We start from the raw sequence: 55,000 nt of genomic DNA, 5'->3' as shown, positions 1-55,000 counted from the left end.
GTGCGGTTTGGTCCGGCGCCTATGCCCAATCCGCAAACTCAACCGACTCTTCGATGATGGGTGTGATGCCTGAGGGGACCCCCGTCGATGTTGTCTCAGGGCTCACTATACCTTGGTCCGCTGTGACTGTGGGGCAGGAGGTACTCGTCAGCCAGCGCGGCACAGCGGAGATCGTAGCGTTTCGACCGGGTGAGGCGCTGCGATCCGTCGGCAGTGTCCGGGTCTTCGTAGCCCGAGGCGACGGAGGGATGCTTGGCCTTGCCGTTTTGGAACAGGGCACGGATGTCTGGATCTACGCCTATCATAGCACGACGGAGGGGAATCGTATCGTGCGGATGCCGTACAGCAACGGCATGCTGGGCGATCCGGAGGTCGTCCTTGATGGCATACCCGGCGGGCGCAGCCACAATGGCGGCCGGATCGCGTTCGGCCCGGATGGAATGCTCTACGCCACGGTTGGCGAGACCCGAAATCTTGAACTTCCGCAGGATTTGAACTCGCTTGGCGGCAAGATCCTGCGCATGACTCCCGATGGCGGCATCCCGAGCGACAATCCGTTCGCCGATTCCCTCGTCTACTCGTTTGGACACCGCAATCCCCAGGGGCTGGCGTGGGACAACACCGGGCAGCTATGGGCGACCGAATTCGGGGATGATGCATGGGATGAGCTCAATCGCATCGAACCGGGCGGAAACTACGGCTGGCCGATCGTCGAGGGCCAGGGCGGCAACCCCGACTACATAGACCCCGTCATGCAGTGGCGTACCCAGGAAATGGGGCCTAGCGGGCTTGCTTACATCGACGGCACGTTTTTTATCGCCGGACTGACGGGCCAGCGGGTGTGGACGGTGACAATCGACCCCGCGGGCAATCCCCAAGCAACGGCGTACTATGCGGGCGAGTACGGCCGCATTCGTCATGTCTTCGAGGGAACCGACGGCAAGCTATGGTTTCTGACGAACACGCGCGGCGGGGGAGACAATCGGATCCTCTCGGTCGCGCTTACGCCTGCGTCCGCGCCCTGATGCGAGGCGTGTCCGGCAGGGCGAATGGGAAGGCCGCGACGTGCAGAACATCGCCATATTCTGGTCGATCCCGAAGGTAGCCTCGCAACCCTTGGGAAAAGACCAGCTACGCATTGCTGTCGGCGCGATCCTGCATGTGCTTTAGGCCGAACCCGACAAGACACTGCGGGCGATGATGGAGACGTCGCATCTGGCGAGGCCGGCGTTCATCTGTCGGCTGCGCGCGAACTATCGCTCCAAGTCAATATTTGCGGTTGATGCGCCAAATAGAGGGGTGTCAGAATTCGTCCATCGTGCAAGCAAGTGTTTTCAAGTGCTCGATCATTCGTTTTGCTGCGGGACTCAGCCAGTTATCAGGTAATCGCTGAATGCCCGTGGTTCTCTTCGGCAATACCCGCGATAGCGGGAGCGCCGTCAGACCGGGGCGGTCGCGCAGCATCGGGGTCACGGCGAAGGTCAGGGCGTCCGTCTGCTCGATGTAGGTCGCGATGAAGCCATTGGAAGTTGATCGTATCCGCGCAACCGGTGGCGTCATTCCCTCTGTCTGGAACAATCCGTCAAGACGTTTTTGCGCGTTCACGGCCTTGTCTGGCATGACCCACGGATAGTCTAGCAAGTCGGAAAGTTCCAGTGGCCCCTTCGTTTCCAGCAGATGGCCTCGGCGCGCTATTATGGCATAGCGTGCTGAAGTGAGCGGCTCGGACAGAAGGTCGGTGAATTCCGGATCCTCGGTCAGCTCTGTAAGAATGAAGGCGACTTGGCCACGTCGTGCCAGTTCGGCGAGTTGTCGCTCGAATCCTCCGACGACACTGATCGAAACACCGGGCATTTCTTGCGTTGTAAGGCTGATCGCTCGCGGCAGAAGCCCTGTGAGCCAGATCGGGCCCGCACCGACAGCGAGTTCGGTTTCCTCGTGTTCCTGAAGGTGACGAATTTCGTGCTGTGCGTCTTCCAATTGCCGGAAAACCATTTGCGCACGCCGCACCATAACGTGACCAAACACAGTCAGGCGCATGGTCTTGGGGAGCCGTACGAACAATCGCGCGCCCACGTCTTCCTCCAGGGCTGCAAGGCCTCGGCTCAGTGCCGGCTGGGTCATGTTCAGTTGTTCGGCCGAACGGGTCATCGAACCTGTTTCGGCAATGGACAGAAGGTAGCGCAGATTCTGAAGGTTCATGGCTTCTAATGATAAAAATGCATTACGAATGCATTGTTAATTATTTGTATTAATGAACTCCCGCATTTAGCGTTTGTCAAATCCAAGGGAGGAGAAATGATGAATCACAGCACGCTGACCCGCTTTGCGGGCATCGCCTTTTCATTCGTCGCTTTTGCCGGAGCCGCTGGTGCGCAGGATTTTCCGACGCGTCCGATCACCATGATCGAACCGTGGGAAGCCGGCACGTCAGGCGATATCACTGCGCGTATCGTCGCTGAATTCGCCTCGGAAGAACTGGGTCAGCCGATCGCAGTGCAGAATATCGCCGGCGGCGGCGGCGCCAAGGCGATGCTGGCACTTTCGGAAGCCGATCCGGATGGCTACACGATCGGCAATTCGTGGGTCGCCACTCAGATCATGGTTCCGACATTCGAGTCGCGCATCGGTTTCGAGCCGATGAGCTTTGACCCGATCGCGTTGATGTGGGTGAACCCGTTTACCCTCACGGTGACCGCCGATCATCCCGCCAACAACGTCGATGAGTTCGTCGAATGGGCCAAGGCGCAGGACGGTATTCTGCGTGTGGGGGTTTGCCCGGCGGTCAGCCTGCCGCACGTGGTGATGCGGCGCTTCCTCGAGGTGGCCGGAATCACAAACTACCAGCCCATTCCCGCGGATGGCTGCGAGACGTCGAATATTCAGGGGTTGTTCGATGGCTCGCTCGATTTCACCACCGGTGCGCTCGGTGCGGAGAAGACTTACGGCGACAAGATCAAGTCCCTTGCGATTTTCACCCAAGAGCGCTCGCCGATCGAACCCGATATTCCGACAGCCCGGGAACAGGGATACGACCTGGACTGGGGTGCGGCGACAGCGGGCTGGTCCGGACTGGTCGCGCCCGAAGGAACCGATCCGGAACGGCTGAAAGTCCTGCAGGATGTCTTTCGCGACGTCATCAACTCGGAAGCCTTCAAGAAGAAGATGTTCGAAGGCGGCTTTACCGTCCAGTACATGGAACCTGAAGAATTCAGGGACCTGTGGCAGGTTTCCCTCGAACGGCTGGGGCCCGCGCTGGACGATCTGAAGAAGAACTGAGTGTCGTGGCGCCGCTGCAGCCGATCGCGGCAGCGCGAAGCTTGCTTCAGGCCGAGGCTCTTTCCCATGTCCACTGGTGAAATATCTCACACCCAGCAAACAGCCGCGACGACGCGATCGCAGGATCTCGCCGCAGTTGTTGTCGGTGCGGGTGCCTTTCTGCTCGGCCTTTGGATGGTGCTGGATATCGCGGCAATGGAAGACAACCCCATTGCCTCATTGTCCGGCGGAATTGACGCCAAGCAGTATCCCACATGGCTGGGCGTCGCTCTGATGGGGCTCGCCCTCGCCGTTGTTGTGCGCCCCGGATACCGGTTGGTCACGACACACGGCCGGCCTGATGAGGCGCTGCCGTGGGCGCGCATCTTCAGCGTGATCGTTGCCCTGTTTCTTTGCGTTCTGGCCTTCCGCCAGCTTGGCTACATCGCTTCCACCACCTTGTTCGGCGCCGCGCTGATGACTGCCGGCGGTGCACGCCGACCTCTGCCCATCGCCGGCTTTCCATTGGCGCTAACGCTGGTGCTGTACTGGATCGTACGGCTGGTCTTCGACATTCACCTGCCCTTCGGGCGGCTCTGGTCCGGTCTGATCGGGGGGTGAGCGATATGGACACCGTGTTTGCCGCGCTTGATCTTGCCGGCGTTGCCTCCCTGCTTCTTTCCATCGTCGTCGGTCTGGTTGTCGGCATCATATTCGGCGTGCTGCCGGGTATGGGGCCGTTGCTTGGTATCGCGCTCGCCATCCCGTTCACGTTCTTCATGGAGCCTGTACCCTCGATAGCGCTTCTGATGGGTATCTATCAGGGCGGCAATTTCGGCGGGGCGGTCACGGCAATAATGATCGGGGTGCCGGGCACGCCGATGGCGGCAGCGACGTTGCTCGACGGCTATCCCATGGCCCGCGGCGGACGCGTTTCCGACGCGCTGATACTGGCCACTCTTTCGTCGTTCTCCGGCGCCGTAATCGGCGCTCTTCTACTGATCCTTCTGTCACCCTATCTGGCCGCCGCCGCCGCCAATTTCGGCCCTATGGAGACGATGCTGCTCGCCGCGCTCGGTCTGTCGACCGTCGCTTCGCTGACGGGGCGGTCCCTGCCGAGAGGTCTGCTCGCCGCAGCATTGGGACTGGCGGCCGCCGCGATCGGTACTGATCCGATCCTGGGGCTGCCGCGCCTGACGATGGGGCTGCCCGGTCTCGACGGTGGATTCAATCTCGTTGCGCTTCTGATGGGCCTGTTCGCCGTGTCCGAGCTGCTGGCGCAGGTGGCCGAGGGTGATCACCGCAAGGCGGAGCGGGTGCATTTGCAATTGCGCAATGGCATCCTGGGGAACTTCATTCGCCGCTGGACAAACTGGCTGCGCTCAAGCGCGGTCGGCATCTTGATCGGTGCCATTCCGGGTATCGGCGGTGATGCCTCGGCCTATATCGCCTATCGCGTTTCGCGGGATTTTTCCAAGGAGCCGGAAAAATTCGGTGAGGGGGCAGACGACGGCGTGGTGGCCGCCGAATCCGCCAACAGCGCCACGACCGGAGGAGCGCTTCTGCCGATGCTCGCCATTGGTATTCCGGGGGATCCGGTGGTTGCCGCGCTGATGGGCGGTTTCCTGATACAGGGGCTTGCTCCGGGGCCGCAACTGTTTCAGCAGCAACCGGAAATCGTCTACGGCGTTCTTGCCGCGTTCCTTCTGGGAGCCATGCTGCTGCTTCCAATCGCGCTCGTGATGCTGCGAGCGCTGATACGCACGCTCGCGGTTCCGAAGCCCTACCTTGTCGCCGCCGTCGGCATGTTCAGTGTGCTGGGCGTGTTCATGGTGCAGCGCTACATGTTCGACCTGTGGGTATTCTTCGCCTTCGGTCTCATAGGTTACGCTCTCCGGCTGGCCGCAATTCCGCTCGCTCCCCTGATCATTGGCTATGTTCTCGGCTCGACCTTCGAGGAAGAGCTTCGCATGACGTCGCTCGTCACGGGCGGCGACTGGATCGGTTTCTTCCTGCACCGGCCTGCTTCGCAGATCATACTGGCACTTCTGGTGTTCGTTCTCTTCACGCCTGTCGTGCAGGCGCTGCTGCGCCGTCGCGCACTGCACAAGCTTTCCACCTCGACACGAGAGTCTCATTCATGACCGAAACCCGTCCCAATATCGTCTTCGTCATCACCGACCAGCAAAGACACGATACAATCCGCGCCATGGGCTTCCCGCACATGGATACGCCCAATCTGGATGCGCTTGTGAGCGAGGGTACGGCCTTTTCGCGGATGTATGCGACATCGCCGTGTTGTGCGCCGTCCCGGGCAAGCCTCTTCACCGGGCTTTATCCGCACAATTCCGGCGTGCTGCGCAATGATGAGGTCTGGCCTTCGACATGGGTGAGCGATCTCGCGGAAGCCGGCTATCATTGCTGCAATGTCGGGAAAATGCATACCCACCCCTTCGAGGGGCCTTTCGGTTTTCACGAACGCCACGTCGTCGAGAACAAGGACCGCGCACATCCGAACCTGCCATTCTTCCTCGACAACTGGGACAAGGCGCTGATAGCGCGCGGTGTCGAAAAGCCTGATCGGCGAACCTATCGCCGCCGGCAGGATTACGGAACCGCGCTCGGGGCGTTTTCATGGGAGCTCGATCGCGATCTGCATTCCGACGTCTTTACAGGCCGTCTTGCCTGCCGATGGCTCAGGGAATGGAACGGCTCGAAGCCTTTCTTCCTCCAGGTGGGTTTACCCGGGCCGCATCCGCCGTACGATCCCGCACAGGAGGACCTGAAACCTTATCTCGAACGCGATCTGCCCGTACCGATCCCTTCAGACATCGAGGCACAGCCCACAGCGCTTCAGGAACTGCAGGCGAACCACATTCGCGATGACCACGATGCGGTGCGCCATCTCGCTCACCCGACAGCGGAACAGACACAACGCCAGCGAGCTCATTACTATGCCAATGTTTCGATGATCGACGGGATCATGGGGGATATCCGGGCCGCCCTGAAAGCGCGGGGAGTGGCGGACAACACCATCATCATCTTCACGTCCGATCACGGTGATTGCCTGAACGACCACGGACACAGCCAGAAATGGACGATGTACGAGCACTCCGTCCGCGTTCCGGCAATCATTTTTGATCCACGCCGCTCCGGCGGAACCCATGTCGATCACCTTGTCTCGCTGATGGACCTGGCACCGACCGTCCTTGAACTGGCAGGCGTGCGCCCACCTGACTGGATGGAAGGTGTTTCGCTGACGCCATATCTGCGAGGCGAAACCGGGACGCCGCTGAGAACCGAGGTTTTCGCGGAACTGGCACGCGACATGATCCAGAACAGTGCTGCCTTCTTTACCATGATCCGGACGGGGCAATGGAAACTGCTGCACATCTCCGGAAGCGCCGAGGGGCAGTTGTTTGATATCGACCAGGACCCGGATGAGCTTGTCAATCTTTGGGACGACCCCGCACACGCGGATGTGCGCCTTGAGCTTGCTTCACGACTGCTGGAATGGCGCATCGAAAGCGGGCTGGCGGCCCAGGGCTGGCTCGGGAGGATCGCAAGCTGACGACCCTCGACTGGGATTTTTCAGTTGGAGGCAAACGTACGCTGACCACTGGAGGTCCTGCTCGATCAGACCTCATTGCCGCGACACCCCTGTTATGCATGCGCCACCTCCAGCGGCGGCAAGGAATTGCATAGCACGCATGGCATGAGACTGGTTTTGCCAGATCGCTTCTGTTTGACTGGGAGCCCCGGCGCGCGGACGCAGCGGCCGATGCATTTGACTTCGGGGTCGGCGACGGCCGGCGTCCGGTTGCCGGGAGCATAGCTGGATGTCGCGAGGGCTATTGTTCGCCGCGGTCGGCCGAAATGGCAACTTCACGCTGCGCCTGCAGAGAGGCAAGTCGATCAGCCAGCGCCTTCGAAATGGAATCGTAGGCGATGCTGCCCAAGGTGAGACGCAGCGCCGGCCTTTCGCTGTCAGCGGCCGTAATGATGGCGTCTACAGTCCGTGCCGCATCACCCTTGATATCGAAGCTTCCGCTGTCGATGGCGCGCCGCACCTCTCCGGCGGGCGTATCCTCGTACACCTCCATCGGTGCTGGGCGGACAAGGCTGGCACCGAAGTTGGTCGCCGTCGGACCGGGCTCGGCGATGATGAAGTCGATCCCAAAAGGGGCGACTTCCTGGGCGACGGATTCGACGAAGCCCTCAATGCCCCATTTGGTGGCGTGATACAGGCTGAAATTGGGGTAGGCGATCTGTCCGCCTTCCGATGAGACCTGAACCACACGTCCGCCGCCTTGCCGGCGCAGATGCGGCAGGGCTGCACGGACGATCTGTATGGAACCGGTCAGGTTGGTGGCAATCTGATGCGCGATCTGTTCGTCGGTGAGTTCTTCCGCTGCTCCGAACAATCCATAGCCAGCATTGCTGACGAGGACGTCGATCCGGCCCACCTGCGCGAATGCTTCGTCCATCACGCTTCGCACGCGCCCGAAATCGGTAACGTCGAGCTTCAGAACTGCAATGTTCGCGCCATGCTGCTGCTCAAGATCGCCAAGGGCGTCCTCTCGCCGCACCGTCGCTACGACACGATCTCCTCGCGCCAGTAATCGGCACGCCATCTCCCGGCCCAACCCTGAGGACGCCCCGGTAATCAACCATGTCTTGCTCATATGATACTCCTTTCATGAGATCGGCCATGATGTGGGGCGACATAATTGGTGCTATAAGGCCTCTATTTTTGCATTAACAGGTGAAAGGAATTCACCAATGACGAAGCCATCGCTGGCTGACCTGGAAGCGTTCGCGGTCGTGGCCACCGAGCGCAGCTTTCGGCGTGCCGCCGATCTGCTGGGCGTCTCGCGATCCGCGCTCAGTCACCGCATGAGGAAGCTGGAAGAGCAAGTGGGGCTGCGGCTTCTGAACCGGACAACCCGCAGTGTTTCACCAACCGATGCGGGATCTCGACTACTCAGCCGGATCGGTCCGGTTCTCAGAAACCTCGACTCGGCGCTCGATACGCTCGCGGTTGACCGCGGTAGCCCCAGTGGTGTGTTGCGGATTAATGCCGACAGAGGTGCCGCTCGACTAATGCTGCGCCATATCATGCCGACATATCTGGCGAGATACCCCGATGTCGAACTCGATCTGGTCAGCGAAGGGCGTCTTGTCGACATCGTGGACCGGGGGTTCGATGCGGGCATCCGGCTCGCTGAGGCGGTGCCCCAAGACATGATCGCGGTAAGGATCAGTGACGATCTCCGCTTCCTCGCCGTCGCCTCGCCGGACTATGTCAGCCGTTTCGGCAAACCGGTTGTTCCCGACGATCTGCTTCGGCATGGCTGCATTCGTCAGCGCCTGCCAAGCGGCAAGCGCTACCGATGGGAGTTCGAGAAGCACGGGCAGGAAATCGCTATCGATCCCCCAGGCGCACTGACGCTCAATGACAATGACCTCATGATCGAAGCGGCAACCCGCGGATTGGGCATCGCCTATGTGCCTGAAACCGCTGCCCACGATTCCCTCGCTGCAGGTCGCCTGACAGCGATACTTGAAGACTGGTGCCCTCCATCCTCCGGCTTGATGCTGTACTATCCCGGACACCGTCACGTGCCTGCGGCACTGCGCGCCCTGATCGACTTGTTGAAGGAACCCGACACGAAGGCGGCCTTGCTTTCCGGCCTCAGGTAGCGGAGCGCTGGCCGTCACGAGCATGCCTCGCAAGTGCATTTTCTGCGCAGTGTTCAGGCAGATCAAGGGATGCACGCGCGCCCACTCATGGTCGAGCACGCCATGTCAAGCGGCTTTGGCTTCGGCGGAGTCAACGCACGCGCGATTTCAGGCATCGGACCTGATGCTGAACGTATGATGCTGATTTGTTGCGTCGCGTTGCGAGCTACCCGCTGTCTGGATTGATACATCTGTTGCTTTTCATATCTCCAATGATACGGTCTTTTCATGCAAGATGACCGGTCACCAAACCGACCCTGGCTGCTTCTGATCCACCAGCTGCCCAGCAAGCCGGCCTATTTGCGCGTCAAGATCTGGCGCCGGCTCCAGGGCATCGGCGCCGTCGCCGTCAAGAGTACCGTCTACGCGCTGCCGGCGACCGCCGAGACGCGGGAGGATTTCGCGTGGCTCCTGAAGGAGATCGTCGAGGGTGGCGGCGAGGCGATGGTGTGCGAGGCGCTCCTGATCGACGGTCTATCGGATGACCAGGCGCGGGCGCTGTTCGATATGGCGCGCGATGCCGACTATGAGGCGATCGCGAACGAAGCCAGGGCGCTCGCTGCGGCGCTGGATGCTGCGGGGGGCGGAGAGGAGAAGACGGAAGCGCATGCCCAGGTCCGGCGCCTGCGCAAGCGGCTGGCTGATATCACGGCAATCGACTTCTTCGGCGCGACCGGCCGCCTCACTGCGGAAGGTTCCATCGCGGAGTTCGAGAGCCGGCTCGCAGCGGACGAGGGGATGGACGCCGCAGAGACACAGGCTGTGCTGACGGCCGAGGACCTCAAAGGCCGTATCTGGGTCACGCGCAAGGGCGTCCACATCGACCGCATCGCCTGCAGCTGGCTGATCCGCCGCTTCATCGACGCCGATGCCGTCATCCGCTTCGTGCCGGGCAAGGGCTATGTCCCCAAGCCGGGCGAGCTGCGCTTCGACATGTTCGAAGGCGAGTTCACCCACGAGGGTGACCGCTGCAGCTTCGAGGTGCTGCTCGCCCGAACCGGCCTCGACGACCCGGGCCTTCGGGCGATCGCCGAAATCGTTCACGACATTGACTTGAAAGACGGCAAGTTTGCACGCGAGGAAGCGACCGGCATCGCCCATCTGATCGCCGGCATCGCTCTGGCGCATGCGGGCGACGAGGAGCGCATCGCTCAAGGAGCGCCCGTCTTCGACAACCTCTACCAGTATTTTCGCAAGAAGCGCCGGTGACGCGCAGGGGGTGGATCCATGAACAGAAATGCAAGCGACGACACACAACCAATCCAGCGCAACACCGCGCCGGACCACGGCATCCCCTTCGCCGAGGCGGTGCGCGTCTGGGCACGGGTGGCGGCGCTCAGCTTCGGCGGTCCGGCCGGGCAGATCGCCGTGATGCACAGGATCATCGTCGAGGAGAAGCGCTGGATCGGCGAGACGCGCTTCCTGCACGCGCTCAACTACTGCATGCTCCTGCCGGGACCGGAGGCGCAGCAGCTCGCCGTCTACATTGGCTGGCTCCTTCACAAGACCAAAGGCGGGCTCGTCGCCGGCACGCTGTTCGTGCTGCCGGGCGTCGTCGCCATCATGGGGTTGAGCTGGATCTATGCGCTCTTCGGCAATGTCGGCGTGGTCGAGGCATTGTTCTTCGGGCTGAAGGCGGCGGTGCTCGCCATCGTGCTGCAGGCCGTCGTCCGGGTCGGTAGCCGTGCGCTCAAGAACAACGTCATGGTGGCGCTCGCCGCGGCCGCCTTCATCGCCATCTTCTTTTTCCATGTGCCGTTCCCGCTCATCATCCTGACGGCGGCCCTCATCGGCTTTGCCGGCGCGCGCGCGGGCCTCGCGCCCTTTCTCGCCGCCAATGGCCACGGCAAAGTGGGTGACAGGCAGGTCGCCGACGCGGACAGCGCCCTCGGCGAGACGATCCCGGCGCACGCCCGGCCTTCGGTCGGCTGGGCGCTGAGGATCGCTGGCGCGTTTCTCATCCTGTGGCTTACACCGGTCATCGCCCTCGTCGCCGCCTTTGGCAGTGGCAACGTCTTTGCCGATATCGCCGTCTTCTTCTCCAAGATGGCCGTGGTGACCTTCGGCGGGGCCTATGCCGTTCTCGCCTATGTCGCGCAGCAGGCGGTGGAGACCTATCAGTGGCTCCAGCCCGGTGAGATGCTGGACGGGCTCGGTCTGGCGGAGACCACGCCGGGGCCGCTCATCATGGTTACACAGTTCGTCGGCTTCATGGGCGCCTTCCGCGCGCCGGGCTCGCTCGATCCGTTGCTGGCCGGTACCCTCGGCGGGCTTCTGACCACCTGGGTCACCTTCACCCCCTGCTTCCTGTGGATCTTTCTCGGTGCGCCCTATGTCGAGGCGCTGAGGAGCAACAGGGCTCTGTCGGCCGCACTGGCGACGATCACAGCGGCCGTCGTCGGTGTCATCCTCAATCTTGCGGTGTGGTTCGGGTTGCACGTGCTCTTCGGCGAGCTCGTCAATGTGAGCGGTTTCGGTATGAGCGTCGATGCGCCGGTGCTGAGTTCGGTCAATGTTGCCTCGCTCGTGCTCACCCTCGGCGCGCTGATCGCCGTGTTCCGCTTCAAGGTCGGCATGCTGCCGGTGCTCGCCGCCTGCTCCCTGGCGGGGCTGCTCTATGGGCTCATCTGACGCTGGAAGAACGGACATTCGGCCGCGCCCGCGGCTCGACCCGGCAACGGCTTCCTCGCCATGCTCTTGCCCGGCAGCGGCCGGTTTTGGAGGCGGACAGCGCATTGCCGCCCGCCTTTGGTCAGAAGTTCGCAAGGCTTTCAGATTACATCCGATGCCTTGCTACGGGTCGAGCCGCCTGTCAGCCGGCACGCTCGATGCCGGTTGCGTCGAACACCCAAATCCACTCGTCGCTGTTGTGACGGTCGTCTGTGCTCGAGGGGTTTTGGGAGTCCCAGCTGACGTGTACCCGCTGGCCCGCCGTCAGGCCGGAAAGATCGACATGAGTAGGCAGCCGATAGGCATCGCCGTCCCGGATTCGAACGGTGTTCGTTTTGGTGTTCACGCTCTCGATGACACCGGTGCTCGTGAATGTACCGGCAGAGGCAATCGAGGCAGCGCCCATCACGGAAGCGGCAACAGCCGCGGCAAGAAACTTGCGCATTTCAAAACTCCTATTCTTTCGCATTCAGAGACGGACAAGCCGGTGCACCCGGAACCTTCTTTCGCATCGTCGTCCGGTTCCTTGAGCGGGCTTGTTTCTCTGCGATCATTAATACCGCGCGTGCCGATCAGGAGCTTGCCAACGGGTGTTCAAGATTTGCACGATCCTGCAGGATGCGCCAATGCCTGCCTAAGGGGCTGTCGGCCCAAGAGCCCCTGATCCTCAACACGTCACAATGGCGTGGACACTATCTTGGAATGATGCGCGCGTCCGTATGCATGCGGCTCTGTATTGTCCCCGCGGGCGGTCAGCTTGCCCAAGAATCCAGAAAACTTGCCTGATCCTGCATCGCCGGTGATTTCCACGTGCTTCGATACTAAGTTCGGCTCTGGTTTCAGGAGAGATCACATGAACCGCTCTACAAAAGATCACATAGAAACCCTCAAAGAGGCAGTTGAAGTTTACGCCGCTCGTCACGCCAACAGCGATGGCCTGGCAATGACGCCGGTGCCGGGGCTCATGATGAAATGCGTCAAAATGCCAAGCGGCGGCCGACATTCGGTTTATCGGCCGCTGGTTTGCGTGATTTTGCAGGGCGCCAAGCGAATGACCGTTGGCCGGGAGGAGCGGGTCTTTTTCGCCGGTCAGTCCGCCATCGTGAGCGCGGACATGCCGGTGACCGGACAGATCATGACGGCGAGCCAAGATGAGCCTTTTCTCGCAGTTGCCATAGAACTCGAGATCGCGACCCTGCGTGAACTTGCGGCGCAGCTGGGCGACGTCCGCTCGCACCATCCGTCCGAGACAGGCAACTTGTTTGCCGTAGATACGGAAACCGCGACGCTGGACAGTATATGGCGACTGATGCAATTGATGGATCGACCCGCCGCAGTGCCGCTGCTTCGTCCCGGAATCATGCGGGAGCTGCACTATTGGCTTTTATCGGGGCCGCACGGTGCCGCCTTGCGGACACTTGCTGATCCGCATAGCCATGCCGGTCGACTTGCAGCGGCCATCGCGATCCTGAGAGCCGAGTATCGCGACCGATTGTCGATCGAGCGTCTTGCAGCGGCGGCGGCGATGAGCCTCACTGCCTTTCATAAGCATTTCAAGCAGATGACCTCGTTAACTCCGGGCCAGTATCAGAAGCGTCTTCGTCTCGTCGAGGCACGCCGCTTGATGCTTGACGAAGGTCTCTCAGCGACGAGCGCCGCATTTGAGGTGGGCTATGAAAGTGTGTCGCAGTTCACGCGCGACTACGCCCGCCTGTTCAATGCACCCCCGAAACGCGATACCCTTCGTCTCCAAGCGGCATCCCGCTGGATCAGCGAGGAAATGCGGAAAGGCGAACAGGCGAATGCCGCCTAGATACGGCCTTTCAGCAGGTCGCGACGCGCTTCAAACCAGAATGGCCGGCTCGCGCGGATAGCGCGAGCCAAACCGATTATCGCTTCTTATCGACCATGTCGTCCCGGTAGAGGACCATGCCGGCATGGTAGAGGACGCCATCGACAAAGTCGCCGTCCGCCGTGAAACCGGTATCGTCCCAGTAATCGATGTGATCGCCTGTGATCTCGTATCGACCCTGATAGGCTTTCTCACGCGTTCCGCGCGCTTCGACGTAGCGGCCGTTCGGACGCAATTCATGCCGAATGTAGCCGTCCTCGGTGAGCCACATGCCGACATAGGGATGGCTTTGCACCGCCCCGCTGGCAGGAATCCGATCTGCTTTCACTTGAGCAAGTCCTTCTGACAGGAAAATTGCGCTGGAGCCCGCGAAAAGAAGGGTAGCCGATATCCATGAACGTCTCATCAAGCTACTCCTACTGATGCCTTGTGGGCGCCTCGGCAAGGAACGCGCATCCGCTCCAGGGCCGGACGGTGGCGCGGCTAAGGTGGCGGGAATACCACTTCATGAAGTGTTTCCCTAAGTGGTCGCCGTGGGACGAACGACGATCTCGTTGACATCGACGTCCTGCGGCTGCTCGATCGCGTAGCGGACGGCGCGCGCGATGGCATCGGGCTGCAGGGCGATGGCCCGGTAGGTCTTCATCGCCTCGGCGGCGACCGGATCGGTAATCGTCGACGCCAGTTCACTCTCCACCACGCCGGGGTGAATGCAGGTGATGCGCAGTCTGTCGTTTTCCTGCCGCAACCCGTCGGAGATTGCACGGACGGCGAATTTCGTGGCGCAATAGACGGCGGCCGTCGGTACGACGCTCAAGGCGCCGACCGAGGCGATGTTGATGATGTGCCCCGCCTCCCGTTTCGTCATTTCGGGCAGCACCGCGGCGATACCGTTCAGCACGCCCTTGATGTTGACGTCGACCATCTGGTCCCATTCGTCGACCTTCATCGAGCTCATGAGGGACAGCGGCATGATGCCCGCATTGTTGATGAGCACATCGATGTGTCCCCAGGCGGCCCGAGCCGCGTCGGCAAAGGCGCGGACGCTGTCGCGATTTGTTACGTCCAGAGCATGGGTGAGGACCGTGCCGCCGCGTTCCTCGATCTTCGAGGCGACGTCTTGAAGCCGGTCCATGCGCCGGGCGCCCAGCATGACCTTTGCTCCGGCGCTGCCGAGTTCGAACGCGATCCCTGCGCCGATACCGCTGGATGCACCGGTGATCAGAACGACTTTGTCGGAAAGCATCATTGTCTCCATTCCAGGTGTTGAAGCGAGCGTCTCCTCGTGGAGCCGCAGTCGCAAACATTGGCGAATGGAGGGGACAGCGGTAGAACGGCTCTCCGGATTTCTTGCACGATTCTCCAATAGTCATAGATTGAGCTTGCAAAGAGGGAGCGGCCTGGAAAAGGATCGTGTCATGCGGAACCTCGCCGAACTCACAGGTCTCATCGAGCGCCATGCGCCGACCGACGGGGTAACCGCGACACGACTTCCACGGGTCGCACTGTTGCGCTCGAGCGCTCCAACCGAGCCATTGCACACGATGTACGACCCGTCCGTCTGTTTTGTCGCACAGGGGCGGAAGCGTGCGCATCTTGAGGGCGTCGAATACCTTTACCAGTCGTCCGAATATCTCATCGTGGGCGTCGATCTGCCGGTCATCGGGGCCGTCATCGAAGCGAGCCCGGGCGCGCCCTATCTCTGCTTCAAGCTGCAACTGGATCGAAGCGTGCTCGTCGACATGCTGCCTGACGCACGGCCGGAACGATCCGGCCCGCCGATCTCGGTCGCGGCGGCGACGCCGGAACTGATCGATGCGGCCGCGCGCATGCTGCGATTGCTGGATGCTCCCGACGACATCGAGGCTCTGGCGCCCCTGATCGAGCGAGAAATTCTGCACCGGTTGCTGAACGGACCGCAAGGGACGGTCCTGCGCCAGATTGCAGTCGTTGAAAGCCGACTTTCGCGAATCCGGGACGCTATTCAGTATCTCACGGAGCATTTCCACGAGACGTTCTCGGTCGAAGAGCTGGCGGTGAGGGTGGGCATGAGTCCGTCATCCTTCTACGAACAGTTCCGCCAGACGACGATGATGACTCCGCTTCAGTTCCGCAATCATCTGCGCCTTCAGGAGGTTCGCAGGCTTATGCTGAGCGAGGGGGTGACTGCGGCCGAAGCCGGATTTCGCGTCGGATACGAAAGCCCGTCGCAGCTCAGCCGCGACTATGCCCGGATACACGGAATGCCGCCGAAACAGGACGTCGCGCGGCTGAAGCGGCTGCTGCCTGCCGAGGTGGCCGTCGATACAGCGCTGTGACGGCCGTCAGCTACACCAGCGCGCTTGTTCCGGCCTTCTGGCCATCTTCAACGATGGTCGATTTGCCGCGCGTGCGCAGGGCGTCGCGCTTCGGCGGCGCCCGGAACAGCCGGCCGTATTCGCGGGTGAACTGCGAGACGCTCTCGTAGCCCACCTCGAACGCGGCGCTGCTTGCCGAAAGGCCTTCGTCGAGCATGAGGCGGCGTGCCTCGATGAGACGAAGCCGTTTCTGATACTGCCCAGGCGTCAGCGACGTCATGTGCTTGAAGTGCTTGTGGAAGGCGGTGAGGCTCATCGCCGCCGCGTCTGCCAGGCGCTCGACAGGCACGCGCGATCGATATTCGGTCCTTAGGATCGCGATGGCCGCGGCGAGACGGCTCGCGTGGCTGTCGGGGTCCGCATGCGCCCGCAAGACGGCGCCGTGCGGCCCGGAGAGCAGCCAATAGTGCAACTCCTGCATGATCCCGGGGCGCAGCAACGGCGTAGCCTCGGGCCTGTCCAAGAGGCTCATGAGCCGCGCTGCACAGTCCAGCACCGCGGCTTCGCTGTCCAGGGCGAACAAGGTGCGTATTTCCGACGGGCGCTGCAGCTGGGCACCACCCATATGTGCCGCCAGTTCGCGCAGGATCGTCACCTCCAGCTCGACCGCGATCGCCAGATAGGGCTCGGCCCGGCTCGCCTGCACGATCCGCCCGAGGACGGGCATGTCGGCGTTGACGATCACCGACTGCCCGGCGGAAAAGACGCGCTCCTGATTCCCAACGACCATGCGCTTGGCGCCCTGCAGGACGAAGCAAACCAGCGGCCTGTAGATCGAATGCAGGTCGCCGGGCGGTGTCTCGACGCACATCATCCGCAGGCCCGGCACCGGCGTCAGCGCCAGGCCGTCACGGTTCGCATGGCGGCTGGCATAGGCCCGAACGGCCTGTTTGAGCGTGTCCATGTACGTCCTCCTGCACTTCAGTGCGAAATTAGCATGGCGGCCGGCAGATACCAGAAGGCATGCACGATGAGGCAAGTTTTGCGCAGATGTTGGCAAGCTTCATCGTCGCCGCGTCGGTAGGAAAGGAGGCGTCGAAATCACAACTCGGCCACGGCACTTTCGAGCGCGACTTCTGTGCCGAGCCGCCTTGGCAGATGGAGTTTAACCAATGAAAACGACGGGCAATACGATCCTCATCACCGGGGGCGGATCCGGCATCGGCCGGGAACTCGCCCTGCGCTTCAACGAGCTTGGCAACAAGGTGGTCGTCGCGGGTCGGCGCATCGACGCGCTGGAGGAGACAATTGCCGGCCGGCACGACATGCACGCGATGGTCCTCGACGTCGAGGATCCGCAGGCCATCACGGCCTTTGCCGAACGTGTCGTCGCCGAACATCCGGACCTCAACGTCCTGATCAACAATGCCGGCATCATGCGGCGCGAGGACCTGACCAGGAGCCGCGATCTCAGCGATTCCGAGCAGACCGTCGTCGCCAACCTGCTTGGCCCGATCCGGCTGACGAACGCGCTGACCGACCATCTGGCAGGCCAGCCGGATGCGGCGATCGTGAACGTATCGTCCGGTCTGGCCTTCGTTCCGCTGAGCGCCACTCCGACCTACAACGCCACCAAGGCGGCGCTTCATTCCTATACGGTGTCCTTGCGCGAGCAGTTGAAGGGCAAGGTCGAGATCATCGAACTGGCCCCACCCGCGGTACAGACCGAATTGACCCCCGGCCAGTCGACACGTGACGGCTACATGCCGCTGGACGACTTCATCGACGAAACCATGACTCTGTTCCTCCAAAAGCCGACGCCCAAGGAGATCCTGGTGGAGCGGGTGAATTTCCTGCGCTGGGCGGAGCGGGACGGACACTTCGACCAGGCGGTCGAGATGCTCAGCGCCCACTGAGCGGAAGCGCGTGCCACGGCCCACGGCCGGGCAGACCAGCAATGTCGCGATCCGCGCATCAACCGGTCCGGGGTCAAGGGGTGGGCGAGGTCGTTCTTGTCGGCGTGGCGCCGGCGATCACCAATGCGGTCTATCACGCAACCGGGGTGCGGACGCCACCTGCCGGTCCGCATCGAAGACCTGATATAGTCGCGGATTGAGGGTTCTCCTCTTGTCCCTGTCGCTGAAGCGCGGGGTCGTCGGTCCTGCGAGGATCCGCCCGGGACCAGCCGGGTGGGCATCGCGTGGGCCTCACGCGCCGTTGCGGTGGCCGGGGGCCACACCGTTGCATCAGGGCCAACGGCGCAGCAATCCTCTCTATCGCGCGCGCAGCCGCTTGATGTGATCTACGATCAGCCTGTGATCATAGGGCTTTGCGAGATGAGGTCCTTCCTCACAAAGATCTCCGGCCGTATCGGCAATGCGTTCTACGGCGCTGGCGAGCAAAATCCTCACCTCGGGCATGGATTTGCGGATCCAATGCGACAGGTCGAAACCGCTGATTTCGCCAGGAAGCTCGACGTCGGACAGAACGATATCAATGGTAAAGTCCGGATGCTGGAGCGCCTGGATGGCTTCCGTTCCAGTGCCTGCCTCGACCACGCGGAAGCCGCAGTGGCGTAGGTACTCGGCGATCACAGTTCGGGTTATCACATCGCCGTCGACGATGAGGATCGACACGGCTGGACCTTCTTTTTCCATCAGCCATCCCGCTTTGCGGGGTTTGCATCGATCATTTCCATTATCGCCCTTGCCAGCTGATTACTGGGGGTCGGCTTTGAAAAGAAGAGATCAATGAGATGCTTGTGTTCGTCCTCTGGCTCCAGATGGCCCGACATGACGACAACCCTCACGCCTGGACGCTCCTGTTTCACGGCCCGCGCCACATCAAGGCCATCGCGATTGCCAGGCATCCGTACATCCGTCACCACGAGGTCTATGCGAGCAGTAGACCTCAGGACGTCGATTGCCTCGTCGGCGCTCCCGGCCTCAATCACCTGGCAACCCAATAGCCTGAGCTCCTCGGCAATGTCGAACCGGATAAAAGGTTCATCCTCCGCCAAAAGAACTACGTTCTTGTCCGCTTGGACTCCACGCCAGGGGTTGGATTTAGCAGCCATCGGCAGCATTCTGGCATGAGATTATCGTGATGCCCATTGTCGCCCCTTGTTTCCCTTATTCGAAAACGAACTTTTCTCGGGCAATCTGGTTCCTTATTTTTTGGAAATAGATCAGCAGTATCTCCGAGCCACCGGCTCGGAGGCCCGCTGCGCTCATGTCGCCCACAATACCCGGTTGCCACTTTAGCAGCGTTCCAATCACCTCCTACGCTGCTGCCCTGTCTCGTTTTCGCGGCAGGCGGTGATCGCCACCTTGCCGCCTTCCCGACGGTACGCAGCCGCACCGGAGGTGTGATCGATGGCGCGGCGCTTGCGGCCGGAGCGTCAGCGGAGGACGGCGGCCGGCGGCGGCCCGGGTCGCCGGCTCAGCCATTTGGGGGTTCGGCATCGTCAGTGGTTCGGTCGGGCGCGGTGACAGTAACGCCTTTTGCTGCCGCGACGACGGTTCGCCGTAGCCAAACGTGCCTGGGCTCGTCCTGATGGCGTGCGTGCCAGGCCAGGCTCATCGTGACGCGGCCGAGGTCGACAGGCGGGGGCACGGTGACGAAACGCCCCATCCCGGCCGCCGTCAATGCCAGGCTCGACGGGAGGGTCATGATCAGGTCGGAGCGCCCGGCGATCTCCACTGCGGCAAGGAAGTTCGGCACGCACACGTTGACCCGTCGCCGGCGCCCCATGCCGGCAAGCGCGACGTCGACGGGAGCCGGACCCACGCCGGTGATGCTCACCACGATATGGCCGAGTTCGAGATATCGCCCGAGGGTGAGCTTCCCCTCGGCGGCCGGATGTCCGGCACGCATCAGCGTGACGAAGCCATCCTCATAAAGGCCACGCCGGCGGATGCCCGCAGGCGCTTCGCCGATCACGCCGACGATCGCGTCCACGGCATCGCTTTGCAGTGCTTCGAACAGTGATGTGCCCGGCGGCTGGATGTCGAGGTCGAGTGCGGGCGCCTCGGCGGCGAGATGGCTGAGCAGACGGGGAGCCAGCGCCGCAGCCTCGAGATCGGCCATAAGCAATCGCACGAGCCCCGTAGCGGCCGCCGGTTCGAATGGTCTTGTCTCCAGCATATCACTGATACCCGCCAGCATGCTGCGGAGCGTCGGGCGGATTTCCTCGGCACGGACGGTGAGGATGTAGCCGTTCCGCCCGTCGACCAGCAGCGCGTCTGCAAAGAGCGTGCGCAATCGGGCAAGCGCGCGGCTGACGGCAGGCTGGCTCATGCCGAGACGTCCGGCCGCTCGGGTCACGCTTCTTTCCTCGAGAAGCGCGTGCAGCGTCACCAGCAGGTTCAAATCAACTTGGCGTAAATCCACTTCATGCATGACGACTATATAACTCATGCATTGGACGCATGAAAAGCGGAGGTGTATCGAGTCCGCATCGAAAATGCCTACAGCCAGCGGGAAAGGATGAGTTCATGCATGTGGTTTTCGGAGCGAGTGGCAGGGCAGGCGGGGAAACGGCGCGTGCACTGATCGAGTGTGGCGAACTTGTGCGCGTCGCCGTGCGCCGCCCGGAACAGGGAGACCCGTGGAAGGCGCTCGGCGCGCAGGTTGCAGTCGCCGACCTCGGCGATGCGGATACAGTTACTGCCGCGCTGACCGGCGCGACGACCGCGTTCCTGCTCAACCCGCCGCCAATGGCCGGCGATCCCTTCGCACAAGCGGCAAAAACAGGCGCAGTGCTTGCCGAGGCGGTCCGGCGCGCGGGCCTGTCGAGGGCAGTCGTCCTGTCGTCGATCGGCGCGCAACACGCCTCAGGCTTTGGCGCCGTTTCCACATTGCACCGGCTGGAGACGGCGCTGACTGGAGTCGTTCCGGCGGCGACCTTCCTGCGATCCGGCTATTTCGCGGAGACCTGGACGGAGGCCGCCGATCCAGCGATAGCCGAAGGTATCCTGCCGACATTTCTCGATCCCGAGCAGAAGATCCCGATGGTGAGCACGATAGATGTCGGGTATGCGGCAGCCCGGCTCATGCGCGAAAACTGGACGGGAACGCGTATTGTTGAACTGTCCGGCCCCGAGGATTGGAGCGCGAGGGACGTGGCGGCCGCCTTTGCGGACGTTCTCGGTCACACCGTCCAGCCGACGCTCGTGCCGCCGGAGCGGCGTGCGGCGGTTCTGGCCGAGGCGGGGCTACCCACAGACGTCGCCGACGTACTGCTCGGCATGTATGACGGGATCACGAATGGCCGCTTCGTGCGCCAGGACGGCAACGAGCACTGGCGCGGAAAGATCTCGCTGACAACTGCGGTCGAGCGCATTGTTGCGAAGGTTCGTGCGGCTGGCTGAACGCGGGACAAAGGTATCGATGCGGACCGTGGTGATGGCCGGAAGGAGTTTCGGCCGCTAAGGTGGATCTATCGTCATAAAGACCACCTGCAAGCGAGGGCTCAGATCCAGTTCTGGTTTGAGGATCAACCTTGTTGCCCACGGTGGATTCGCCATAACGCCCCTCTCGAACGGGCGGGCGGTATGTCGTTGCGGGAAAAAGTGGCCAACGGTATGGTTCCACACAGGTCCACTGTCTCGGAAGTTCATGGAGCCAATTCTCGATTTTGCCATAGACCTTCCGGAGAAAGGTTCGCGCGAACTTTTGCGATCGCTGCACCGGCAATTGCGTGCCGCGATTGTTGACGGGCGGCTTCAAGCCGGGCTTCGGTTGCCGCCGACGCGTGCGCTGGCGAGGGGTCTCGGCATATCGCGCAACACAGCGATTGCCGCCTACGACATGCTTCTGAGTGAAGGCTACGTAGAGGGACGGAAGGGGGCGGGTACTTTTGTCGCCGATGTGCGCCCGCGGCTCGAGCCCCCGAAGGCTTCGCTGCGGGCCGACCCAGTCGCCGACAGGCGGCTGGCTCCCACTTGGCGCGGCTGGCGACCGCTCGCCGAAACGTGCAGCGGAGAAACCTATCGCTACGATTTTGTGGCCGGCATGCCCGATTCCGAATTTCCGTTCGACATCTGGCAGCGGCTTTCGACGCGGGCGTCGCGCCTCGTCGCCAGGAGCCCCGTCAAGGAACACGATCCGGCTGGCGAACCGCCGCTGCGCCGGGCTATTGCCAGCCACATCTCATTCGTTCGCGCGGTCGCATGCCAGCCGGACGACATTGTGGTGACGGCCGGCGCAAGGCAGGCGATCGATCTCATCGCACGCATTCTGGTGACGCCCGGCGAGACCGAGGTCGCTCTTGAGGATCCGGGATATGGACCGACACGCCGGTCGTTCGTGGCGGCGGGTGCGAAGATCCTCTCCGTCCCCGTGGATGAGGAAGGGCTCTTGGTGGAGCGGTTGCCGTCGAGCACGCGCGTCATCTGCGTGACGCCCTCGCACCAGTTCCCCCTCGGCGTCGCCATGTCGGCACGCCGACGCGCAGCACTGCTCGACTTCGCCGAGAGTTTCGGCGCCGTGATCGTCGAGGACGACTATGACAGCGAGTTTCGTCACGGCGGCATGCCCCTCGACGCGCTGCAGACGCTCGACCGCTCGGGCTCGGTCTTTTATGTCGGAACGTTCTCAAAGAGCATGTTCCCCGCGCTCAGGATGGGCTTCGTCGTCGTGCCGGAATGGGCGCGCTATGCGCTCACCCTCGCCAAGCAGATGAGTGACTGGCACAGCCCGCTCATCAATCAGCTCGCGCTCGCGGACTTCATCGCCGAAGGCCATCTGGCGCGCCACGTCCGCAAGATGCGCAGGGTCTATTCGGCAAGGCATGAGGCGCTGCGCGCTGCCCTGAGCAGCCATATCGGCGATCGTTTGCGCCCGTTCCGCGCCCATGCCGGTGTCCATCTCGCTGCCGAGTCGACTGTGCCCGGTGATGAACAGGCGATCGTTGCCAGGGCAGCGACCAGGCGCATAAGGCTCGAGGATATCGCGCGCTATGCCACGCGGGGCATCGTGCAGAAGGGCTTCGTATTCGGCTTCGGCAGGATCGAAGCGCAGGATATAGAGCCGGCAATCGCCGAGTTGTCGGGCATCGATTTCGACGGACGGCGGTAGTTCATAAGCGGGAGTGAGGCCAGGATATCTTGGCCTTTCCGGCCGTTCGCGCTGTGATGGTCAGGCACGGGACGGCCGCGGCGGCATAGACAGGGTCCGAACGATCCCCGCAGTCGCAAGAGGATTGCGAGCGCGAGGGCTGACAATCGATCCTGCGAACGACGGCTGAGCGGCGGGCGGGATTTTTCGGCGACCGCGTCACAATCTCGATTCCCGGATCGTCAAGGCCAGGGATGAAGCCCATTTCCGAAGGTGAAGGAGCGAGGGCGATGGTGTTCAAGAATCGAACGGCGCGATCACGCTTCACAGCAGGCTCAGGATCGGGCGACGAGGCATCATACATCCGCCTTTTCGAGGAGGCGCGCCCGCGGCTCCTCGGCATCGCCTACAGAATTCTCGGCTCGCGCGCGGAAGCGGAAGATGCCGTGCAGGACACATTCCTTCGCTGGCAGGCGGCCAACATCGAGAGCATCGAATCTCCCGGTGCCTGGCTAACCACTGCCTGCACACGGCGCGCGATCGACATGCTGCGGGCCTCCTATCGCAGTCGGGTGGATTACGTGGGCACCTGGCTGCCCGAACCGGTCCAAACGTTCATTGACAGCGGCACGGTGGCGCAAATGGAGCTTTCGTCCTCCCTCTCGACCGCCTTTCTGCTGATGCTGGAGCGGCTGACGCCGAGGGAACGTGCTGCATATCTGCTCCACGAGATATTCGAGATGTCCTATGCGGACGTTGCCGCGTCGCTGGACATGAACGAGCCAGCCTGCCGAAAGCTCGTCTCCCGGGCCAAGTCGCGCATCGGGGACAACCAGGTGAGATACCAGCCGTCCGCGGAACGGCAGGAGGAACTTCTCGCCGCGTTCGAGGATGCAATTCGTACCGGACAGCCCGGCTCTCTTACAACGATGCTTGCCAGCGATGTGCGCCTGACCGCTGATGGCGGCGGCAAAGTGGCCACGGTCACCGAGATCCTCGAAGGTGACATGGTGCTGGCATTCCTCACGGAACGGCTGAGCGAGTGGTGGGTGGCCTATGACCGGAGCTTCACCGACCTCAACGGATCGCGAGGGCTTGTCCTGCGTGAGGGTGAAAGGATCGTCGCCACCGTGTCCTTCGCCTACGACGCGGCGGATCGCATCAAAGACATCTTCATCATGCGCAATCCCGACAAGCTGGACGGGCTCGGCGAGATCAGGATTCATTGACGCCAAAGCAAGTCTGGGCGGTGTGTCGCCACCTAGCGGCCCCTTCCTGGTTCAGGCATGGCCATTGCCGAATCGTTTGTCTGATTTGTTAAACCGCGTGCTGCGGCGCCAGGAACGAAAAAGCTCGAGGGCACGTCACAAACGCCTCTCCTCGAACGTCACGAGGGCATGGGCATGGAGCCCGGCCATCGGCGGCTAAACGCCGCAAAATTCGAGGAGATCATCATGAGCAAGAAAGCACTCTACATCAGGCACAAGGCGCAACCCGGCAAGCGTGAGGAGGTGAAGCGCATCTGGGAGAAGTATGCCCGCGCCTATATCGAGGACGCCGACGGGCAGATCGCCTATGTATACGGCTTCGATGACACCGACCCGGATGCGATCGTGGCCTATCAGTTCTACGACGGCGAGGCCGGGAAGGAGGATTTCGTCAAGCAGCCCTGGTATCCGGACTATGAGCGGGAGACGGCCGCACTGCTCGCCGGACCGTCGGAGTTCCGCACGATCACGCCGCAGTGGATCAAGGGCGGCGCCGCCTGAGATGTCACTCAAGCCCGGCGGCCTGCGGCGCTCCGCTCGCCGGGCTTCCCACATTGTCCTGGCCGTTGGAAGGGCAGATCCAAGAGTAATCGACAGCGTCTGTTCGCGTTACTGTCTGACCTCCCATGCACCCGCCGCAGCAGCACGTCTTGCATAGTCTGAAAAGTCGATCGGCTTGCGTCCGAGCGCTTCCTGCACGCCTTGCATGACCTCGACATTGCGGCCGTCGAGCACCACGGTGAAAAGCTCCACCAGCAGGTTCAGGATATCTTCGGGCGCGTAAGGCCGCATCTGCGCGATGAATTCGTCGACCGGAATCTGCCGATAGCGGATCGGCCGGCCCGCTGCCCTGGCGATCTCGTCGACGGCTTCGGCAAAGGTCAGCGCCCGCGGCCCCGTCACCTCGTAGAGCCGGTTCCTATGGCCGTCCTCGGTCAGGGCTGCGATCACGACATCGGCAATGTCGTCGGCATCGACAAAGGGTTCGGGGATCGGCTCGGCCGGCAGGGCGAGTTCTCCGGCCAGGATGCTGTCCCGGAACGCGCCCTCGGAGAAATTCTGGTTGAACCAGCTTGCCCGCACATTCGTCCAGGCAACACCGGAATCCTGCAGCGCCGCCTCGGCGCGCTGCGCCCCGGGCTCGCCGCGTCCGGACAGGAGCACGACATGCGCCAAACCCTCTTCGCGCGCGAGGCGGGAGAATTCGGCTATATCATCATCGGCGCCGTCCACCGCAAGGTCGGGCTGGTAAGTTACATAGGCCTTCGAGACGCCCTTGAGCGCGGGCGCCCACGTCTCGCGCCTGGTCCAGTCGAAGGGGATTGCGCCAGAGCGCGAAACGGGACGCGTGGCGAGACCGCGCTCTTTCAGCAGCGTGTTGACGCGGGCGCCGGTCTTGCCGCCACCGCCGACGATAAGGGTTGGCCTGTTGTCGGTCATTGTCTCCACCTGGTTTGGCTTATCACTGCCTTGCGCTGTTGGACGGACGAGCACGATCGTCAGACCGTGGGCGGGTGCCCGCGACATGGGGCGGATAACGCCAGCACGGCCATCGCGGAGCAGTCGATGGTGCCGCAAGCCTGCCTTATGCGCACTGGGCGCGGTGCTCCCCACCGAGGCGCTTTCCGACCTCCCGTCGGTAGCCTCGGGCAGTATCGTGACCTCCGGGACGGCTTCCGGACAGGTCCAAATCCAGTGAAGCTTGGGGAGCCAATTTTTCGGGGGAAGTTTCTCAGGACATCAATGGAGCCGGACTATGATGACAAGCGGCATGATAGCCTTCGCTGCATCACAAACTCCGGATCCGTAAACGACACCTTCTCGCGGTGTCCGCGAATCGGCAGCAGGGTAGGCGCCTTCCATGTCCCGGATTTCTATCTCATCTTCGCTTCGATGAAGCGCTACTGTTAGGCCGGAAGGGGCTCATTGGTGCTGACGCCGAACAGGCCTTCGGCAAAAGCGCTCCATCCGGCCACACGATTTGACAAGGATGTAATGGCCGTATTTATATCCAAAAAACCGATCTTTATCCCAATCAATGTTGACGTGTTTTCGCGATGAACGGCAAATTTATGGTCATCGACCCCAGCAAGGATTTCGCCAAGCTCAAGGGGCTGTCATCGCCGACGCGCCTGGACATTCTCCGACTGCTTCACGAGAACGGGCCGACGAACATCAACGTCATTGCCGAGCGGCTGACTCTTCCGCAATCGTCCGTCTCCTCGAACGTGCGAATCCTCGAAGAGGCTGGCCTTATCGAGACCGAGACCCGCAAAGGCCGCAAGGGCAATCAGAAGCTGTGCCGCGCCGTCTATGACGAATTCGTCATTATCTTCAACAAGGGCACCGAGAGCCAGGGGAACGATGCGATCGAGGTCTCGATGCCCCTCGGGCTCTACTCGAACTGCGAAGTTACCGGCCCCTGCGGCATCTGTTCGACTGAAGGCATCATCGGGTTGCTGGACGTGCCCGCGACCTTTCTCGATCCGGAGCGGATGAAAGCCTCTCTTCTCTGGTTCACCAGCGGTTTCGTCGAGTACCAGTTTCCCAACAATACGAGAATCACCCAGTCGCCTGTCGATGCAATCGAGTTCGTGATGGAGCTCAGCTCTGAAGTGCCGGGCACCAACGCCAACTGGCCGTCGGACATCACGGTCTCCGTCAACGGGCGGGAGCTGGGTGTGTGGACGTCTCCCGGCGATTTCGGCGACAAGCGCGGGACCCTGACACCTGGCTGGTGGAAGCTGAAAGGCTCGCAATACGGGATGCTGAAGAGCTGGACCGTCAACCACAGCGGCACCTATGTCGACGGCGTCAGGATATCGGACGTTACGCTGAACGAGATCGGCCTGAGCGACCATCATTCCATCCGCCTGCGGATCGAAGTGAAGCCGGATGCGCGCCATCCCGGTGGCGTGAACATCTTCGGTCGCGGTTTCGGCAACTACGATCAGGATATCGTCATGCGCATCCGTCCGCGCCACTGAAGCGGGCGGATGTGCCCCCATCGGCGTTGTTCCGGCGAAGGGTTGACCTCGCGGGGCATCGCGTCTTTAATATCAGAATTGCTATTCTATATCGGCTTTTTCGATACTGATGGGGAGGAGGAATGGAGGTCCGTGCTGCCGTCCATCGCGACTTCAGGATCGCGACCATCGATGACCGCCTGTATAGCGCGTTCATCGAGCACATGGGACGTGCCATCTATTCGGGCATCTACGAGCCCGGTCATCCGGAAGCCGATGCCAGCGGCTTCCGCAAGGACGTGCAGGCCCTCGTCCGCGACCTCGATATCCCCGCCATTCGCTATCCCGGCGGCAACTTCGTCTCCGCTTACCGTTGGGAGGACGGGATCGGTCCCGTTGAGGAGCGTCCCGTGCGCCTTGATCTTGCCTGGCGCTCGAAGGAGACGAACCGGGTCGGCATCAATGAGTTCGCTCAATGGGCACGCGAAGCCGGTATCGAGATGATGCTGGCGGTGAACCTGGGATCGCGCGGACTGGAGGATGCCCGCAATTTCGTGGAATACGTGAATCACCCGTCGGGCACCTACTGGTCCGATCTGCGCCGTGCACACGGGGTTGAGGAGCCCTACGGCGTCAGGATGTGGTGCCTCGGCAACGAAATGGACGGGCCGTGGCAGATTGGCCACAAGGAGGCGCGTGTGTACGGGCGGCTCGCCGACGAGACAGCCAAGGCGCTGCGGGCGATCACGCCCGGCGCCGAACTCGTCGTCTGCGGCAGCTCCAACGACGAGATGCCGACCTATCCGGATTGGGAACATCAGGTGCTCGAGGAGTGCTACGAGAATGTCGACTACATCTCGCTACACAAATATTTCGGCAACAACAGCCGGGACACGCTGAATTTCTTCGCCAAGATCGAGGAGACGGGCCGCTACATCCAGTCCGTCGCCGGCGTCATCGACTACGTCAAGGCCAAGAAGCGCGCCAAGAAGGACGTCTTCATCTGCTTCGACGAGTGGAACGTCTGGTACCACAAGCGTGCGGAGGACAAGGAGCGCATCAAACGGTGGAATTGGCCCGAGGCGCCTGAACTGCTCGAGGAGACCTACAATTTTGAGGACGCGCTCTTCGTGGCCGGACTGCTGAACGAGTTCATCCGCCGCAGCGACCGGGTGAAGATCGCCTGTATCGCGCAACTGGTGAACGTGATCGCGCCGATCCGGGCCGAGCGCGGGGGGGCGGCCTGGCGTCAGACGATCTACTGGCCTTACCAGATGGCAAGCCTTTATGGGCGCGGCGAGGCGCTCCGCGTCGCGGTGGACGGACCGACCTACGATTGTCGCGTCGCCGACGACGTGCCCTATCTTGATATCGCCGCGACCTACGATCGCGCGGCTGAGGTCGTCACGGTCTTTGCCGTGAACCGGCACCTTCACGAGCCGATCGACGTGAACGTGTCGCTGACCGGTTTCGACGGGCTCGGCCTCAGGATGCACAAGACCATGCAAGGCCATGACCTTTTGGAGACGAACGGCCCCGAAGCGCCGGACCGCATCAGCATGGTGCCCGGAGCGTCCGTCGCCGTAGAGGATGGCCATCTGCGCGGCAAGCTGCCCGCATTGTCCTACCATGTCGTCCGGCTGGATGTCGGGCGTCCCGGAGGGCGAAACGGCTGACTGAGCCTGGTCGAACGGGAGGTGACCGGCAGGGACCAGGTTGGAACTGGCGTAGAGGAGGAAAGCAATGACCAGCAAACACGTGAATGCCGTCGCAGCCACGGCCATCGCCACCGCCGTTTTGGCCGGTGGAACGGCGGTAGCGCCGGCACAGGAGCAGATCCGGATCGTCAGCCATCGGCAGCCGGCGCTCGAATACTACACCGGACAGATGCAGGCGGCGCTGCCTGACGGCCGAGTGACCGTCGAGCTGATGCCGATCGATCGCCAGATGGAACTCGCGTCCATCACCATGTCGTCGCAGTCGGACGCCATCGACGTCGTCTACCTGAACGACACGTCGCTCAAGCGCTTCGCGGCGAATGGCTGGCTCGAGCCGCTCGACGAGCTTTGGGAGGAGTACAAGGACGAGTACAATCTCGATGACTTTCCCGCCTCGGTGATCGATTCCGTCAGCTACGACGGGCACATCTACTCGATGCCGATCATGACCAACACGGAACTCTTTTTCTACCGCTCGGATCTCTTCGAGGAGGCCGGCATCGAGCCGCCGACGACCATGGAAGAGTACATGGCCGCCGCAGCCCAGCTCGATACACCAAGGCGGGCGGGCACGATCATGTCGCTGAAGCCCGTCGACGCGGCGCTGAACGAGGCACACTGGTATATCAATGCCATCGGCGACGGCTGGTTCGACGAGGAATGGCGGCCGATCTTCAACAACGAGGCGGGCGTCGAGGCCATCACCATGATGAAGGAGATGACGCAGTACGCACCGCGCGGCTTCACCTCGCACGCCAACGACGAGTCGACCATCAATCTGCAGCAGGGGCTTGCAGCCATGGGGCTGCAGTGGTTTACGCGCGCCGCGGCGATGGACAATCCCGAGCAATCACGCGTGGTCGGCCAGATCGACTGGGTGGCTCCTCCGGGCGGTGGGGCGCGGCTGGCCAATGACGGCTTCGCGATTTCCAAGTTCTCCTCCGCAGACAAGGAAGAGATGTTCCGCATGCTCGCCGAAGCGGCGAGCGAGGAAAGCATGCGCGAGGGCGCCCAGTACGCCATGCCGCCGCGCCTTTCGGTGCTCGAGGACGAGGAACTGGCGAAGCAGTACCGGTGGTACCCGGCGGCACGCAGGGCACTCGAAACAGGCAAAGCGTTTCCCGCCATGCCCGACTTCCTGGATGTCGGCGAGATCGTGACGCGGCACATCCTGCAGGCCGTCACCGGCGAGGTTGAAGTCAAGGCGGCGCTCGACCAGGCGGCCGCCGAAACGGAAGAGCTGCTTCGCTCGCGCGACTACTACAAGTGATCGACCGTCCAGCGGCCCGCGGCCTCTTCCGGCCGCGGACCCCGCCTTTCATCGATGGAATTGCACGATGGTGCGTTGGCAAAGAGGTCTGTGGCTCTTCTTCCTGCCCAGCTTTGGACTGCTTGCGGTGGTCCTGCTCTGGCCGCTCGCCTATGCCTTCTACCTGAGCTTCTTCGATTACTATCTCGGCTCCGACGAGCGGAGCTTCGTCGGCTTCGGCAATTACGTCGCGCTCCTGACCGAGGCGCGGCTCTGGGCGTCGATGTGGACGACGATCATCATCGCCTTCGGTTCCGTCGGGCTCGAATTCGTCGTCGGTTTCGCCCTGGCCCTCGGACTTTACCGGTTGCACGGAAGCGCCAAGGTGTTCTCGGTTCTTCTGTTCCTGCCCCACATCGTTACGCCGGTGGTCGCATCACTTTTCCTGAAGTGGATACTCGCTTCGAATTGGGGGTTGCTCGATGCAACGCTGCTGACCTTCAACATCACGCCGCCCGACTGGCTGGGCGATCCATTCTGGGCGAAGCTCAGCGTCATCTTCGCCGATGCCTGGATCTTCACGCCGCTCATCATGATGGTGCTCTATGCCGCGCTTCAGGGCCTCGACCATGCGCTGATCGAGGCGGCGCAGATCGATGGCGCAAGCAATTGGCGCATTCTGCGGCACATCATCATACCGGCCCTCGTTCCGGCGATCATTTTCACCATCTCCGTGCGGCTGATGGACGTCTTCCGCTTCTTCGACATCATCTACGTCCTCACCGGTGGCGGTCCGGGCACGGCGACCGAAACGATCACCATGTACACCTATCAGCTCGGCTTCAGGATGTTGCAGGTCGGCAAGGCGTCGGCGCTCGGCGTCATCACGCTCGTGGTGGTCGCCGTTCTGCTGCTCAGTTTCAACAAGCTCCTGAACCGCATCTACAGGGCGGGCGACATATGAGGAAGACGGACAATTTCGCACGGCGGCGCCGTGAGCGGCTTCTCGTGTTCATCGCCCTGAGCATCTTCACGATACTCAATCTGGTGCCGCTCCTGTGGGCCTTGCTGACGTCGCTCAAGGATCCGGCGGACGCCTTCACCATCCCGCCGACGCTGATCTTCGAACCAACGCTCGAATACCACCGGCAGGTATGGCTTGAGAACGACTTCGTCCGCTTTCTCATGAACAGCCTGATCGTATCGGCGGGAACGGTCCTGATATCCGTACCGGCCGGCAGTCTCGCCGCCTATGCGCTGTCGCGCATTCCTAGGCGCAGTGCCGGCCCGATACTGAGCACGCTCTTCACGATCCGCATGTTTCCACACATGCTTCTGGCGATCCCCTTCTTCGTGATGGGCAGCTATCTCCACATGATCGATACCTATCCGCTGCTCATCCTGGCTCTCGTCGCCATCAACCAGCCCTTCACGATCTGGCTGATGCACGGCTTCTTCCTGGAGATCCCGCGCGATCTGGACGAGGCGGCGGCGATCGACGGCTGCAGCAGCTGGCAGGCATTCCGGATCGTCATCCTGCCCCTGGCGCGGCCGGGCATGACGGTCGCCGCCCTGTTCAGTCTGCTGCTTTCCTACAACGAGTTTCTCTTCGCTCTCGTGCTGACCGGCGTCGATACCAAAACCCTGCCGGTGGCGATCGCCTCCTTCGGCGGTGAAGACATCACCTCCTGGTCCCTCTCGGCCGCCGGCGCCATCGGCATCATGCTTCCCATCGTCGTCATCATGCTGCTCCTGCAGCGCCATCTTGTGCGCGGCCTGACTGCCGGAGCGGTCAAGGGATGAGGACCGGCGCCGCCACACCACCCGCTCTCCGTTTGAAACGATACCGGACCCCTGACCGATGGCACCACTGAAAATCGATCACGCGATCAAGTCCTACGGCGCGGTGCGTATCCTCCATGGAATCGATGTCGAGATAGATGACGGCGAGTTCGTCGTCCTTGTCGGTCCTTCGGGCTGCGGCAAGTCGACACTTCTGCGCCTCATCGCCGGGCTGGAAGACATGACGGAGGGCGACATACTGATCGACGGCAGGGTCGTGACGCGCCTCCACCCGAAGGACCGTGACATCGCAATGGTCTTTCAGTCCTATGCCCTCTATCCGCATATGTCGGTCGCCGAGAACATGGGCTTCTCGCTTCGGATGCGTCAGGCGCGCAAGGAGGAGATCGACCGCAAGGTGCGCGAGGCCGCGGCGATCCTGGACCTGACGCCCCTGCTCGAGCGCTATCCGCGCCAGCTTTCCGGCGGCCAGCGCCAGCGCGTGGCGATGGGCCGCGCCATTGTGCGCGATCCCAAGGTTTTTCTTTTCGACGAGCCGCTTTCGAACCTGGACGCCAAGCTCCGGGTCCAGATGCGCAGCGAAATCCGCGAACTGCATAAGAAGCTGCGCACGACCACGGTTTACGTGACGCACGACCAGATCGAGGCAATGACCATGGCCGACAAGATCGTGGTAATGCGCGACGGCCATGTGGAGCAGATCGGCACGCCGCTCGACCTCTACGACGATCCGGCAAATGTCTTCGTTGCCGGCTTTCTCGGGTCGCCGGCGATGAACCTTCTGGAAGGCCGCGTGAGCGGCCACGATCCGCTGGCATTTCAATTGATGAATGGCGGCACGATTCGTTTGCCACGGGCGCTGCCCGTCGAAGCGGGCCGGACGGTCATCCTCGGCCTGCGCCCTGAAGACATCGTGCTTGCGACAGACGGCACAAAAGCGCGGGTGCAACTGGTCGAGCCAACCGGGGCGGACGTACAGGTCAACTTCGCCGTCGGCGGCAACACCGTTACCGCAGTCTTTCATGAGCGCCTCGACCTGGAGGAGGGCAGTGAGGTGGCGCTCGGCGTTCCGATGGAGAAGCTTCATATCTTCGATGCCGAGACGCAGCAGAAGCTTGCTTCGTGACCGGGTGCTATTCCGAAGAGCGGACCGCGGCTTTCCATGCGAGCGAGCAGTGTCTTGGCAAGCTCGCCTTACGGCTGACTGGTGGATGAAACGCCGCAGGCTCGACCGCACACCGGAAGCGCCGTCATCATTCACCCTTGCCGTGGTGCGGCATCATCATCGATCCGGCTGAAGCATCGCGGCCGACGCCCTTACGTTCGTTCGGGATGCACTCGGATCGGTAAATCAGATAGAGATCGAGGCCGACGCCGCCGATCAGGACAGCAAAGCCCAGCGCCTCGACGAACGGATTGTAGTTCCAGAACATGACGTAGGTGATCAGGGCAGCGCCGAGTCCGGTCGTCAGCAAGGGCCAGGGTTGCCGGTGACGCGGCAGGTTGAAGGCGGTGGCGATGACCGCCAGGACGGCGGCGCCGACAATGGTTGCCGCCCACGTGCCCTCGGGAAGCGCCAGGGCAATGCCCATCAGCGACAAAAGCCCCAAAAATGCGAGCGTGCCGTAGCAGGCGATGACCGAAGCCGCGGCCGCCAATGCTCCCCACAATCCCCGTCCACCGATCGCCACCTGCAGGCGCCGCGGGTGGAGGCGGCTCGCAACGCGTCTGACGATAGCCGGCGTCTTCGCTTCGACCGGCCGGCGCATGACGACATCGATCGAGCGTGCGCCGAGACCTGCGGCGATGCGGCGCGTGTCGGCGCTCGGACTTTCGGCGAAATAGTCTAATTCCGAGAGCACCTCCACATCGGCGAAGCCGGTCTCGCGGAAAAGCTCCAGATAATCCTCGTCGACCGACGCACCGACCACGCATTCGGCCCACAGCTTGGGGTCGCCACGCCCGCCGACCGGCACCGGCCTGCCGATGACGATGTCGGCAAGTTGCACGCGACCCTCGGGCTTCAGCACGCGGAAGATCTCGGCAAATGCCTTGCGCTTGTCGGGGACGAGATTGAGCGAGCCGTTCGAGGTGACCACGTCCACCGAATTGTCGGGCAGGGAAATGTGCTCGGCATCCGCCTCGATGGTCTCGACATTCTCGATCCCGCCCTCTTCCAGCGTTTCCGTTAAGCGGGCCAGCATGGCGGGCGTGATATCGAGCGCGTAGACCTTGCCGCTTTCCCCGACAAGCCGGCTGGCGATCAGCGTGTCGGTTCCCGAGCCCGAGCCGATGTCGAGCACCGTATCCCCCGGCCTTATGACGCCGGCGCGGAAGGGATAACCGACGCCGGCGAAGCGATCCACGACAGCCTGCGGGAGGCGGTCGAGTTCTTCTTCGGCATAGCCGAGGGCGCGCGCGGCCGGACGGCCGACGGGGAAATGGAAGCCCTGGTGCGGATCGTCCGCCACACTGCCATACATGGCTTGCACGGCCATTCTGATCTGTTCTTTCGAGAATCCCAGGATCGCAACCATATCGCCCTCCGGTTCTTCTTCGAGCCTCGGCGCCGTGTCCCTTGATGTGTTCAGTAGTGCTCGACAATCGCCCGGACGCGTCGGCGCAGGGATTCGGGCGCCTTTACCTTGCCGGTCTCGTTGACGCGCGCGCGCAGCTTCCGCTCGAACTCCGCCCGCGTGAAGCAGGCCCGGCAGGTTTCCATGTGGTGGGCAAGCGCCTCTTCGGTCTCCGCGTCCAACTCCCGGTCGAGATATTCGAGGAGCTTGTCGATCACCTCCTCGCAGCGCAGGTCCTGCGTCATCGGGAACCCCCTTTCGCATTGCAGGTCGCTATGCCCGCTTCGCCCGCCTGATGCCACAGGGCCGCCTGTAAAAGGCTGCGGCCGCGGGCGAGCCTGGAACGCACCGTGCCGACGGGTATATCGAGAGTCTCTGCCGTTTCGGCATAGCTGAGACCCCACAGCTCAACCATGATCACCACCAGCCGGAATTCCTCCGGAAGCTCTTCCACCGCGCTTTCGATGTCTTCGCGCAGGAGCTTGTCCAGAAGCTCCTGCTCCGGATTGCCCCACCAAAGGAGGAAGGGCTGATGTACTTTCTCGAACAGGGAAAAGCCGTCCTGCCCGCATTGCGTTTCGCGCGGCCGCGCCTGCCGCTTGCGGCGCTCGCTGATGAAGCCGTTGACGAGGATGCGGAAAACCCATTTCTCGAAAGCCTGCCGATCCTTGAGCTCGGGAAGCTTGGCCCAGGCCTTGGCGAGTGTCTCGGCGACCAGGTCCTCGGCATCGGTGCGGTTGCGCGTTAGCCGCAGGGCGGTTCCGTAGAGCCGGTCCAGAAGACGCTCCACTTCCGCCTCGAAGAAGGCTTGAGGCGGACACTCCGACTGCTTCTTACGGGCTTCGTTCATCGCTCCGTTGCCCAAGGCCGAGGCCGCCGCCGGTCTCGGCTGTTCCCGCCACTTTATGCCTTGGTGGCCGAATGCGATACGCTTTTCACGCCGCATTCCGGCTGGCCCAAGTGGACTGCTTCTTCTTCAGGATGGCGGGATCGGCCCGTTCCTCGCCAACCTGCCGCCGCGTGGCTGCTTCGCGTTCCCTGCTCAGAAGCTCAAGGTCGCGGCACCGGCCTTGATGCGCTCGTGCATGGGGCTTGCGCCTGTAACGATGACGCCGTCAATCAGGTCCTCCTCGGTGTAGCCGCGCGCCTTCACGCAAGGCGTGCAGGCCCACAGCGTGCCGCCGCGTTCGAGAAAGTCGCTGATGAGTGACGGAAGCGGCTCCAGCGGCTCCACATGGGTCATGTCGACCGCGCGCTTGCGCACCAGATCGACGGCGGCACTGGTCAGGAACACCGACACCTTGAGGCCGGCCGTCATCCCGCCATTGGCGATGGTGAAGGCGACGGACGAAAGCTCGTGGTCGGCGCCATGGGTCATCAGGATGACGAGTTCTTCGGTCGGATTGGCCATCGTTTTCCTCCTTGTGATCCTTGCTTGAAGTTGCGGTCTTTGCGTCTGTGGGGCGTTCCCGGGATTTCATTTTAAATACCGGCCTGGCTGAGGCCCGTCTTTGCGATCGGGGAAGCAAGGTTTGGCGATATCCGCATAGCGATCAGTGCCTGCCTTCGCGTGAGAAGGCCCGCAGGCGCGATGGGGGCAAAAATGCCGAGCCCGCGCTTGTTGGTTCTCCTGTCTTCCAGGACGCGCGGCGGTATGCGACGGGCTACCATCGCCGGCCCCAGATGTCCTGCGTGACCGCCTCGTACCAGCCTACGGCGTAGCGGGCCTCGGCACGGCGGAAAGCCGAATCGGCATCGGCGGGGCTCAGGCCCCCGGCGCCCGGCACTTCCGCGATCTCGCCGTCGGCCAACCTGTAGTGACCGGCCACAGAGACGCCGTAGTCGGGCGAAAGCAGGCTGTAGCAGGTGTTGGTCCAGACGGGCGGCGGCGGCGCACGACCATCGAGCATGGCGGCGATCGCCGCGGCGACCACCTTGCCCTGGGCACTGGCGGAGAAGCCGGACTTCGGCATGGGCGCGGCCACCGTGGCGTCGCCCACCACGTGAATGTCGGGGACGGCACGCGACTGGAAGGTCTCGGGCTCGATCGGCACCCAGCCGGACTCGTCCGTCACCCCGGCGCGCTCGGCGACCAGGCCGGCCTTCTGCGGCGGGACGACGTTGAGCACGTCGGCGCGGTGGCGGCCGCCGAACTCGGTCTCCACTTCGCGTCTTTCGGCGTCGACACGGATCACCCGGCCGTCGTCGGACTGGCCCACCCACTCGATCATGTCACCGTAGAGCTCTTTCCAGCCGGCGGTGAACAGGCCCTGCTTGGAGAAGGCGTTCTTGGCGTCGAGGATCAGGATCTTGGAGCGCGGCTTGGCGCGTTTGAAGTAGTTGGCGACGAGGCTCGCCCGCTCGTAGGGCCCGGGCGGGCAGCGGAAGGGATTGGATGGAGCGACCAGCACGAAAACACCGCCGTCTTCCATCGCCTCGAGCCGACGCCTGAGAAGGCGGGTTTGGGCACCGGCCTTCCAGGCATGCGGCGCCTCTTTGGCGGCTGCCTCGTCGTAGCCTTCGATGGCGTCCCAGCGCATGTCGATGCCGGGCGACAGCACCAGTTTGTCGTAGGCAAGTTCCGTGCCGCCGGCGAGCCGCACCCGATGCGCCGCGCCGTCGACGTCTCCTGCCATATCGTGGATCACTTCCACCCCGAGGGCGCGGAGTTCGTCGAAACCGTTGCCGATCGCGCCGAAGTCGCGCAAGCCTGCAAGATAGAGATTGGAGAACGGGCAGGTGTAGAAGCGCTCTGCCGGCTCCACCAGCGTGACGGCGATGCCGGGGTCGTGCTGCTTGAGATACTTCGACGTGGTGGCGCCGCCGAAGCCACCGCCGACGATGACCACCCGGCCGGCCTGGGCGCGGGCGACGCGGGGAAGGCCGAGCGAAGCAGCCGCGGCCGAGGCGGCGCCGATCAGGGACAGGGTCTCGCGTCGCGTCTTCATTGCTCTTCCTCCGCCGTCAGGTTCGCGAAGTAGCGCGCGAGCGCCTCGAGTTCGTCGTCGCTGTATCCGGCGGCGATGCGCGACATGATGGTGGCGTCGGGATCATCGCCTGCCTTGAAGGCAGAAAGCCTGGCCGCCAGCACCGCGCGGGGTGTGCCCGCCAGCGGCGGTATGGCGCCCGGTGAGCGGCCCTCGGTGCCATGGCAGCTTGCGCAGCCCGCCGCCAGCGCAGATACCGTGTCCCGGTCCGTGGCGGACGCGGGGAAGCCGCAGGCCAGGAGAAGACCGAGCCCCGCCGCCGATCGCCTTATGCACATGGGTCCCGTCTCCCTCACCTGCGCTGCGATCAACGCGCCTGTTGCAGCGTCGCTTCGAAGAGCTCGGCAAAGGCGGGCTTCCCCTTTTTTACCGCCGCCTCCAGATTGGGGTCGGGATTGAGTTCCGTCATGAAGTCCAGATCCAGTCTGGACATGCGTGACTGGCCGTCCTCCTCGTAGAAGGCGAGGTGGCCGCAGGGCATCATCGCCATGACATGCCAGCCCGCCGCCACGATGTCCGGGCCGAGCGGCGCGTAACAGATCTTGACCGCCGTCACCTTGCCGCCGGCCAGGCCGAACTCGGCCATGTAGAGCCAGTCGTCATGGGATTCGGCATGGTCGCGGATCGCGGCCACGGCCTCGTCCGGGCTCTGTGTAAGGTCGCTCACGATGAAGGGGCCGCTCTCCTGTGCCGTTGCCTGCCCCAGAGAAAGCGCCAGAGCGCCCGCTGCGGTCATGCCAAGAAGCCGTTTCACCTTCTTCTCCTCCTACTGGTTGTTGAAACCTGGTTCGCCGTGCGGTGCTGCCGCCGGGGCCTGTTTGCTGTCTCGGGGCATAGCTGCTTTGTCGAAGGTGTGTCTTGGCGTTTCGGGAAGGCAGGCTTCGCGATTTGTGCAGGGTACCTGAGTGCGGGCCGGGAACTTTTTCGACGGCGTTGCGTCCTTTGCCGCCAACAGCCGAACAAAGAGGAGGAGCAGGACATGACCGAAATCTTTGCCGCGCGCCCGTGCCAACCGGCAATGCGGCTGCCGGCAACCCACCGCTCTCCCGCACTATGGAACGGGACGATCGAGACCCGTTGCGACCGGCCGGAGGCGCTCTGGATCAGAGAGCGGACGCTCGCCGACGCCGTCGTGGCGGAGATCGAATCCCCACCCGTCACGGTGACGCAAGATGGCTCGGCCGGGGACAACCCCCACCGCTTCCATGTGGTTCTTCTGCTCAAAGGATACGGCATCTACCGCTGGGCGGGCGGCACTGCCACGCAGCGACCCGGCGACGTTATGCTGGTGGACATTGCCGAGCCGTCCCAAGTAGTCTCTCCGGTCGATTGCCGACTCCTGAGATGGAGCTTTCCCGAGGCGCTTATCGCGCCCTTCCTGCCGGTGCGCGATGTTTGCCCCGCGCTGCTTCTTCCCGCCGGCAAGGGGCTGATGAAGGTGGTCGCGGAGCACGCCTGGCAGCTTGCACGCGAAGCAGATCAGCTCGATCGCAGCGTCCAGCAAGGTCTGCTTACGCATCTGTGCGGCCTTGTCGGCCTCGCCATCGAAACGGAGAGAAAATCGCGCCCGGCCCGCCGCCACAACTACCGCGCTCATCAGCGCCAGAGGGTCCTCGCCTATATCGAGGCCCATCTGTGCGATCCGCATTGCACGGCGAAGCGCGCGGCGCACGATCTCGGGATGTCGACACGCTGGCTGTACTCGCTGCTCGAGGACATGGCGGATGGCTTTGCCGATCTCGTCGCCCGTCGCCGCCTGGAGAAGAGCCTGACGCTCCTCCAAGACCGGGCTTCGGATCACCTGTCGATCGCCGAGATCGCCTTTCTCTCGGGCTTCAACGACCTGTCGACCTTCTATCGCCGCTTCGGCGAGCACTACGGCATGACACCGGGAGAGGCACGGCGCCGGAAGTCGCTGCCGGCCGGTGATATGCCGCGGGTCGAAGGCTCGGGAACGTCGCAATTTCTGGATGCGGCCGAATGATCCCGGGCTGCGGGACTTGATGAACTTGGTAAACTGGCAATGGGTTCGATGCTGCTTTTCGCTGCGCAGACGCAGGAAAGCCAAAGCATCGACGATGCTCCGGCGCATGATCATTCGCCGGGCATAGGGAGGGTGCCAAGGTGGGTTTCGTGAAGAAGTCGGGGTTCACGCTGGTTGTCGAAGAGCAACGAGACCGCGCTTCAACCAGGCGAGAGCACTGTCTGAGAAAACTGGGCAGAAGCCGTCGAATCGCTCGCTGTGGAGCAGGTCCCTTCCAGCGCATGCTGCCGCCGTGAAGAGTGACGATGTTGCTCGTTCCGTCCATGATCAGTCGCCGAAGCGACTAAATGGTGATGCTTGTCAGGACAACGTACAGAAGCGTCCCGATCACACCCCCAGCTACTAGGATGAGCAGCCAAACGGTCGGGTCGGCATTCAGCCGGGAAAGATATCTCATGCTGCGGCATCCTTATGCGCGGCGGCGATCAATGGGAATCGAAAGCGGTCAGAAGTTCGGCCCCGCGCCGTACAGGAATTCCTGACCAACGGGGCGGCAACGTCGGCCGGCGTCAGGTGCTGCTGGTGATACTATTGCAAAGCATGACGCCCTCCTTCATGTCGGGGCAAGGGGTGCGATGGCCACCCTCAATCGGCAGTGCCCTGAATGAAACTGTCGACGATGCTGACTTTATCAGCATTCGCAAGGCGGCACGAGGATATTCGCTGCCTAAATAACGGTATAGGACTCGCTGTATTGTTTCCGCGCTAACGGAAAGTTTCGCACGCGACCGGGCGCGCGTTCCGTGCTCGACATCCGGTTGGCCTGAGCATCCGTGCACCATCGTCGCTGTCAGGAGGACGAACGGACACCCTGCTTCGCCGCCCTGCTTCGCCGTGGCTTCCCAGGCGCAGCGGGGGTGGTGGACGACTTGGCTTCGTTTTCCAGCCGCGCCTGGCGGAGCCTCGCGGTCTTGGCCTCGCGGCGTGCCGCTTCATCTCCGATGATCGCGCGCGCAGTGTGGTCCGTGATGTCGGCCTTGGTTTCGGCCTTGGACGGCTTGGGTTTGAACAGGTTGTCTTTGGTGGCGGAGCGACTCATGTCTTTGTCCTCGGTTCCGAAAAAGCAAAAAGGCCGGGCGAACCCGGCCTTTCCTATGCGCCTCGATAATCAGTGCCAGTACATCCGTGGTCAAAGACCAGAAGCGCGGTCTCGTTACGCAGCCTGAAGGTTTTCGGCCGCGCTCTTGCCGTTGCGATTGTCCTTGACGACGTCGAAGCCGAGCTTCTGGCCCTCGACGAGCGAGGTCATGCCGGCGCGCTCGACGGCCGAAATATGGACAAACACGTCCGGTTGGCCGTTACCCTGCTCGATAAAGCCGAAGCCCTTGGTCGCATTGAAGAACTTTACGGTTCCGGTATTCATGGCGATTTCCTTTCAATCGGTCATACAAAATTGCTTACCGTGCGGAATGCGCGGCAAACGGTTCAGATCGATTTTGAGAGAGGAAGATCGCAGATGGCGCGTTTCGCGCCAGAAACAAAGTTCGACAAGCAAGATCGATGTCCGGAATATAAGCTTGAAAGGTCATCAAAACAAGGTGCCCACGGAAATAAACTCGCATCCCCGAGGGGATCTGACGGGTTCACACCGTACTACCGGCATTTCCCGTTGCGGCGTGGATTCGTCGGCGATTCGAGGATCGTTCAGTTCGCAAACCAGCCGGCTGTCGATGCCGGCCGGGTTGTTTCACTGGAAGCCCCCTGAAAGCAGGATGTAGGCGAGGAGCACGATGGCACCGGTCACGGCCAGCCTCATGAGCATGCCTCCGAAATCATCGAGATTGATGTGGTCCGGAACATGCGTACTTGCCTTGCCTCTCCTTCGTGCCTCCCGCAGTCTTCGGCGAGTCAGTTTCCGCCCTTGCGGCGAGGCGCGTTGGTGTCCGCCGCGGGCTTGAGCTGGTTGGCGAACGAATTCTCAGGCTTTGGCGGGGCCTTCTCCTGCTTCGGTTTTCGCTGCTCGCGGTTGCTGCGTTTCTGTCCCTTGGCCATTGCCGAAAGTCCTTTCAATGAGGGTTGTGCCGTTCCCGGACGGCGGAAGGCCGGCGGCTTCGAGGGCATCCTGCGTCGCTACCCGTTCATGCCGTTCGTCGTCGCTGCGGATGCGGTATTGCGGAGAGTTGTCCCTCGGCGGGAGCGTTCCGGTGACGCGATAGAGTTCCACGGTTGTCGGTGAGACGCCGAACCGGGACTTCATCTGGACCATCTGTCCGATACGGAACAGATGGGTCGCCGTTTCCGGCGAGCGCTTTCGCGCATGGTTTTGGTGGGCTGAAGCAGTCATGCTTTCTCGCAGTCCTCGCCTGGTGCGGCTTGGCGTTCGTCGGGAACAACTGGATCGTCTGTAGTACCGCGACGGTTGCAGACGATGCGAATTGTTCGAATTCCGACGCGCACCGTCACGCGGCGCGTTTGTCTATCGAGGATCCGGAAGGAGATGGCGGGTCGGAGGCGTCTGACACCGCGGAAAAGCCATTTCGGCCAAATCAACGAATACTTCATACATCACGATTGCGTTCCAATTGAGGCCGGCCGCTTTGCGCCTTCGCTCGCACCGTTATTCCGGTATCGCGTCTGGCCCATTCTCCGGTCGGCCTCTGCACAGGTATGATCTCAATATCTTGTGATAGAGGGCGCGCCTTTCGTTGGACCGACATCCGCCCTGAGTTCGTTCATCGAGGCGGCAGGAAGCCTCTACAAAGGCTTTGCCCGCAGCCTGGATCGGCTTCGTACGGTTCTCCTCCATTGTTTCTACCCGGCGCTTCGGAGCCATTGTCCCCGAATTCAGATCCGTTGCATATCTGCATTGACATGCATCGCGTATGTGAGGCATCTCAGATACGAGGCGTATGTCAATTTATGCTGCCACCTGTGAAGTCCCGGATGCTGACGGTCAGGCGATCGGAATGCGGGACGGAGATATATAGAAGGACCATCACATGACACAGCGCGACGCTGTCTTCCCCGCGAACCGCCATGCGCTCTACGAGGCACATGGCTATTCGGCCGCAATCCGTTCGGGCGATCTGCTGTTCGTTTCCGGACAGGTCGGCAGCCGTGCCGACGGCACGCCGGAGCCGGACTTTGCCGCACAGGTTCGCCGGGCCTTCTCCAATCTGGAGGCGACCCTGGTGGCGGCCGGCTGCAGCTTCGACGACATCGTCGATGTGACAACCTTCCATACCGACCCCGAAAACCAGTTCGAGACCATTATGATGGTCAAGAACGAGATCTTTCCCCGGCCCCTTATCCGAACTGGACCGCAGTCGGTGTGAACTGGCTGGCTGGGTTCGACTTTGAAATCAAGGTGATCGCCCGTATCCCCGACAGGGAATCGCGCCGAAATGGCAGCGATCAAAGCGGCTGAACCGGGCAGGGCCGGCAGAACCGTCGGAGCGGGCGATTTGCCCTGATGACGGGGACGGCGGATTCGGGATCGGCGATTTTCGCGCGGCTTCCCGGCGTGGCCAGTCGCATCCTGACTACATCGTGATTCACGAGGCTCCCCGGGAGTATCGGGAATGTTTGGCCGACCTCGCAGCCTGCCGGTCCCGGAGATCGCTGGCACGATCGGCAGACCTGGCCGAGGGATGAAAGGCCTTACGCGCCGGTGCGCCCTTCCGTGCTGCGGCGCTTGCGGATCTCGTAGCCGAGATCGATCACCTGGCGCTCGCGCGGGCCGGGCGCGTCGATCGCCTCGACCAGCATTTCCACGGCCCGCCGTCCCATCTCGTTGCGGAAGGTGCGCACGCTGGTGACGGGTGGCTCGGCGGCCGCCATCATTTCGAAATCGTTGAAGCCGCAGATGCCGAGCCGCTCCGGCACGGCAATGCGGCGGCGCTGGGCCTCGAACAGAACGCCGAGCGCCAGGTCGTCATTGTTGCAGAAGACTGCGTCCGCCTCTGGCGCCTGGCCGATCAGTTCCCCGAAGAGCTGCGCCCCGAGGCTGACAGAGGAGGAGGTGGCGGTGGTGATGACCCGCTTTTCTGAGAAGAGCCCCACCTCGGCCGCCGCATCGCGGAAACCGCGAAAGCGCCGCTGCGAGCGGGGGTCCATGCGGGCCCCGACGAAGGCGGGCTTGCGGTAGCCCTGCTCAGCCATATGCCGGGTTGCCATGCGAGCCGCCTCGTAATGGGAGAACCCTATCATGAGGTCAATCGGGTTCTCATTGATCTCCATGATCTGCACCACCGGGCAGGGAGCGGCCTCGAGCATCTGCTGCGACGTCTCGGATTGATCGATGCCGGTGACGATCAGGCCGGCCGGCTTCTGGCGCAAGAAGAGACGAAGCAGATTTTCCTCTTTGAGCGCCGAATAGCGCGTGTTGCCGAGCTGGATGTAGAACGGAGTCTCCTCGATCGCCGTGTACATGCCGAGGAGCACGTCGGAGAAGACATTGTTGGTGACGGAGGGGATGACGACACCGATGACATCGGTGCGGCTGGAGGCGAGCGCCCGCGCGGCGGGGTCGGGCACATAGCCGAGATCGGCGATAGCGGCGGCGATCTCCTCGCGCAGCCGGACCGAGACTTTATCCGGTGTGCGCAAGGCGCGGGAGACAGTGATTGCGCTAACACCCACGCGAACGGCGACATCCGACAGCGTCACCTTCTTGAATTCGCTTGCCAATTGGCAATCCTCCTGCGGCAGTCACAGTGAATTTAAAGGAGAAGCTTGACAGATGCTAGCGCTAACAGTAGGTGACAGCGCTAACATTCATGTCCGTCCGGACCACGCGCATCGGGAGGAGGGTGTGTCGAAGCAATGCAGGAATGTGCTGGTAATGGGCGTGTGCGGCGTCGGCAAGTCGACCATCGCGCGCCAGCTCGCCGAGTCCTGTGACGGTCGCTTCGTGGAAGGCGACGGCTTTCACTCCCCCGAAAATGTTCGCGCCATGTCGAGCGGGGTGCCGCTGACGGATGCGCAGCGATGGGACTGGCTCGGCGCCATCTGCAGCGAGGTCGAGCGGCTCAATGCCGGCGACCCGCGGCCCGCCTTCATCGCCTGCTCGGCGCTCAAGAAGCCCTACCGTGCGCTGCTTTCCCAGCGGGTCGGGCCGATTGCCGTAATCCATCTCGACGGTGAGCCGACGCTCATCCGCCACCGGCTCGCCGCGCGCAGCGACCACTTCATGCCGCCCAGCCTGCTTGAAAGCCAGCTCAGCGACCTGCAGGCACCCGACGAAGAGGAAGGCTTTCCTCTTCTGCGCCTCGATGTTGCGGACAGTGTCGGGGTGGTCGTGCAAGCGGCTTCCGGGTTCTGCCGGCGTCACGTTGCCAACGTCGGCAGTAACGGGCAAGGTCCGGACTCTGCGGGCAACGAAAAGCAAAGAATCTGAAATCGGAGGAAATGCACAATGAGACCCTTCCTGAAACTTACCTGCGCGGCGGCCGCCGTGTTTGCCTTTTCGGGCGCTGCCACGGCCCAGGAATACAGCTTCACATTCCAGTCCAGCGATCCGGCCGGCAATCCGAACTTCGAATTGCAGCAGACCTGGGTCGAAGCGATCGCCGAGAGGACGGACGGCGACGTGAAGATCGAGCTTCTGCCCGTTGGTTCGGTGGTGGAGCACAACGAGACGCAGGACGCGATCGCCGCCGGCATTCTCGATGGCCACATCACCGACACGTCCTATTTCGCCGGCAAGGATCCCGCCTTCGGTCTGATCGCCAACCCGGTCGGCGCCTGGTCGGCCCCGCAGCAGATGTTCGACTTCATGTCGGAAGGCGGCGGCAATGAATTGATGAACGAGCTGCTGGAGCCCTATGGCCTGCACTTCATCGGCGCCACCACGCCGGGGCTGGAGGCCTTCGTCTCGAAGGTGCCGCTCGAAGGCGTGGACGATCTTCAGGGCCTGAAGATGCGTGCGCCGGAAGGGCTGGTACAGCAGGTGTTCGCGGCGGCGGGCGCGACGCCTGTGAACCTGCCGGGCTCGGAGGTCTTCACCTCGCTCGACAAGGGGGTGATCGATGCGGCCGACTACTCCGTCTTCTCGACCAACCAGGCGCAGGGGCTGAACGACGTCGCCCCTCATCCGGTCTATCCCGGCTTCCACTCGATGCCGCTGGTCGAGGTCTCCATGAACAAGGAGAAGTGGGACGCCCTGCCGGACGACATCAAGACCGCCTTCGAGGAGACCGTAGCCGAATTCGCGCAGCGCCAAGTAAAGGCGCTCGCCGAGAACGATGCCGAGGCGGTCGCGGCCGCCAAGGAAAGCGGCGAGATCACCGTCCACGACTGGTCGGAGGAGGAGCGCGCCGAGTTCCGCAAGATCGCGCAGGGCGAGTGGGAGAAGGTCGCCGCCAAGTCCGAAAAAGCCCAGAAGGTCTACGACCAGCTGACGACCTATCTCCAGGAGAAGGGCCTGGTGGACTGACAGGCAGGACGGCGGCGGGACGGGCCCGCCGCCGCCCGCACGTTCGGGAGGAAGCATGCAGGATGGAGACAGCCATCGTGTGGAGGCGACGGTCGAGACGGACCGCCACCGCGCCATAGAGGAGGCCGGCTGGCTCGGCCGGCTGGTGGACCGGGGCGGCATCATCTTCGCCGTCGGCATCGTCCTCGCCATGCTGATCCTGATCCAGGAAGTGATCCTGCGCTATGTCTTCAACGCCCCGACCATCTGGGCACATGAGACGACGGTTTTCCTGACGGCGACGGCCTTCGTCTATGGCGGGCTCTATTGCACGGCGCGTGATACGCATATCCGCGTCGTTCTGCTCTACGACCTGGCGCAGGGACGCGCGCGGCGCGTGCTCGACGCGGTGATCTCCCTTATCTGCATGGTGTCGAGCGGCTTCTTCGCCTGGGCGGCTTGGCTGATGGTGCGGCGCGCCATCTTCCGCCCCGACGGCTCGATCCATTTCGAGACCTCGGGCAGCGCCTGGGATCCAGCTTATCCGGCCTATCTCAAACTGTTCCTGCTCTTCATCCTGGGGCTGATGGCGCTGCAGTTCCTCATCCTCGCCGTCAACCATTTGCGCGCTGTCTTCCGCGGCGGGGATTCCGCCTGATGGAAGGCCTCGGCTTCCTGTTCGACCTGAAGTCGCTCGGCATCGAATATGGCACCCTCGCCATGTTCGCGCTTTTGTTCGGTCTGCTGCTGGTCGGCATTCCACTCGCCTATGTGACGCTGCTGGTGGCGCTGATCTTCGCCATCGGCTGGTTCGGCCCCGCCGCGGTGCCGCTGATAACGAGCCGCGTCTATTCCTTCGTCTCATCCTTCGTCTTCGTGTCGGTGCCGATGTTCGTGCTGATGGCGGCGCTGCTCGACCGCTCCGGTATCGCGCGCGACCTGTTCGACGCCATGAAGCTGATCGGCGGGCGCGTGCGCGGCGCCGTGGCCGTGCAGACCATCTTCGTGGCCGTCATTCTGGCCGCCATGAGCGGCATCATCGGCGGGGAAATCGTGCTTCTCGGCCTGCTCGCCCTGCCGCAGATGCTGCGCCTCGGTTACGACCGCAACCTCGCCATCGGCGTGATCTGCGCGGGCGGCTCACTCGGCACCATGATCCCGCCCTCGATCGTGCTGATCATCTACGGCCTGACAGCCAACGTCTCGATCGGCGACCTCTTCACGGCGGCCTTCATCCCCGGCTTCATGCTGGCCGGCTTCTACGTCACCTATGTGCTGGTGCGTTGCTGGCTGAAGCCTTCGCTCGCACCGACGCCGGAGCCCGATCCGCGGCCGCTTTCGGAGAAGCTGACGCTGCTCAAGGGCATCATCCTGCCGATTATGGTCGTCATCTTCGTGCTGGGATCGATCTATGGCGGCATCGCCTCGGTGACGGAGGCCTCCGCGGTCGGCGTGGCCGGCGTTCTCCTGTCGACCGTGATCCGCGGCGAGTTCTCGCTGAAGATGCTGAAGGGGGCGGCGCTTCAGACACTGTCGACCTGTGGCATGATCGTGTGGATCGGCATCGGCGCCAGCGCTCTTGTCGGCGTCTTCAACCTGATGGGCGGCATCGACTTCGTTTCCGGTCTGCTTACCGGCGTCTCGGAAAACCCGACCGTTATCCTCCTGGTCATGATGGCGATCCTGTTCCTGCTCGGTATGTTCCTCGACTGGGTGGGGATCGCGCTGCTCACAATGCCGATCTTCGTGCCCGTGGTGGTGGAACTGGGGTACGATCCGGTATGGTTCGGCGTGCTCTTTGCCATGAACATGCAGGTATCCTTTCTCACGCCGCCCTTCGGGCCCGCTGCCTTCTACCTGAAGAGCGTGGCACCGAAGGAGATCTCGCTCGGCAATATCTTCCAGGCGCTGGTGCCTTTTATCTGTCTGCAGATTCTGGCTGTCGGACTGTTGATCGCCTTCCCTGGGATAACAGGCAGATAGGAAACGCGCTAACGGACTTGCCCACCGTCTCGGAACCGGAGCGGCTCGACCATCGGCCGCGTCGCCGGCGCACATGGGGTTCTGGGCGTGCGTCAGCGAAATTCCACGCAGCCGTCGAGCTGGCGATGCGCGCCGCATGGTCGATAGCGTTCAAATCTTTCGACAAAGGAGGAGTGGCTGGTGGTGCCGTACACATGCACTGCGCCCGCAAAGTCTACGCTCCGTCAGCTCGAACGGCGCTGCTGTCCATAGCGTGGTATCTCGTCTCGCTATAGGCTGGAGTGCAAATGATTATTGGATTTGATGCCTTGTGAGCGCTAACGCTCTGAACATTACGAGGAGGAGAAGACGAAAGATGGACGGGGCGACCGGTCGGAACACGACAACCGTGCAGAGATCGTCGGCGGATACGCTATTACGGGTCCTGGCCGAGGCGGGAATCGACTATCTCTTCGTCAACGGCGGCACCGATTTCCCCCCGATCGTGGAAGCCTACTGCCGGGCCGAGGCCGAGGGCTGGGACGTTCCCAAGCCCATCGTCGTCCCGCACGAAAACACGGCCGTCGCCATGGCCCATGGCGTCTATCTGGCGACCGGGCGGATGCAGGCGGTCATGGTCCACGTGAACGTGGGCACCGCCAATGCGATCAACGCCGTGCTCGACGCCAGCCGAGAACAGATCCCGATTCTGCTGATGGCCGGGCGCTCACCCTATTCGGAAAAGGGGCGGCACGGTACCAGGACGCGCTATATCCACTGGGCGCAGGAGATGTACGACCAGGCCGGCATGATCCGCGAGGCGGTGAAGTGGGACTACGAGTTGCACCTGCCCGAGCAGATGTCGGACGTGGTCAGCCGGGCGCTGGAAGTGGCGCAGAGCGGGCCGAAGGGCCCCGTCTACCTGACCTTGCCACGCGACGTCCTGGCCGGCACCGACACCCGCGCCGAACCCGCCCGCGCCATCGCCCCGGTCGAACCCGCACCCGCCGATCCGGCGAAGGTCGCAAGGGTGGCCCGAATGATCGCCGAGGCGGAGCGCCCGGTGATCGTCACCGCGAACGCTGGCCGCGATGCGGAGGCCTTCGATCTGCTTTCCGACATCGCCGAGACCCATGTCCTTCCGGTGACGAGCTACCATCAGCGCTTCACCTCGATTGCCTCGAACCACCCGTTCGAGGCCGGTCACGACCCGATGCCGTGGGTGAAGCAGGCCGATCTGGTGCTGGTGCTCGACTGCGACGTGCCGTGGGTGCCCGCGATCGCCGAACCGCCCGAGAGCGCGAAAATCGTGCATGTGGGCGAAGACCCGATCTTTTCCCGATACCCGATGCGGAGCTTCCGCGCGGACGTCACGCTGGCGACCACGCCTGCCCTGTTTCTCAAGGCGTTGCGTGCTGAACTTGGTGCTGCTTCTCCGGCGGCGCAGGCGCGGCGTGAAGACATTGTTTCCCGCATCGCGGCTGACAAGGCCAGGCTGGCGGCAGCGGCCGAGGACGAGGCTGTCATGACTCCGGAGCTGATCAGCCGGGTCATCGGTGAGGTCGCCGGACCCGAGGCCGTGATCGTCAATGAATACCCGCTGCGCGTGGAGCACTGCGCGCGGACCCGGCCCGGTACCTATTTCGGTCTTTCTCCCGCCGGAGGACTCGGCTGGGGCTTCGGCGCGGCTCTCGGCATCAAGCTGGCCGCGCCGGAGCGGGATGTGATCTGCACCATGGGTGACGGCGCCTATATCTTCACCAACCCCACAGCCAGTCACTGGGTCGCCCAGGCCCAGGGCCTGCCGGTTCTGACGGTCATCTTCAACAACGCGCTGCACGGCGCGGTGCGGAATTCGACCAACGCGATGTATCCCGATGGCTATTCGGCCCGCTCGAAGGGGCGGATGCTGGCCGACCTCTCGCCCAGCGTCGATTTCGAGTCGATGGCGGGTGCGAAGGGCAGGGGGTTCCGCGTCTCCGATCCGGCCGAACTGCGACCCGTCCTGCAACAGGCTCTGGACACCGTGCACGGCGGCGAGCAGGCGCTTGTGAACATCCTCTGCGACTACTGAGGCGGGCGGCATGGCGGCGAAGAGCGCATGGGGTCCCGGCTCGAAGAGCGGGCGTACGGCGCGGCTGACCTGTGCCGCGCCGACCTATGAATTCCTCGAGAAACGCGCCCGGCGCCGGGTGCCGGGCTTCGCCTTCGACTTCGTCCAGGGCGGAACCGGTGCCGATTGGGGCGCAGACGAGAACCGGCGGGCACTCGACGCGGTCCAGATCGTGCCGCGCTATGGCAAGCTGGAGAAGGTCGAAACAGGCGTGGAGATCTACGGGCGGCGCTATGACGTGCCGATCGGGATCGCGCCCACGGGAATGGACGCGCTGATCTGGCCCGGCTCCACCATGGCGCTGGCGAAGGCCGCGGCCCACGGCAACATCCCCTACATCGCCGGCACGCTCGCCAATTCCACGCTTGAGGAGGTGGCCGAGGTGGCGGGCGGCAACACCTGGCTGCAACTCTACGGCTTTCCGCGCGAGGACCACCGCGTGACCTTCGATCTGATCGCGCGGGCAAAGGCGGCGGGCGTTTCGGCCATCGTCGCCACGCTGGACGCGCCGGTGCGCGCCAAGCGCCCGCGCGATCTCTACAACCGCCTGGTGGTGCCCTTCCGCCCCACGCCGCGCACGGTGTGGCAGGTGGCCACCGCGCCGCACTGGGCGCTGGCGCTGCTGCGCAACGGGATGCCGAGATTCGCCAATATCGAACGCTACGTCGAGGGGCGCCCGACACTCGACAACGTGGCCGGTTTCGTCCAGCGCGAGCTGAAGGGTACCTTCAGCTGGGAGGAGATTGCCCGGATGCGCCGCGAATGGGACGGCGCGCTGCTGGTCAAGGGCGTGCTGCACCCCGACGACGCGGATGAGGCAGTGAAGGCTGGGGCGGACGGGATCCTCGTATCGAACCACGGCGGGCGCCAGTCGGACGCCGCGCCAAGCCCGGTGGATGTGCTGCCCGGCATTCGCGACCGCGTCGGTGGACGGGCCGACCTGTTCCTCGACAGCGGTGTGCGCAGCGGGCTCGACGCGGTGCGCGCGATGGCGCTCGGCGCGCGGGCGGTGTTCTGCGGTCGGGCCTATCTCTACGCGCTGGCCGCGCTCGGCGACGAAGGGGCTAAGCATTTCGCCGATCTGATCCGCGAGGAATTCGCCGTGGCCATGGCCCAGTCCGGCGCGTGGTCGCCAGCGAGGCTGGGCAATGTTACCTTCCGGCATCCGGGCGCATTCGACTTCGGAGCCTGAGGCGATGGCACCGCACCCTTTCTGGACATTTTCGCTGGACCGCTACGGGCGGGATGGCGTGGCGCCGCTGTGCCTCGAACTGCAGGAGCGGCATTGGGCGGATGTGAACCTCGTCCTCTTCGCGCTGTGGCTGGGGCGGGACGGACGCGGGCTGGATGCCGAGGGTGCCGCGCGCGCGGCCGAGGCGGTAGCCGAGTGGCATCTTCACGTCGTGCGCCCGATGCGCGGCGTGCGCCGCTGGCTCAAGAATCGCGCGATCGAGGATCGTGCCGCCCGCGACCGTCTGCGCGCCGCTGTTCAGAAATACGAGATCGAGGCGGAACGGATGGAGCAGGATATGCTTTTCGCGCTGGCGCCCATGGTTGCCGCAGATCTTCCCGACGCTACCGACCCCGCCACAACCATGGCCCGCAACGCCGCGCACTTCTGCACGCCCCGGGGCGATAGCGCGCCGGAGGCTACGCTGGCGAGGCTCGCCACGCTCTGTCTTTAAGAACCCTCGCTGTCCTTCCAGCGCCGCACCGTTCCGCTGTCTATGCCGAACTGGTCCAGCACGCGGCCGAGTGTGTGGTCCACCATCTCTTCGAGCGAGGCGGGCCTGGCGTAGAAGGCCGGCACCGGCGGCGCGATGATCGCGCCGATTTCGGCCAGTGTGGTCAGGGTCCGCAGGTGACCCAGGTGCAGCGGCGTCTCGCGCACCATCAGAACCAGCTTGCGCCGTTCCTTCAGCACCACATCGGCGGCCCGCGTAAGCAGGGTGGAGGTCACGCCCGTGGCGATCTCCGAGGCCGAGCGGATCGAGCAGGGCGCCACGATCATGCCCATGGTGCGGAACGACCCGCTGGAGATCGCCGCGCCGATGTCCTCCGGCTTGTAGCAGACGTCGGCTAGCTCGCTGATCCGCGCGATCTTGTGACGGGCCTCGCAGGCGACCGTCACCTCTGCCGAGCGCGACATGACAAGATGGGTCTCCACCTCCACCTCGCGCAGCAATTGAAGCAGCCGGATGCCGTAAATCACTCCGGACGCGCCGGAGATGCCCACGATCAGACGTGCGGGGCCTTGCGCCATCGCGGTCTTCCTTTCTTGACTTCCGCTATCTTGCGGGACGACGCGTTATCGCGGCAACTAACTATGCCCTATCCAGCCAATAACAGCGCATTATACCTTGGCGCTCGTGTCGGCGGCGGATCAGACTTCCGACAGGCCGTTCTCGTCGCGAAGCTGGCGCTCCACGTCGAAGGAATATTCGATCATGTCCTCGCGGATCTCGGCGATCAGCGCCTCGGCGGCGGCGCTCAGAGGGCGCGCAGGGTTCGAGACATAGACCAGCCGCCGGGGGATGTCGGGCGTGATCGGATAGGCCTTGAGGTGCCCCTGCCGCAGCGCGCGAAAGACGGCGATGGGGGGAAGGATGGTGAAATAGTCGGTGGCGCGCACGAAATCTTCGATCAGCTTCAATTCGTCGAACTCCATCCGCGGTGTCAGCGCGATGTTCTGCTCGGCCGCGGCGCGGTCCATGATCAGCCGCAGGCCGTGGCGCTGCGAGGGGATGACCAGCTTCAACTCGTTAATCCGCTCCAGGCTGACCGGTCCGTCGAATTCCATCCCGGTGTCGGAGGAGGCAATCAGGCACAGATCCTCGGTGACGATGTCGACCATGCGTGGGTCGCGCAAATGCGGCGGCGCATTCACCACGATCAGGTCGAGGCGCGAGGTGCGCAGCATCTCCTGCAGGTCGGTGGTGTAACCCCCGGTCGCCTTCACGCGCACCTCGGGATATTTCAGGACGAATTTTTGCAGCGTTTCGCCAAGTGCCTTGTTCGCGACCGACGCGACAACGCCGATCGAAACGGTGCCGCGGATCTGCTGCTGGTCGCCCGACAACGCCTGGCTGGCGGTTTCGAGGTCTCGGATAATGCCGGAAAAGCGCGTATAGGCCTCTTCGCCTTCACGGGTGGGGAGCATGCCCTTGGGGGTGCGGCTGAACAGGGGGCGCCCGATTTCCTCCTCGAGTTTCGAGATCTGCTGGCTGAGCGCCGGCTGGACGACGTTGAGCCGCCTTGCGGCGCTGGTCAGCGAGCCTTCCTCGTACACGGCGAGGAAGTACTTCAACTGTCTGAATTCCAAGGCAGACCTCCAGCTTAAATCCGGTCATGTCGCATTCTATCACGCGTTGTTATTCCTTCAATCAGTCATCATTAATAGAATTGATTGCCGCCTTCCCTTAGCGTCCAGGAGGATCAGGAGGAGGCGAATGAACGAGGGCGGCAACGCGCCAATCGCACCAGGCGACGACTCCCGGCGGCGTGACATGGATCTGCGGGGCTGGCTGCGGCGCATGGAAGACACCGGCCGGCTGGCGATCGCCAAACCGGGTGCTTCGCTGCGATTTGCGGTGGCTGGTCTGGCGAACCGTCACGACGGTCGGCAGGCACTGGTTGCTCCTGCGCCTGAAGGGCATCCCGACGGCATCGTCGTTTCGGGCCTGCTGTCACGGCGGGAATGGATGGCCGAAGCGCTGGGCATCGCGCCCCAGGACCTGTTGGCCGAGTTCCAGGCCGCCATTCGTTCGCCCGTTGCCGTACGCGAAGTGGCCGATGCACCGTGCCAGGCAGTGATCCACGAGGACGTGGACCTGACGCGTCTTCTGCCGATCCCGACCCACAACGAACACGACAGCGGTGCCTATATAACCGCGGGCCTCGTGATCTGCCGCAACCCGGAGACCGGGGTGCAGAACGTCTCGATCCACCGGCTCCAGATTTCCGGCCCGCGCGAAATGGGCGCCCTGCTGCTGCCGCGCCATACACTGAGCTTCTTCACCGAGGCGGAGGAGAGGGGCGAGGATCTGGAGGTCGCGGTGGTGATCGGTGCCTCGCCCGCCTGCCTCCTGGCTTCGCAGGCCATCGTGCCGATCGATTTCGACGAACTGACGATCGCCGGCGCACTCGGCGGCGCGGGTGTCGAGGTCGCGCGCTGCCGCACGGTCAACCTGCTGGTCCCGGCGCAAAGCGAGATCGTCATCGAGGGCCGCTTCCGCGCCGGCCTGCGCAAGCCCGAAGGTCCGTTCGGAGAGTTCCCGCAATATTACGGTGAGCGCGCCGACCGGCACGTCCTGGAAGTCGATTGCGTCACGACGCGTCGGAACCCGATGCTGCACACCATCGTCGGAGGTGCGCTCGAACATCTGATCCTGGGCGCCATTCCGCGCGAGGCGACGATCCTGAATTCCCTGCGCGACAACTTCCCCAATGTGCAGGACGTGCATCTCGCCCCCGGCGGGACCTGCCGCTACCACCTCTACATCAAGATGAAGCCGCGCCAGGCCGGCGAAGCGAAAAACGTCATCATGGGCGCCTTCGCCGCGCATTACGACATCAAGCACGTCGTGGTGGTGGACGAGGACGTGGACATCCACGACGCCGAGATGGTCGAGTGGGCCGTCGCCACGCGCTTCCAGGCCGACCGCGACCTCGTGGTGGTGTCCGGGGTGCAGGGCTCGAAGCTCGACCCCTCTACCGACAATGGCTACGGGGCGAAGATGGGCCTTGATGCGACGGTGCCGGCCGATGTGCCGCCGTTCCGGTTCACCCGTATCCGCGTCCCGGGCGAGGCGGAGATCGACCTCAACGCGGCCGTCGCGCAGGGAATGACCCTGGCCCAGGTGCTGGGCGAGGGCGCGTGATGGCACAGGCGCAGGTCCAGATTCTGCAAGACGCACCCGCCGACGCGCTCGCCATCGACGAGGTGCGGGCGTACCCGGTCTCCGTACCGCTGCCCGAACATGCCCGGGTCATGCTCGGCGTGGGCACGACGGTCAAGCGCGACGCCGTGATCGTGCGGGTGCGGACGAAGGGCGGGTTGACCGGTTGGGGCGAGGCGCACC

At 63.1% G+C, this 55,000-nt stretch carries 54 protein-coding genes and 3 pseudogenes (1 of these 57 cut by a window edge); 34 read left to right on the top strand and 23 right to left on the bottom strand.

The window, feature by feature from the left end; genetic code table 11:
* Together ACFP9U_RS03830 and ACFP9U_RS03825 are read left to right on the top strand one after the other, a co-directional pair.
* On the top strand, positions 1–1,025 hold the 3' portion of the coding sequence (locus tag ACFP9U_RS03830; protein ID WP_378619153.1) for a PQQ-dependent sugar dehydrogenase. 181 nt of this gene lie to the left of the window's left edge; only the last 1,025 of its 1,206 coding nucleotides appear in the window; its start codon lies off the left edge, out of view; it ends in the stop codon at positions 1,023–1,025.
* 10 nt (positions 1,026–1,035) lie between these two features.
* Positions 1,036–1,256: pseudogene (locus ACFP9U_RS03825) on the top strand (conjugal transfer protein TraG); the annotation flags it as partial.
* Positions 1,257–1,302: 46 nt separating this feature from the next.
* On the opposite strand, the gene ACFP9U_RS03820 reads toward ACFP9U_RS03825, so the two are convergent.
* Complete coding sequence (locus ACFP9U_RS03820) at positions 1,303–2,202, bottom strand: LysR family transcriptional regulator (RefSeq protein WP_378619152.1); 900 nt, start codon at positions 2,200–2,202, stop codon at positions 1,303–1,305.
* Positions 2,203–2,235: 33 nt separating this feature from the next.
* On the opposite strand from ACFP9U_RS03820, the gene ACFP9U_RS03815 reads away from it, so the two are divergent.
* The 4 genes from ACFP9U_RS03815 to ACFP9U_RS03800 all read left to right on the top strand — a co-directional run bounded on the left by ACFP9U_RS03815 (position 2,236) and on the right by ACFP9U_RS03800 (position 6,829).
* Complete coding sequence (locus ACFP9U_RS03815) at positions 2,236–3,279, top strand: Bug family tripartite tricarboxylate transporter substrate binding protein (protein WP_378619151.1); 1,044 nt, start codon at positions 2,236–2,238, stop codon at positions 3,277–3,279.
* 66 nt (positions 3,280–3,345) lie between these two features.
* Positions 3,346–3,879 carry a tripartite tricarboxylate transporter TctB family protein gene (locus tag ACFP9U_RS03810; RefSeq protein ID WP_378619150.1) on the top strand — a complete coding sequence of 178 codons (534 nt, stop codon included), beginning with the start codon at positions 3,346–3,348 and terminating at the stop codon, positions 3,877–3,879.
* Positions 3,880–3,884: 5 nt separating this feature from the next.
* Positions 3,885–5,402, top strand: a complete 1,518-nt coding sequence (locus ACFP9U_RS03805) for a tripartite tricarboxylate transporter permease (protein WP_378619149.1) — start codon at positions 3,885–3,887, stop codon at positions 5,400–5,402.
* Positions 5,399–6,829, top strand: a complete 1,431-nt coding sequence (locus ACFP9U_RS03800) for a sulfatase (protein ID WP_378619148.1) — start codon at positions 5,399–5,401, stop codon at positions 6,827–6,829. Before ACFP9U_RS03805 ends, ACFP9U_RS03800 begins: the two co-directional genes overlap by 4 nt.
* A 280-nt stretch (positions 6,830–7,109) precedes the next feature.
* On the opposite strand, the gene ACFP9U_RS03795 is transcribed toward ACFP9U_RS03800, so the two are convergent.
* Complete coding sequence (locus ACFP9U_RS03795) at positions 7,110–7,943, bottom strand: SDR family oxidoreductase (protein ID WP_378619147.1); 834 nt, start codon at positions 7,941–7,943, stop codon at positions 7,110–7,112.
* A gap of 97 nt (positions 7,944–8,040) precedes the next feature.
* Between ACFP9U_RS03795 and ACFP9U_RS03790 the strand changes: the two genes are divergently transcribed.
* From ACFP9U_RS03790 to chrA, 3 genes are all read left to right on the top strand, one after another.
* Positions 8,041–8,961: a LysR family transcriptional regulator gene (locus tag ACFP9U_RS03790; RefSeq protein ID WP_378619146.1), complete on the top strand. Its 921-nt coding sequence runs from the start codon at positions 8,041–8,043 to the stop codon at positions 8,959–8,961.
* Positions 8,962–9,228: 267 nt separating this feature from the next.
* Positions 9,229–10,209 (top strand): chromate resistance protein ChrB domain-containing protein, encoded by a 981-nt coding sequence (locus ACFP9U_RS03785; protein ID WP_378619145.1) that lies wholly within the window; start codon positions 9,229–9,231, stop codon positions 10,207–10,209.
* 18 nt (positions 10,210–10,227) lie between these two features.
* Positions 10,228–11,631: a chromate efflux transporter gene (gene chrA / locus ACFP9U_RS03780; protein ID WP_378619144.1), complete on the top strand. Its 1,404-nt coding sequence runs from the start codon at positions 10,228–10,230 to the stop codon at positions 11,629–11,631.
* A 181-nt stretch (positions 11,632–11,812) separates the two neighbouring features.
* Here the strand turns inward: chrA and ACFP9U_RS03775 are convergent, their stop codons facing one another.
* Positions 11,813–12,115, bottom strand: a complete 303-nt coding sequence (locus ACFP9U_RS03775; protein ID WP_378619142.1) for a DUF1344 domain-containing protein — start codon at positions 12,113–12,115, stop codon at positions 11,813–11,815.
* 408 nt (positions 12,116–12,523) lie between these two features.
* Between ACFP9U_RS03775 and ACFP9U_RS03770 the strand changes: the two genes are divergently transcribed.
* The gene (locus tag ACFP9U_RS03770) at positions 12,524–13,483 is read left to right on the top strand and encodes an AraC family transcriptional regulator (protein ID WP_378619140.1); all 960 of its coding nucleotides are present in this window, start codon (positions 12,524–12,526) and stop codon (positions 13,481–13,483) included.
* A gap of 76 nt (positions 13,484–13,559) precedes the next feature.
* On the opposite strand, the gene ACFP9U_RS03765 is transcribed toward ACFP9U_RS03770, so the two are convergent.
* Together ACFP9U_RS03765 and ACFP9U_RS03760 are read right to left on the bottom strand one after the other, a co-directional pair.
* Positions 13,560–13,928: an Atu4866 domain-containing protein gene (locus ACFP9U_RS03765; protein ID WP_378619139.1), complete on the bottom strand. Its 369-nt coding sequence runs from the start codon at positions 13,926–13,928 to the stop codon at positions 13,560–13,562.
* Between the two features lie 114 nt (positions 13,929–14,042).
* Positions 14,043–14,768: an SDR family oxidoreductase gene (locus tag ACFP9U_RS03760; protein ID WP_378619137.1), complete on the bottom strand. Its 726-nt coding sequence runs from the start codon at positions 14,766–14,768 to the stop codon at positions 14,043–14,045.
* Between ACFP9U_RS03760 and ACFP9U_RS03755 the strand changes: the two genes are divergently transcribed.
* Positions 14,740–15,840 carry an AraC family transcriptional regulator gene (locus ACFP9U_RS03755; protein WP_378619135.1) on the top strand — a complete coding sequence of 367 codons (1,101 nt, stop codon included), beginning with the start codon at positions 14,740–14,742 and terminating at the stop codon, positions 15,838–15,840. The genes ACFP9U_RS03760 and ACFP9U_RS03755 overlap by 29 nt on opposite strands.
* 10 nt (positions 15,841–15,850) lie before the next feature.
* Here ACFP9U_RS03755 and ACFP9U_RS03750 read toward each other — a convergent pair whose 3' ends face one another.
* Entirely contained in the window at positions 15,851–16,783 is a 933-nt protein-coding gene (locus ACFP9U_RS03750) for an AraC family transcriptional regulator (RefSeq protein WP_378619134.1), read from the bottom strand.
* 59 nt (positions 16,784–16,842) lie between these two features.
* On the opposite strand from ACFP9U_RS03750, the gene ACFP9U_RS03745 reads away from it, so the two are divergent.
* Complete coding sequence (locus ACFP9U_RS03745; RefSeq protein ID WP_378619132.1) at positions 16,843–16,995, top strand: hypothetical protein; 153 nt, start codon at positions 16,843–16,845, stop codon at positions 16,993–16,995.
* Complete coding sequence (locus tag ACFP9U_RS03740) at positions 16,992–17,735, top strand: SDR family oxidoreductase (RefSeq protein ID WP_378619131.1); 744 nt, start codon at positions 16,992–16,994, stop codon at positions 17,733–17,735. The genes ACFP9U_RS03745 and ACFP9U_RS03740 overlap by 4 nt, the downstream gene beginning before the upstream one ends.
* Positions 17,736–18,092: 357 nt before the next feature.
* On the opposite strand, the gene ACFP9U_RS03735 is transcribed toward ACFP9U_RS03740, so the two are convergent.
* The 3 genes from ACFP9U_RS03735 to ACFP9U_RS03725 all read right to left on the bottom strand — a co-directional run bounded on the left by ACFP9U_RS03735 (position 18,093) and on the right by ACFP9U_RS03725 (position 20,220).
* Positions 18,093–18,476, bottom strand: a complete 384-nt coding sequence (locus ACFP9U_RS03735; RefSeq protein ID WP_378619129.1) for a response regulator — start codon at positions 18,474–18,476, stop codon at positions 18,093–18,095.
* Entirely contained in the window at positions 18,476–18,895 is a 420-nt protein-coding gene (locus ACFP9U_RS03730) for a response regulator (protein ID WP_378619127.1), read from the bottom strand. Before ACFP9U_RS03730 ends, ACFP9U_RS03735 begins: the two co-directional genes overlap by 1 nt.
* 365 nt (positions 18,896–19,260) lie before the next feature.
* The gene (locus tag ACFP9U_RS03725) at positions 19,261–20,220 is read right to left on the bottom strand and encodes a LysR family transcriptional regulator (RefSeq protein ID WP_378619126.1); all 960 of its coding nucleotides are present in this window, start codon (positions 20,218–20,220) and stop codon (positions 19,261–19,263) included.
* A gap of 95 nt (positions 20,221–20,315) precedes the next feature.
* Here ACFP9U_RS03725 and ACFP9U_RS03720 point away from each other — a divergent pair, with 95 nt between their 5' ends.
* The 4 genes from ACFP9U_RS03720 to ACFP9U_RS03705 all read left to right on the top strand — a co-directional run bounded on the left by ACFP9U_RS03720 (position 20,316) and on the right by ACFP9U_RS03705 (position 24,647).
* On the top strand, positions 20,316–21,191 hold the full coding sequence (locus ACFP9U_RS03720) for an NmrA family NAD(P)-binding protein (protein WP_378619124.1): 876 nt from the start codon (positions 20,316–20,318) through the stop codon (positions 21,189–21,191).
* Between the two features lie 247 nt (positions 21,192–21,438).
* Entirely contained in the window at positions 21,439–22,899 is a 1,461-nt protein-coding gene (locus tag ACFP9U_RS03715; protein WP_378619122.1) for a PLP-dependent aminotransferase family protein, read from the top strand.
* 269 nt (positions 22,900–23,168) lie between these two features.
* A complete protein-coding gene (locus ACFP9U_RS03710) occupies positions 23,169–24,107 on the top strand; it encodes a sigma-70 family RNA polymerase sigma factor (RefSeq protein WP_378619121.1) in 939 nt (312 codons plus the stop codon).
* 225 nt (positions 24,108–24,332) lie between these two features.
* Positions 24,333–24,647 carry a putative quinol monooxygenase gene (locus tag ACFP9U_RS03705; protein ID WP_378619119.1) on the top strand — a complete coding sequence of 105 codons (315 nt, stop codon included), beginning with the start codon at positions 24,333–24,335 and terminating at the stop codon, positions 24,645–24,647.
* Positions 24,648–24,755: 108 nt separating this feature from the next.
* Here ACFP9U_RS03705 and ACFP9U_RS03700 read toward each other — a convergent pair whose 3' ends face one another.
* Positions 24,756–25,586, bottom strand: a complete 831-nt coding sequence (locus tag ACFP9U_RS03700) for an NmrA family transcriptional regulator (protein ID WP_378619118.1) — start codon at positions 25,584–25,586, stop codon at positions 24,756–24,758.
* 617 nt (positions 25,587–26,203) lie between these two features.
* On the opposite strand from ACFP9U_RS03700, the gene ACFP9U_RS03695 reads away from it, so the two are divergent.
* The 6 genes from ACFP9U_RS03695 to ACFP9U_RS03670 all read left to right on the top strand — a co-directional run bounded on the left by ACFP9U_RS03695 (position 26,204) and on the right by ACFP9U_RS03670 (position 33,008).
* Positions 26,204–27,133, top strand: coding sequence for an ArsR/SmtB family transcription factor (locus tag ACFP9U_RS03695; RefSeq protein WP_378619116.1), 930 nt, complete (start codon positions 26,204–26,206; stop codon positions 27,131–27,133).
* 122 nt (positions 27,134–27,255) lie between these two features.
* On the top strand, positions 27,256–28,788 hold the full coding sequence (locus tag ACFP9U_RS03690) for an alpha-N-arabinofuranosidase (protein ID WP_378619115.1): 1,533 nt from the start codon (positions 27,256–27,258) through the stop codon (positions 28,786–28,788).
* 67 nt (positions 28,789–28,855) lie between these two features.
* Complete coding sequence (locus ACFP9U_RS03685; RefSeq protein ID WP_378619113.1) at positions 28,856–30,100, top strand: extracellular solute-binding protein; 1,245 nt, start codon at positions 28,856–28,858, stop codon at positions 30,098–30,100.
* A 67-nt stretch (positions 30,101–30,167) separates the two neighbouring features.
* Positions 30,168–31,043 (top strand): carbohydrate ABC transporter permease, encoded by an 876-nt coding sequence (locus tag ACFP9U_RS03680; protein ID WP_378619112.1) that lies wholly within the window; start codon positions 30,168–30,170, stop codon positions 31,041–31,043.
* On the top strand, positions 31,040–31,882 hold the full coding sequence (locus ACFP9U_RS03675) for a carbohydrate ABC transporter permease (RefSeq protein WP_378619110.1): 843 nt from the start codon (positions 31,040–31,042) through the stop codon (positions 31,880–31,882). Before ACFP9U_RS03680 ends, ACFP9U_RS03675 begins: the two co-directional genes overlap by 4 nt.
* A gap of 58 nt (positions 31,883–31,940) precedes the next feature.
* Positions 31,941–33,008 (top strand): ABC transporter ATP-binding protein, encoded by a 1,068-nt coding sequence (locus ACFP9U_RS03670; protein WP_378619108.1) that lies wholly within the window; start codon positions 31,941–31,943, stop codon positions 33,006–33,008.
* Positions 33,009–33,135: 127 nt separating this feature from the next.
* On the opposite strand, the gene ACFP9U_RS03665 is transcribed toward ACFP9U_RS03670, so the two are convergent.
* The 7 genes from ACFP9U_RS03665 to ACFP9U_RS03635 form a co-directional block, all read right to left on the bottom strand.
* Complete coding sequence (locus ACFP9U_RS03665; RefSeq protein ID WP_378619107.1) at positions 33,136–34,419, bottom strand: MerC family mercury resistance protein; 1,284 nt, start codon at positions 34,417–34,419, stop codon at positions 33,136–33,138.
* A 50-nt stretch (positions 34,420–34,469) separates the two neighbouring features.
* Positions 34,470–34,703 (bottom strand): zf-HC2 domain-containing protein, encoded by a 234-nt coding sequence (locus tag ACFP9U_RS03660; RefSeq protein ID WP_378619105.1) that lies wholly within the window; start codon positions 34,701–34,703, stop codon positions 34,470–34,472.
* Entirely contained in the window at positions 34,700–35,308 is a 609-nt protein-coding gene (locus tag ACFP9U_RS03655) for a sigma-70 family RNA polymerase sigma factor (protein ID WP_378619103.1), read from the bottom strand. Before ACFP9U_RS03655 ends, ACFP9U_RS03660 begins: the two co-directional genes overlap by 4 nt.
* A 192-nt stretch (positions 35,309–35,500) precedes the next feature.
* Positions 35,501–35,869, bottom strand: a complete 369-nt coding sequence (locus ACFP9U_RS03650) for a DsrE family protein (protein ID WP_378619101.1) — start codon at positions 35,867–35,869, stop codon at positions 35,501–35,503.
* A 253-nt stretch (positions 35,870–36,122) separates the two neighbouring features.
* Positions 36,123–37,406, bottom strand: a complete 1,284-nt coding sequence (locus tag ACFP9U_RS03645; RefSeq protein WP_378619100.1) for an FCSD flavin-binding domain-containing protein — start codon at positions 37,404–37,406, stop codon at positions 36,123–36,125.
* Positions 37,403–37,723: a c-type cytochrome gene (locus ACFP9U_RS03640; RefSeq protein WP_378619098.1), complete on the bottom strand. Its 321-nt coding sequence runs from the start codon at positions 37,721–37,723 to the stop codon at positions 37,403–37,405. Before ACFP9U_RS03640 ends, ACFP9U_RS03645 begins: the two co-directional genes overlap by 4 nt.
* 29 nt (positions 37,724–37,752) lie before the next feature.
* Positions 37,753–38,199 (bottom strand): hypothetical protein, encoded by a 447-nt coding sequence (locus ACFP9U_RS03635; protein WP_378619097.1) that lies wholly within the window; start codon positions 38,197–38,199, stop codon positions 37,753–37,755.
* Positions 38,200–38,424: 225 nt separating this feature from the next.
* Here ACFP9U_RS03635 and ACFP9U_RS03630 point away from each other — a divergent pair, with 225 nt between their 5' ends.
* Positions 38,425–39,429 carry a helix-turn-helix domain-containing protein gene (locus tag ACFP9U_RS03630; RefSeq protein ID WP_378619095.1) on the top strand — a complete coding sequence of 335 codons (1,005 nt, stop codon included), beginning with the start codon at positions 38,425–38,427 and terminating at the stop codon, positions 39,427–39,429.
* Between the two features lie 850 nt (positions 39,430–40,279).
* Here the strand turns inward: ACFP9U_RS03630 and ACFP9U_RS03625 are convergent.
* From ACFP9U_RS03625 to ACFP9U_RS03615, 3 genes are all read right to left on the bottom strand, one after another.
* Positions 40,280–40,528, bottom strand: a complete 249-nt coding sequence (locus ACFP9U_RS03625; protein ID WP_378619094.1) for a hypothetical protein — start codon at positions 40,526–40,528, stop codon at positions 40,280–40,282.
* A gap of 114 nt (positions 40,529–40,642) precedes the next feature.
* The gene (locus ACFP9U_RS03620) at positions 40,643–40,852 is read right to left on the bottom strand and encodes a cold-shock protein (protein ID WP_322453373.1); all 210 of its coding nucleotides are present in this window, start codon (positions 40,850–40,852) and stop codon (positions 40,643–40,645) included.
* Between the two features lie 485 nt (positions 40,853–41,337).
* Positions 41,338–41,481 (bottom strand): hypothetical protein, encoded by a 144-nt coding sequence (locus ACFP9U_RS03615; RefSeq protein WP_378619092.1) that lies wholly within the window; start codon positions 41,479–41,481, stop codon positions 41,338–41,340.
* Between the two features lie 947 nt (positions 41,482–42,428).
* Here ACFP9U_RS03615 and ACFP9U_RS03610 point away from each other — a divergent pair.
* Positions 42,429–42,856: pseudogene (locus tag ACFP9U_RS03610) on the top strand (RidA family protein).
* Between the two features lie 233 nt (positions 42,857–43,089).
* Here the strand turns inward: ACFP9U_RS03610 and ACFP9U_RS03605 are convergent.
* The gene (locus tag ACFP9U_RS03605) at positions 43,090–44,118 is read right to left on the bottom strand and encodes a LacI family DNA-binding transcriptional regulator (RefSeq protein WP_378619090.1); all 1,029 of its coding nucleotides are present in this window, start codon (positions 44,116–44,118) and stop codon (positions 43,090–43,092) included.
* A gap of 124 nt (positions 44,119–44,242) precedes the next feature.
* Between ACFP9U_RS03605 and ACFP9U_RS03600 the strand changes: the two genes are divergently transcribed.
* The 7 genes from ACFP9U_RS03600 (at position 44,243) to ACFP9U_RS03570 (ending at position 51,604) form a co-directional block, all read left to right on the top strand.
* On the top strand, positions 44,243–44,827 hold the full coding sequence (locus ACFP9U_RS03600; RefSeq protein ID WP_378619089.1) for a gluconokinase: 585 nt from the start codon (positions 44,243–44,245) through the stop codon (positions 44,825–44,827).
* Positions 44,828–44,845: 18 nt separating this feature from the next.
* A complete protein-coding gene (locus ACFP9U_RS03595; RefSeq protein ID WP_378619088.1) occupies positions 44,846–45,865 on the top strand; it encodes a TRAP transporter substrate-binding protein in 1,020 nt (339 codons plus the stop codon).
* A gap of 55 nt (positions 45,866–45,920) precedes the next feature.
* On the top strand, positions 45,921–46,502 hold the full coding sequence (locus ACFP9U_RS03590) for a TRAP transporter small permease subunit (protein ID WP_378619087.1): 582 nt from the start codon (positions 45,921–45,923) through the stop codon (positions 46,500–46,502).
* A complete protein-coding gene (locus tag ACFP9U_RS03585; RefSeq protein WP_378619086.1) occupies positions 46,502–47,827 on the top strand; it encodes a TRAP transporter large permease in 1,326 nt (441 codons plus the stop codon). The genes ACFP9U_RS03590 and ACFP9U_RS03585 overlap by 1 nt, the downstream gene beginning before the upstream one ends.
* Before the next feature lie 355 nt (positions 47,828–48,182).
* Positions 48,183–49,880, top strand: a complete 1,698-nt coding sequence (locus ACFP9U_RS03580; protein ID WP_378619085.1) for a thiamine pyrophosphate-requiring protein — start codon at positions 48,183–48,185, stop codon at positions 49,878–49,880.
* Positions 49,881–49,890: 10 nt separating this feature from the next.
* On the top strand, positions 49,891–51,111 hold the full coding sequence (locus ACFP9U_RS03575) for an alpha-hydroxy acid oxidase (protein ID WP_378619084.1): 1,221 nt from the start codon (positions 49,891–49,893) through the stop codon (positions 51,109–51,111).
* Between the two features lie 4 nt (positions 51,112–51,115).
* Positions 51,116–51,604 carry a TIGR02444 family protein gene (locus ACFP9U_RS03570; protein WP_378619083.1) on the top strand — a complete coding sequence of 163 codons (489 nt, stop codon included), beginning with the start codon at positions 51,116–51,118 and terminating at the stop codon, positions 51,602–51,604.
* On the opposite strand, the gene ACFP9U_RS03565 is transcribed toward ACFP9U_RS03570, so the two are convergent.
* Together ACFP9U_RS03565 and ACFP9U_RS03560 are read right to left on the bottom strand one after the other, a co-directional pair.
* Complete coding sequence (locus ACFP9U_RS03565; RefSeq protein WP_378619082.1) at positions 51,601–52,182, bottom strand: UbiX family flavin prenyltransferase; 582 nt, start codon at positions 52,180–52,182, stop codon at positions 51,601–51,603. The two genes, ACFP9U_RS03570 and ACFP9U_RS03565, sit on opposite strands and share 4 nt — an antisense overlap.
* 120 nt (positions 52,183–52,302) lie before the next feature.
* Positions 52,303–53,241: a LysR family transcriptional regulator gene (locus ACFP9U_RS03560; RefSeq protein WP_378619081.1), complete on the bottom strand. Its 939-nt coding sequence runs from the start codon at positions 53,239–53,241 to the stop codon at positions 52,303–52,305.
* A 127-nt stretch (positions 53,242–53,368) separates the two neighbouring features.
* Here ACFP9U_RS03560 and ACFP9U_RS03555 point away from each other — a divergent pair, with 127 nt between their 5' ends.
* The gene (locus tag ACFP9U_RS03555) at positions 53,369–54,799 is read left to right on the top strand and encodes a UbiD family decarboxylase (RefSeq protein WP_378619080.1); all 1,431 of its coding nucleotides are present in this window, start codon (positions 53,369–53,371) and stop codon (positions 54,797–54,799) included.
* A pseudogene (locus ACFP9U_RS03550) lies at positions 54,799–55,000 on the top strand (hypothetical protein); the annotation flags it as partial. The gene ACFP9U_RS03555 and the pseudogene ACFP9U_RS03550, both read left to right, overlap by 1 nt.

This window comes from Nitratireductor sp. GCM10026969, from assembly GCF_042660605.1.
Classification (GTDB): Bacteria; Pseudomonadota; Alphaproteobacteria; order Rhizobiales; family Rhizobiaceae; genus Chelativorans.
This window is presented reverse-complemented; position numbering and strand designations above follow the sequence as displayed.

What these genes read in the sequence shown, in the direction of transcription:
- ACFP9U_RS03820 (WP_378619152.1), bottom strand. Translation starts at nt 2,202, where the DNA reads ATGAACCTTCAGAATCTGCGCTACCTTCTGTCCATTGCCGAAACAGGT.
- ACFP9U_RS03810 (WP_378619150.1), top strand. Translation starts at nt 3,346, where the DNA reads ATGTCCACTGGTGAAATATCTCACACCCAGCAAACAGCCGCGACGACG.
- ACFP9U_RS03805 (WP_378619149.1), top strand. Translation starts at nt 3,885, where the DNA reads ATGGACACCGTGTTTGCCGCGCTTGATCTTGCCGGCGTTGCCTCCCTG.
- ACFP9U_RS03800 (WP_378619148.1), top strand. Translation starts at nt 5,399, where the DNA reads ATGACCGAAACCCGTCCCAATATCGTCTTCGTCATCACCGACCAGCAA.
- ACFP9U_RS03795 (WP_378619147.1), bottom strand. Translation starts at nt 7,943, where the DNA reads ATGAGCAAGACATGGTTGATTACCGGGGCGTCCTCAGGGTTGGGCCGG.
- ACFP9U_RS03790 (WP_378619146.1), top strand. Translation starts at nt 8,041, where the DNA reads ATGACGAAGCCATCGCTGGCTGACCTGGAAGCGTTCGCGGTCGTGGCC.
- ACFP9U_RS03785 (WP_378619145.1), top strand. Translation starts at nt 9,229, where the DNA reads ATGCAAGATGACCGGTCACCAAACCGACCCTGGCTGCTTCTGATCCAC.
- chrA (WP_378619144.1), top strand. Translation starts at nt 10,228, where the DNA reads ATGAACAGAAATGCAAGCGACGACACACAACCAATCCAGCGCAACACC.
- ACFP9U_RS03775 (WP_378619142.1), bottom strand. Translation starts at nt 12,115, where the DNA reads ATGCGCAAGTTTCTTGCCGCGGCTGTTGCCGCTTCCGTGATGGGCGCT.
- ACFP9U_RS03770 (WP_378619140.1), top strand. Translation starts at nt 12,524, where the DNA reads ATGAACCGCTCTACAAAAGATCACATAGAAACCCTCAAAGAGGCAGTT.
- ACFP9U_RS03765 (WP_378619139.1), bottom strand. Translation starts at nt 13,928, where the DNA reads ATGAGACGTTCATGGATATCGGCTACCCTTCTTTTCGCGGGCTCCAGC.
- ACFP9U_RS03760 (WP_378619137.1), bottom strand. Translation starts at nt 14,768, where the DNA reads ATGCTTTCCGACAAAGTCGTTCTGATCACCGGTGCATCCAGCGGTATC.
- ACFP9U_RS03750 (WP_378619134.1), bottom strand. Translation starts at nt 16,783, where the DNA reads ATGGACACGCTCAAACAGGCCGTTCGGGCCTATGCCAGCCGCCATGCG.
- ACFP9U_RS03745 (WP_378619132.1), top strand. Translation starts at nt 16,843, where the DNA reads ATGCACGATGAGGCAAGTTTTGCGCAGATGTTGGCAAGCTTCATCGTC.
- ACFP9U_RS03740 (WP_378619131.1), top strand. Translation starts at nt 16,992, where the DNA reads ATGAAAACGACGGGCAATACGATCCTCATCACCGGGGGCGGATCCGGC.
- ACFP9U_RS03735 (WP_378619129.1), bottom strand. Translation starts at nt 18,476, where the DNA reads ATGGAAAAAGAAGGTCCAGCCGTGTCGATCCTCATCGTCGACGGCGAT.
- ACFP9U_RS03730 (WP_378619127.1), bottom strand. Translation starts at nt 18,895, where the DNA reads ATGGCTGCTAAATCCAACCCCTGGCGTGGAGTCCAAGCGGACAAGAAC.
- ACFP9U_RS03725 (WP_378619126.1), bottom strand. Translation starts at nt 20,220, where the DNA reads ATGCATGAAGTGGATTTACGCCAAGTTGATTTGAACCTGCTGGTGACG.
- ACFP9U_RS03720 (WP_378619124.1), top strand. Translation starts at nt 20,316, where the DNA reads ATGCATGTGGTTTTCGGAGCGAGTGGCAGGGCAGGCGGGGAAACGGCG.
- ACFP9U_RS03715 (WP_378619122.1), top strand. Translation starts at nt 21,439, where the DNA reads ATGGAGCCAATTCTCGATTTTGCCATAGACCTTCCGGAGAAAGGTTCG.
- ACFP9U_RS03710 (WP_378619121.1), top strand. Translation starts at nt 23,169, where the DNA reads ATGGTGTTCAAGAATCGAACGGCGCGATCACGCTTCACAGCAGGCTCA.
- ACFP9U_RS03705 (WP_378619119.1), top strand. Translation starts at nt 24,333, where the DNA reads ATGAGCAAGAAAGCACTCTACATCAGGCACAAGGCGCAACCCGGCAAG.
- ACFP9U_RS03700 (WP_378619118.1), bottom strand. Translation starts at nt 25,586, where the DNA reads ATGACCGACAACAGGCCAACCCTTATCGTCGGCGGTGGCGGCAAGACC.
- ACFP9U_RS03695 (WP_378619116.1), top strand. Translation starts at nt 26,204, where the DNA reads ATGAACGGCAAATTTATGGTCATCGACCCCAGCAAGGATTTCGCCAAG.
- ACFP9U_RS03690 (WP_378619115.1), top strand. Translation starts at nt 27,256, where the DNA reads ATGGAGGTCCGTGCTGCCGTCCATCGCGACTTCAGGATCGCGACCATC.
- ACFP9U_RS03685 (WP_378619113.1), top strand. Translation starts at nt 28,856, where the DNA reads ATGACCAGCAAACACGTGAATGCCGTCGCAGCCACGGCCATCGCCACC.
- ACFP9U_RS03680 (WP_378619112.1), top strand. Translation starts at nt 30,168, where the DNA reads ATGGTGCGTTGGCAAAGAGGTCTGTGGCTCTTCTTCCTGCCCAGCTTT.
- ACFP9U_RS03675 (WP_378619110.1), top strand. Translation starts at nt 31,040, where the DNA reads ATGAGGAAGACGGACAATTTCGCACGGCGGCGCCGTGAGCGGCTTCTC.
- ACFP9U_RS03670 (WP_378619108.1), top strand. Translation starts at nt 31,941, where the DNA reads ATGGCACCACTGAAAATCGATCACGCGATCAAGTCCTACGGCGCGGTG.
- ACFP9U_RS03665 (WP_378619107.1), bottom strand. Translation starts at nt 34,419, where the DNA reads ATGGTTGCGATCCTGGGATTCTCGAAAGAACAGATCAGAATGGCCGTG.
- ACFP9U_RS03660 (WP_378619105.1), bottom strand. Translation starts at nt 34,703, where the DNA reads ATGACGCAGGACCTGCGCTGCGAGGAGGTGATCGACAAGCTCCTCGAA.
- ACFP9U_RS03655 (WP_378619103.1), bottom strand. Translation starts at nt 35,308, where the DNA reads ATGAACGAAGCCCGTAAGAAGCAGTCGGAGTGTCCGCCTCAAGCCTTC.
- ACFP9U_RS03650 (WP_378619101.1), bottom strand. Translation starts at nt 35,869, where the DNA reads ATGGCCAATCCGACCGAAGAACTCGTCATCCTGATGACCCATGGCGCC.
- ACFP9U_RS03645 (WP_378619100.1), bottom strand. Translation starts at nt 37,406, where the DNA reads ATGAAGACGCGACGCGAGACCCTGTCCCTGATCGGCGCCGCCTCGGCC.
- ACFP9U_RS03640 (WP_378619098.1), bottom strand. Translation starts at nt 37,723, where the DNA reads ATGTGCATAAGGCGATCGGCGGCGGGGCTCGGTCTTCTCCTGGCCTGC.
- ACFP9U_RS03630 (WP_378619095.1), top strand. Translation starts at nt 38,425, where the DNA reads ATGACCGAAATCTTTGCCGCGCGCCCGTGCCAACCGGCAATGCGGCTG.
- ACFP9U_RS03625 (WP_378619094.1), bottom strand. Translation starts at nt 40,528, where the DNA reads ATGAGTCGCTCCGCCACCAAAGACAACCTGTTCAAACCCAAGCCGTCC.
- ACFP9U_RS03620 (WP_322453373.1), bottom strand. Translation starts at nt 40,852, where the DNA reads ATGAATACCGGAACCGTAAAGTTCTTCAATGCGACCAAGGGCTTCGGC.
- ACFP9U_RS03615 (WP_378619092.1), bottom strand. Translation starts at nt 41,481, where the DNA reads ATGGCCAAGGGACAGAAACGCAGCAACCGCGAGCAGCGAAAACCGAAG.
- ACFP9U_RS03595 (WP_378619088.1), top strand. Translation starts at nt 44,846, where the DNA reads ATGAGACCCTTCCTGAAACTTACCTGCGCGGCGGCCGCCGTGTTTGCC.
- ACFP9U_RS03590 (WP_378619087.1), top strand. Translation starts at nt 45,921, where the DNA reads ATGCAGGATGGAGACAGCCATCGTGTGGAGGCGACGGTCGAGACGGAC.
- ACFP9U_RS03585 (WP_378619086.1), top strand. Translation starts at nt 46,502, where the DNA reads ATGGAAGGCCTCGGCTTCCTGTTCGACCTGAAGTCGCTCGGCATCGAA.
- ACFP9U_RS03580 (WP_378619085.1), top strand. Translation starts at nt 48,183, where the DNA reads ATGGACGGGGCGACCGGTCGGAACACGACAACCGTGCAGAGATCGTCG.
- ACFP9U_RS03575 (WP_378619084.1), top strand. Translation starts at nt 49,891, where the DNA reads ATGGCGGCGAAGAGCGCATGGGGTCCCGGCTCGAAGAGCGGGCGTACG.
- ACFP9U_RS03570 (WP_378619083.1), top strand. Translation starts at nt 51,116, where the DNA reads ATGGCACCGCACCCTTTCTGGACATTTTCGCTGGACCGCTACGGGCGG.
- ACFP9U_RS03565 (WP_378619082.1), bottom strand. Translation starts at nt 52,182, where the DNA reads ATGGCGCAAGGCCCCGCACGTCTGATCGTGGGCATCTCCGGCGCGTCC.
- ACFP9U_RS03555 (WP_378619080.1), top strand. Translation starts at nt 53,369, where the DNA reads ATGAACGAGGGCGGCAACGCGCCAATCGCACCAGGCGACGACTCCCGG.